At 69.5% G+C, this 47910-nt stretch carries 50 protein-coding genes (1 of these 50 only partly in view); 9 read left to right on the top strand and 41 right to left on the bottom strand.

Features of this window, described 5'->3' with window-relative positions; genetic code table 11:
* Positions 1–297: 297 nt before the first annotated feature.
* Complete coding sequence (locus ACBJ32_RS55440; RefSeq protein ID WP_375133685.1) at positions 298–951, bottom strand: hypothetical protein; 654 nt, start codon at positions 949–951, stop codon at positions 298–300.
* 546 nt (positions 952–1497) lie between these two features.
* On the opposite strand from ACBJ32_RS55440, the gene ACBJ32_RS55435 reads away from it, so the two are divergent.
* Positions 1498–2133, top strand: a complete 636-nt coding sequence (locus tag ACBJ32_RS55435) for a hypothetical protein (RefSeq protein WP_375133684.1) — start codon at positions 1498–1500, stop codon at positions 2131–2133.
* Between the two features lie 228 nt (positions 2134–2361).
* Here the strand turns inward: ACBJ32_RS55435 and msrA are convergent, their stop codons facing one another.
* The gene (gene msrA / locus ACBJ32_RS55430) at positions 2362–3024 is read right to left on the bottom strand and encodes a peptide-methionine (S)-S-oxide reductase MsrA (protein ID WP_375133683.1); all 663 of its coding nucleotides are present in this window, start codon (positions 3022–3024) and stop codon (positions 2362–2364) included.
* A 121-nt stretch (positions 3025–3145) separates the two neighbouring features.
* Between msrA and rarD the strand changes: the two genes are divergently transcribed.
* Positions 3146–4072 (top strand): EamA family transporter RarD, encoded by a 927-nt coding sequence (gene rarD / locus ACBJ32_RS55425; RefSeq protein ID WP_375133682.1) that lies wholly within the window; start codon positions 3146–3148, stop codon positions 4070–4072.
* Here rarD and ACBJ32_RS55420 read toward each other — a convergent pair.
* The 17 genes from ACBJ32_RS55420 to ACBJ32_RS55340 form a co-directional block, all read right to left on the bottom strand.
* Entirely contained in the window at positions 4048–5037 is a 990-nt protein-coding gene (locus ACBJ32_RS55420; RefSeq protein ID WP_357888465.1) for a polyprenyl synthetase family protein, read from the bottom strand. The two genes, rarD and ACBJ32_RS55420, sit on opposite strands and share 25 nt — an antisense overlap.
* Before the next feature lie 15 nt (positions 5038–5052).
* A complete protein-coding gene (gene nuoN, locus ACBJ32_RS55415) occupies positions 5053–6645 on the bottom strand; it encodes an NADH-quinone oxidoreductase subunit NuoN (RefSeq protein ID WP_375133681.1) in 1593 nt (530 codons plus the stop codon).
* Complete coding sequence (locus ACBJ32_RS55410; protein WP_357888459.1) at positions 6642–8201, bottom strand: NADH-quinone oxidoreductase subunit M; 1560 nt, start codon at positions 8199–8201, stop codon at positions 6642–6644. Before ACBJ32_RS55410 ends, nuoN begins: the two co-directional genes overlap by 4 nt.
* Positions 8201–10048, bottom strand: coding sequence for an NADH-quinone oxidoreductase subunit L (gene nuoL, locus ACBJ32_RS55405; protein WP_375133686.1), 1848 nt, complete (start codon positions 10046–10048; stop codon positions 8201–8203). Before nuoL ends, ACBJ32_RS55410 begins: the two co-directional genes overlap by 1 nt.
* Before the next feature lie 71 nt (positions 10049–10119).
* On the bottom strand, positions 10120–10416 hold the full coding sequence (gene nuoK / locus ACBJ32_RS55400) for an NADH-quinone oxidoreductase subunit NuoK (protein ID WP_148433096.1): 297 nt from the start codon (positions 10414–10416) through the stop codon (positions 10120–10122).
* A complete protein-coding gene (locus ACBJ32_RS55395; protein WP_357888456.1) occupies positions 10413–11216 on the bottom strand; it encodes an NADH-quinone oxidoreductase subunit J in 804 nt (267 codons plus the stop codon). The genes nuoK and ACBJ32_RS55395 overlap by 4 nt, the downstream gene beginning before the upstream one ends.
* Positions 11209–11724 carry an NADH-quinone oxidoreductase subunit NuoI gene (gene nuoI, locus ACBJ32_RS55390; protein WP_148433094.1) on the bottom strand — a complete coding sequence of 172 codons (516 nt, stop codon included), beginning with the start codon at positions 11722–11724 and terminating at the stop codon, positions 11209–11211. Before nuoI ends, ACBJ32_RS55395 begins: the two co-directional genes overlap by 8 nt.
* The gene (nuoH, locus tag ACBJ32_RS55385; RefSeq protein ID WP_375133680.1) at positions 11711–12997 is read right to left on the bottom strand and encodes an NADH-quinone oxidoreductase subunit NuoH; all 1287 of its coding nucleotides are present in this window, start codon (positions 12995–12997) and stop codon (positions 11711–11713) included. Before nuoH ends, nuoI begins: the two co-directional genes overlap by 14 nt.
* Positions 12994–15348: an NADH-quinone oxidoreductase subunit G gene (locus ACBJ32_RS55380; RefSeq protein WP_375133679.1), complete on the bottom strand. Its 2355-nt coding sequence runs from the start codon at positions 15346–15348 to the stop codon at positions 12994–12996. Before ACBJ32_RS55380 ends, nuoH begins: the two co-directional genes overlap by 4 nt.
* A gap of 17 nt (positions 15349–15365) precedes the next feature.
* Entirely contained in the window at positions 15366–16655 is a 1290-nt protein-coding gene (nuoF, locus tag ACBJ32_RS55375) for an NADH-quinone oxidoreductase subunit NuoF (protein WP_357875313.1), read from the bottom strand.
* Positions 16652–17308 carry an NADH-quinone oxidoreductase subunit NuoE gene (gene nuoE, locus ACBJ32_RS55370; RefSeq protein ID WP_225270942.1) on the bottom strand — a complete coding sequence of 219 codons (657 nt, stop codon included), beginning with the start codon at positions 17306–17308 and terminating at the stop codon, positions 16652–16654. The genes nuoF and nuoE overlap by 4 nt, the downstream gene beginning before the upstream one ends.
* Positions 17305–18630 (bottom strand): NADH-quinone oxidoreductase subunit D, encoded by a 1326-nt coding sequence (locus tag ACBJ32_RS55365; RefSeq protein ID WP_357875311.1) that lies wholly within the window; start codon positions 18628–18630, stop codon positions 17305–17307. The genes nuoE and ACBJ32_RS55365 overlap by 4 nt, the downstream gene beginning before the upstream one ends.
* Positions 18627–19322: an NADH-quinone oxidoreductase subunit C gene (locus tag ACBJ32_RS55360; RefSeq protein ID WP_375133678.1), complete on the bottom strand. Its 696-nt coding sequence runs from the start codon at positions 19320–19322 to the stop codon at positions 18627–18629. The genes ACBJ32_RS55365 and ACBJ32_RS55360 overlap by 4 nt, the downstream gene beginning before the upstream one ends.
* Entirely contained in the window at positions 19319–19870 is a 552-nt protein-coding gene (locus tag ACBJ32_RS55355) for an NADH-quinone oxidoreductase subunit B family protein (RefSeq protein WP_357827072.1), read from the bottom strand. The genes ACBJ32_RS55360 and ACBJ32_RS55355 overlap by 4 nt, the downstream gene beginning before the upstream one ends.
* Positions 19871–19872: 2 nt before the next feature.
* Complete coding sequence (locus tag ACBJ32_RS55350) at positions 19873–20268, bottom strand: NADH-quinone oxidoreductase subunit A (protein WP_080043646.1); 396 nt, start codon at positions 20266–20268, stop codon at positions 19873–19875.
* A gap of 64 nt (positions 20269–20332) precedes the next feature.
* Positions 20333–21586, bottom strand: coding sequence for a geranylgeranyl reductase family protein (locus tag ACBJ32_RS55345; RefSeq protein WP_357875309.1), 1254 nt, complete (start codon positions 21584–21586; stop codon positions 20333–20335).
* 382 nt (positions 21587–21968) lie between these two features.
* Positions 21969–22685 (bottom strand): demethylmenaquinone methyltransferase, encoded by a 717-nt coding sequence (locus ACBJ32_RS55340; protein WP_357875307.1) that lies wholly within the window; start codon positions 22683–22685, stop codon positions 21969–21971.
* 107 nt (positions 22686–22792) lie between these two features.
* Between ACBJ32_RS55340 and ACBJ32_RS55335 the strand changes: the two genes are divergently transcribed.
* The gene (locus ACBJ32_RS55335; RefSeq protein WP_375133677.1) at positions 22793–23998 is read left to right on the top strand and encodes a hypothetical protein; all 1206 of its coding nucleotides are present in this window, start codon (positions 22793–22795) and stop codon (positions 23996–23998) included.
* On the opposite strand, the gene ACBJ32_RS55330 is transcribed toward ACBJ32_RS55335, so the two are convergent.
* A complete protein-coding gene (locus ACBJ32_RS55330) occupies positions 23995–24213 on the bottom strand; it encodes a DUF4229 domain-containing protein (RefSeq protein WP_375133676.1) in 219 nt (72 codons plus the stop codon). The genes ACBJ32_RS55335 and ACBJ32_RS55330 overlap by 4 nt on opposite strands.
* A 257-nt stretch (positions 24214–24470) precedes the next feature.
* On the opposite strand from ACBJ32_RS55330, the gene ACBJ32_RS55325 reads away from it, so the two are divergent.
* Positions 24471–24692, top strand: a complete 222-nt coding sequence (locus ACBJ32_RS55325; RefSeq protein ID WP_026214226.1) for a BldC family transcriptional regulator — start codon at positions 24471–24473, stop codon at positions 24690–24692.
* A gap of 211 nt (positions 24693–24903) precedes the next feature.
* Here ACBJ32_RS55325 and ACBJ32_RS55320 read toward each other — a convergent pair whose 3' ends face one another.
* A complete protein-coding gene (locus tag ACBJ32_RS55320; RefSeq protein WP_357875301.1) occupies positions 24904–25146 on the bottom strand; it encodes a hypothetical protein in 243 nt (80 codons plus the stop codon).
* Positions 25147–25156: 10 nt separating this feature from the next.
* Positions 25157–26335 carry a hypothetical protein gene (locus tag ACBJ32_RS55315; RefSeq protein WP_375133675.1) on the bottom strand — a complete coding sequence of 393 codons (1179 nt, stop codon included), beginning with the start codon at positions 26333–26335 and terminating at the stop codon, positions 25157–25159.
* Positions 26336–26474: 139 nt separating this feature from the next.
* Between ACBJ32_RS55315 and ACBJ32_RS55310 the strand changes: the two genes are divergently transcribed.
* On the top strand, positions 26475–26768 hold the full coding sequence (locus tag ACBJ32_RS55310) for a PLD nuclease N-terminal domain-containing protein (RefSeq protein ID WP_375133674.1): 294 nt from the start codon (positions 26475–26477) through the stop codon (positions 26766–26768).
* A gap of 6 nt (positions 26769–26774) precedes the next feature.
* Here ACBJ32_RS55310 and ccsB read toward each other — a convergent pair whose 3' ends face one another.
* The 13 genes from ccsB to ACBJ32_RS55245 form a co-directional block, all read right to left on the bottom strand.
* Positions 26775–27836, bottom strand: coding sequence for a c-type cytochrome biogenesis protein CcsB (gene ccsB / locus ACBJ32_RS55305; RefSeq protein WP_375133673.1), 1062 nt, complete (start codon positions 27834–27836; stop codon positions 26775–26777).
* Positions 27826–29385 carry a cytochrome c biogenesis protein ResB gene (locus tag ACBJ32_RS55300; RefSeq protein ID WP_375133672.1) on the bottom strand — a complete coding sequence of 520 codons (1560 nt, stop codon included), beginning with the start codon at positions 29383–29385 and terminating at the stop codon, positions 27826–27828. Before ACBJ32_RS55300 ends, ccsB begins: the two co-directional genes overlap by 11 nt.
* Positions 29385–30107 carry a cytochrome c biogenesis protein CcdA gene (locus ACBJ32_RS55295; RefSeq protein WP_357875292.1) on the bottom strand — a complete coding sequence of 241 codons (723 nt, stop codon included), beginning with the start codon at positions 30105–30107 and terminating at the stop codon, positions 29385–29387. The genes ACBJ32_RS55300 and ACBJ32_RS55295 overlap by 1 nt, the downstream gene beginning before the upstream one ends.
* Positions 30100–30669, bottom strand: a complete 570-nt coding sequence (locus ACBJ32_RS55290) for a TlpA disulfide reductase family protein (protein ID WP_357875290.1) — start codon at positions 30667–30669, stop codon at positions 30100–30102. The genes ACBJ32_RS55295 and ACBJ32_RS55290 overlap by 8 nt, the downstream gene beginning before the upstream one ends.
* 71 nt (positions 30670–30740) lie before the next feature.
* Positions 30741–31379, bottom strand: a complete 639-nt coding sequence (locus ACBJ32_RS55285; RefSeq protein ID WP_357875288.1) for a histidine phosphatase family protein — start codon at positions 31377–31379, stop codon at positions 30741–30743.
* 55 nt (positions 31380–31434) lie between these two features.
* Positions 31435–32355: a LysR family transcriptional regulator gene (locus ACBJ32_RS55280; protein ID WP_375133671.1), complete on the bottom strand. Its 921-nt coding sequence runs from the start codon at positions 32353–32355 to the stop codon at positions 31435–31437.
* Positions 32356–32615: 260 nt separating this feature from the next.
* The gene (hemL, locus tag ACBJ32_RS55275; protein ID WP_375133670.1) at positions 32616–33905 is read right to left on the bottom strand and encodes a glutamate-1-semialdehyde 2,1-aminomutase; all 1290 of its coding nucleotides are present in this window, start codon (positions 33903–33905) and stop codon (positions 32616–32618) included.
* A gap of 37 nt (positions 33906–33942) precedes the next feature.
* Positions 33943–34584 (bottom strand): bifunctional DNA primase/polymerase, encoded by a 642-nt coding sequence (locus tag ACBJ32_RS55270; protein ID WP_357875283.1) that lies wholly within the window; start codon positions 34582–34584, stop codon positions 33943–33945.
* A gap of 165 nt (positions 34585–34749) precedes the next feature.
* Entirely contained in the window at positions 34750–35733 is a 984-nt protein-coding gene (hemB, locus tag ACBJ32_RS55265) for a porphobilinogen synthase (protein ID WP_357875281.1), read from the bottom strand.
* Positions 35730–37244: a uroporphyrinogen-III synthase gene (locus tag ACBJ32_RS55260; protein ID WP_375133669.1), complete on the bottom strand. Its 1515-nt coding sequence runs from the start codon at positions 37242–37244 to the stop codon at positions 35730–35732. Before ACBJ32_RS55260 ends, hemB begins: the two co-directional genes overlap by 4 nt.
* 35 nt (positions 37245–37279) lie before the next feature.
* Positions 37280–38200, bottom strand: a complete 921-nt coding sequence (hemC, locus tag ACBJ32_RS55255) for a hydroxymethylbilane synthase (RefSeq protein ID WP_375133668.1) — start codon at positions 38198–38200, stop codon at positions 37280–37282.
* Positions 38197–39453: a glutamyl-tRNA reductase gene (locus ACBJ32_RS55250; RefSeq protein WP_375133667.1), complete on the bottom strand. Its 1257-nt coding sequence runs from the start codon at positions 39451–39453 to the stop codon at positions 38197–38199. Before ACBJ32_RS55250 ends, hemC begins: the two co-directional genes overlap by 4 nt.
* The gene (locus ACBJ32_RS55245) at positions 39450–40127 is read right to left on the bottom strand and encodes a redox-sensing transcriptional repressor Rex (protein ID WP_357875273.1); all 678 of its coding nucleotides are present in this window, start codon (positions 40125–40127) and stop codon (positions 39450–39452) included. Before ACBJ32_RS55245 ends, ACBJ32_RS55250 begins: the two co-directional genes overlap by 4 nt.
* A gap of 115 nt (positions 40128–40242) precedes the next feature.
* Here ACBJ32_RS55245 and ACBJ32_RS55240 point away from each other — a divergent pair, with 115 nt between their 5' ends.
* Complete coding sequence (locus ACBJ32_RS55240) at positions 40243–40479, top strand: glutaredoxin family protein (protein WP_357875271.1); 237 nt, start codon at positions 40243–40245, stop codon at positions 40477–40479.
* Here the strand turns inward: ACBJ32_RS55240 and ACBJ32_RS55235 are convergent.
* Complete coding sequence (locus tag ACBJ32_RS55235; protein WP_375133666.1) at positions 40469–41950, bottom strand: putative quinol monooxygenase; 1482 nt, start codon at positions 41948–41950, stop codon at positions 40469–40471. The two genes, ACBJ32_RS55240 and ACBJ32_RS55235, sit on opposite strands and share 11 nt — an antisense overlap.
* Positions 41951–42129: 179 nt before the next feature.
* On the opposite strand from ACBJ32_RS55235, the gene ACBJ32_RS55230 reads away from it, so the two are divergent.
* The 3 genes from ACBJ32_RS55230 to ACBJ32_RS55220 are packed head-to-tail and all read left to right on the top strand — an operon-like array spanning position 42130 to position 44363.
* Positions 42130–42780, top strand: coding sequence for a sigma-70 family RNA polymerase sigma factor (locus ACBJ32_RS55230; protein WP_357875267.1), 651 nt, complete (start codon positions 42130–42132; stop codon positions 42778–42780).
* Between the two features lie 59 nt (positions 42781–42839).
* A complete protein-coding gene (locus ACBJ32_RS55225; protein ID WP_357875265.1) occupies positions 42840–43475 on the top strand; it encodes a DUF5667 domain-containing protein in 636 nt (211 codons plus the stop codon).
* 30 nt (positions 43476–43505) lie between these two features.
* The gene (locus ACBJ32_RS55220; RefSeq protein WP_375133665.1) at positions 43506–44363 is read left to right on the top strand and encodes an HAD family hydrolase; all 858 of its coding nucleotides are present in this window, start codon (positions 43506–43508) and stop codon (positions 44361–44363) included.
* Positions 44364–44369: 6 nt separating this feature from the next.
* Here ACBJ32_RS55220 and ACBJ32_RS55215 read toward each other — a convergent pair whose 3' ends face one another.
* The 5 genes from ACBJ32_RS55215 to ACBJ32_RS55195 form a co-directional block, all read right to left on the bottom strand.
* Positions 44370–45380 carry an LCP family protein gene (locus tag ACBJ32_RS55215; RefSeq protein WP_375133664.1) on the bottom strand — a complete coding sequence of 337 codons (1011 nt, stop codon included), beginning with the start codon at positions 45378–45380 and terminating at the stop codon, positions 44370–44372.
* A 2-nt stretch (positions 45381–45382) separates the two neighbouring features.
* Positions 45383–45961, bottom strand: a complete 579-nt coding sequence (locus ACBJ32_RS55210; protein WP_357875259.1) for an RNA polymerase sigma factor — start codon at positions 45959–45961, stop codon at positions 45383–45385.
* A gap of 58 nt (positions 45962–46019) precedes the next feature.
* Positions 46020–46817 carry an SDR family NAD(P)-dependent oxidoreductase gene (locus ACBJ32_RS55205; RefSeq protein ID WP_375133663.1) on the bottom strand — a complete coding sequence of 266 codons (798 nt, stop codon included), beginning with the start codon at positions 46815–46817 and terminating at the stop codon, positions 46020–46022.
* Between the two features lie 76 nt (positions 46818–46893).
* Positions 46894–47814 (bottom strand): lysophospholipid acyltransferase family protein, encoded by a 921-nt coding sequence (locus ACBJ32_RS55200; protein ID WP_375133662.1) that lies wholly within the window; start codon positions 47812–47814, stop codon positions 46894–46896.
* Between the two features lie 31 nt (positions 47815–47845).
* Positions 47846–47910 carry the 3' end of an NAD-dependent epimerase/dehydratase family protein gene (locus tag ACBJ32_RS55195; RefSeq protein ID WP_357875255.1) on the bottom strand. The gene runs 931 nt beyond the window's last position, so only the last 65 of its 996 coding nucleotides appear in the window; the start codon falls outside the window, past its right edge; its stop codon occupies positions 47846–47848.

Genomic DNA, 47910 nt, shown 5'->3' with positions numbered 1-47910 from the left:
GCCGATTGGCCCAAGGCGCCGGTCTCGGGCGGAAAGATCTCAAAGACCCTGCACCGGAAGTAGGCATCCCCACGCGCCCTGGCCGACGGGGCGTGACTTGCCCCACCGTCATTAGCACCGGAAGCGGGGCGGCAGCAAATTCTCCGCTTTCGGCCATAGCTTCAAGTCGCATACGACCGATACAGCTCAAGGCCCCACGCAAATGGCACGGCTAAACGAACGCAAGAAGGCACCGAAGTTGGGCACGCCTCTCCCATGATCGCCAGGGAAGTTCGTCGACTAGGCGGAGGGAGCACCTTAGACATCATCAGTTCCCGAGCTTCGTCTGACGATCCTTTTGGTCAGCGGAAGCCCTTCAACGATGCCGAGTGTGACCTCGTATCGCACGCCGCTACGATAATCGAACACAATAGTCCACAGCCCTGTTTCAAGATCATGCGCTTCTGAGATCAGCCTGAGATCCTCGTGATCAAACTTGTATGCTGATGCCGCACTAATCTGCGCTCGGAAAATTGCCTCCTCTCGCTCCAAGGGCATGTCCTCTATTGGGAGCCCTGCAGCCGACTGCCGGGATCGCATCAGTCGTACAAGGCTTTTGAAACCCTCGTACGCAGCGGAGCCAGCTATGCCAGAGCCTACCCATTCGGCAAGCTGCAGAACGATGGTGTATCCGGAGCCTCCCGCTCCCCACTCGAACCAGTTCTGCAGAAGCCTGAGGTCGCGCGGCACACGCTCCCCGTTCTGCCATGTGAGCGCATCTACCTGCTGGATGAGCCATTCCCGTGTCCACGCAGGGCCATCAAGATCTGGATCGCTGAAATCTACTGTCCAGACCTCGCTGGCAGGCAGAGAGGGATGCGACACCAGATGCACTTCTACGCTCACAGAAGTGACACGGTCATGCATCAACTCGTGTACGTCTGTTTCGGGCAGCCGTTCCATATCGCTCATGCAACGAGCATAGCGCTCAGACGACTCCGCCCTATAGGGCCGAGTATGGCTTCCTTGCGGACCCGCAGTCATGCCCCCACTCCTGCTACCGCAGAACCCAAGCCGATGCGTCAACCCACAAATAGGGCCGAAGAGCTGCAAACGGCACCAAACGGAACAATATGGGCTTTGTCCTGAGGCGCCAGGACCAGCTAGTCTATCAAGACCATCCGTCACGCTTCATAGCGACCGAAGCAAGGCACAAGAATGCTGGAAGAAATTATAGGCGGCGCCATTGTGGCCGCCATTGGCGCTATCGGGCTAGTCTTCCGCGGGCAGATACAAAACTGGTGGAGCAAGCGACAGCCCATCCGAGTGGCAGAGGATCACAGCACCCCAGATTCATGGCAACTCGCGTTGCCCAGCACTCTGCCATCGATGGGTCGCCCCGGCCGCGAAGCTCGCACCTTAACAGCCAGTTCGCCCGATACGCTCTACCCGACGTCTTCCGAGATTGCCTATCACTGGGTCCGAGCTGCTGGCGGAATAGATTACAAGAGCACACGGTTGAGACTCTTCCTGCAGGGTGCGACCAAAGATACGATCTCTATATCCAACATACGAGTGGTGGTCGATAAACGGCAGCCACCGGCTAGGGGTGCTCACATAAATTGTCCAAGCGCAGGCTCGCTAGACACCCTCACGCTTTCCACAGACCTGGACGCAACCCATCCCACGCTCTGGGCCTTCTCAGAAGTGGATCACGAGAAGGTTGGGGAGACTCCCTATTTCGTCAGCCACTCAATCTCGCTCTCACAAGGGGAAATCTTCGACCTATGTGTGGTCGCAAAGACCGAAAAATTCCGCTGCGACTGGCACATCGAGATTGACTATCGTGTCGGGCTAGAGAAAAGGGGAAGCATACGGGTCCCCAGCAAGAGCGGTCTATCCTTCCGTACGTCTGGACACCCCGAGGACGGTTTCCTAGAGGAGTGGGACTGGGCCTGGTATGAGGAGAGTGGGCCGTCGTTCATAGAGGTAAGTGAGCGCAACAAGGAGCTGAACTCCCTCTCCCTCGATCTGGACCCCACAGTAGAGTTCGGCGAATCAGACGAGCTTTCGAACACGGACGAGGCCGGCGAGTTGGCGGATATGGAAGGCTATGTACCTGACCAGCCCCCGCCCAAGCCGTCGGATGACTGAACTTCAGCTACGTCATACTTTTTGCATCCCTGCACGCGTGGGCGGTGCTGGCCGCGACCGGCCCCCAGGCCGCAGCGCGGCCAGCGACCGCCCGACGCGCGGCGGGCCGCCGCAGGCGGCACGCCCTTGACCTAGTAAGGAAGGTTGTCGCCGAAGACGGCTCTGGCCCATGATCGACGCTGGACGTGCCGGGCGACCATGAGCCAGGATCTAGCTATTTCCGCAGGTCTACGCTTCGCCGGAGGTCAGGCCCACCGGACAGGCCACGCCGGTGCCGCCGATCCCGCAGTACCCGTTTTTGTTGCGGTGGAGATACTGCTGGTGATAGTCCTCGGCGTAGTGGAACGGCCCGGCCGGGGCGATCTCCGTGGTGATCTCGCCGTAGCCGGCGTCCTTCAGCACCCTCTGGTACGCCTCCCGCGCCCCCTCAGCCGCCTTCTGCTGCTCGGGCGAGTGGTAGTAGATCGCCGACCGGTACTGGGTGCCGACGTCGTTGCCCTGGCGCATGCCCTGGGTGGGGTCGTGGGCCTCCCAGAAGACCTTCAGGAGCTCCTCGTACGACACCTGGGCCGGGTCGAAGACGACCCGGACGACCTCCGCGTGTCCCGTGAGGCCGCTGCAGACCTCCTCGTACGTCGGGTTCGCGGTGTAACCGCCCTGGTAGCCGACCGCCGTCGTGTAGACGCCGGGCGTCTGCCAGAACTTGCGCTCGGCGCCCCAGAAACAGCCCAGGCCGAAGTCGGCGACCTCCAGGCCCTCCGGGTACGGAGGCGCGAGGGGGGCGTCGAGGACCGCGTGGCGGGCCGGGACGGGGATGGGGTCCGGGCGGCCCGGGAGCGCGTCCTCGGGTCGGACCATCGATGTCTTGTTGCCGCCGAACAGCCAGCCCATAGCGCTACCTCCATAGGTCAGTTCCAGCCTACACACGCCCCAACACTTAAGGACGTCTACACATTTCCGCTTAGTGGACGAAATTTGTGTTTAAAGGTGGTAAGGCCCGACAATCGGGTACATGCCTGACCTTCGGCGTGGCGTGTTCTTCGGGATCGCCGCCTACACCATGTGGGGGCTGTTCCCCCTCTACTGGCCCCTGCTCAAGCCCTCCGGAGCCGTCGAGATCCTCGCCCACCGGATGGTGTGGTCGCTGGTGGTGGTCGTCGCCGTGCTGGCTCTGCGCAGGCACTGGGCCTGGGTCAAGGAGATGGTCCGCCAACCGAAGAAGCTCGGCCTGCTGACCCTCGCCGCCATCTTCGTGACCGTCAACTGGGGCACCTACATCTACGCCGTCAACACCGGCCACGTCGTGGAGAGCGCCCTCGGCTACTTCATCAACCCGCTGGTCAACGTGCTGTTCGGCGTGGTGCTGCTGCGCGAGCGCCTGCGTACCCTGCAGTGGGTGGCGGTCGGGTTCGGCGCGCTGGCGGTGCTGGTGCTGACGCTCGACTACGGGCGCCTGCCCTGGATCGCGCTCACGCTGGCCTTCAGCTTCGGCGTCTACGGGCTGGTCAAGAAGAAGGCGGGCGTGGCCGCCACCGAGAGCCTGGCCGTCGAGACGCTGGTCCTGCTGCTGCCCGCCCTCGCCTACGTGGGGTTCCTGCAGGTGTCGGGGCAGGGCACGTTCGCGCAGGAGGGCGCCGGGCACGCGCTGTTGCTGGTGGGGGCCGGGGTCATCACGGCCGTGCCGCTGCTCTGCTTCGGCGCGGCGGCCATCAGCGTGCCGCTGAGCACGATCGGGCTGCTGCAGTACATCGCGCCGATCCTGCAGTTCGGGTGCGGGGTGCTGATCGCCAAGGAGGTCATGCCGTCGAGCCGGTGGATCGGGTTCTCGATCGTGTGGCTGGCCCTGGCCGTCTTCACCTACGACAGCCTTCGGGCGGCACGGGTGAACCGTACCGCCCGTAGAGCCGCAATGCTTCAGCCGGAGCGCTCGACCACGTAGTCGCAGAGCGCCAGGAACGCGTCCTTGGCCGGGATGTCGGGCAGGCCCGAGATGTCGGCCCGGGCGCGGTCCACCCAGGCCTCCAGCTCCGCCCGGGCCCGCGCCATGCCGGAGTGGGCGCGCAGCAGGGTGAGCGCCTCCTCGACGTCCTCCTCGGCCACGGGGCCCGACAGCAGGGCCGTCAGGCGCGGGGAGTCGCCGGCGGCCAGGGCGTACAGGACCGGCAGGGTCTTGATTCCCTCCCGCAGGTCCGTGCCGGGCGTCTTGCCGGACTGGGCGCCGGACGAGGCCACGTCCAGCAGGTCGTCGCCGAGCTGCCAGGCCACGCCGATCGCCTCGCAGGCGCGGCTGAGGCGCTCCTCCACGTCGGCGGGGGATCCCGACAGCAGCGCGCCGAAGCGGCCGGAGGCGGCGATGAGCGAGCCCGTCTTGTCGGCCAGGACGCCGAGGTAGTGGGCGATCGGGTCCTCGCCGGCGCGCGGGCCGATGGTCTCGCGGATCTGGCCCTGGACGAGCCGGGAGAACGTCTGGGCCTGGATCCGGATCAGCTCGGGGCCGAGGTCGGCCAGGAGGTCGGAGGCCTGGGCGAACAGGTAGTCGCCGGTGAGGATCGCCACGGTGTTGTCCCACCGGGCGTTGGCGGACGGGGAGCCCCGGCGGACCGGGGCCTCGTCCATGACGTCGTCGTGGTAGAGCGAGCCGAGGTGGGTCAGCTCGATGACCACGGCGCCGGGCACCACGCCCGGCGCCGACGGGTCGCCGAACTGGGCGGCGAGCAGCACCATCAGCGTACGGAACCGCTTGCCGCCCGCCTCGATGAGGTGCTTGGACACCTCGGTGACGAAGGCGTCCTCCGTCTCCACCGACGAGCGCAGGAGCTTCTCGACTGCGGCCAGCCCGTTGGCCACGTCCTGCGCCAACCGCTCGTCCGCAATGGGAAGGTCAACCACGGGTGGCGCAGACATACGAGATCCCCTTGTCTATCTGATGAACAGGCTGCTGGCAGCGTCGTTGGCAACACCGAGCACGGACTCCGGGTAGAGCCCCACCCCTACGGTAACCAGCAGCGAAACCGCGATGACTGCCACGGTCCCCATACTGGGGGCCGCGACCGCCGGGCCGTCGGCGGCCGGCTCGCTGAAGAACATCAGCACGATCACGCGGACGTAGAAGAACGCGGCGATCGCGGAGGCGACCACGCCCAGCACCACCAGGCCGGCCATCCAGCCGCCCATCGAGTCGCCGGGCTGGGTGCCGCTGTTCAGCGCGGCGGCGAAGATGGCGTACTTGCCCATGAAGCCGCTCGTCAGCGGGATGCCGGCGAAGGCGAGCAGGAAGAAGGCGAACACGCCGGCCAGGACGGGCGCGCGCTTGCCGAGCCCGGCCCAGCGGGACAGGTGCCCCGCCTCGCCGCCCGGGTCGCGCACCAGCGTCAGCACGGCGAACGCGCCGACGGTGGTGATGCCGTAGACCGCCAGGTAGAACAGGATCGCCTTGAGCGAGCCGGCGTTCTGCTGGGCGCTGCCGTACGTGGCCATCACGCCGACCAGCAGGAAGCCGGCGTGCGCGATGGACGAGTACGCCAGCATGCGCTTGATCTCGGTCTGCGTGATCGCCAGGATCGAGCCGACGACCATCGTGAGCGCTGCGACGGCCCAGATGACCGGCCGCCACTCCCAGTCGAGGTTGCCCAGACCGACCCAGAACACCCGCAGCACGGCCCCGACGGCCGCCACGAGCGTGCCGGAGGCCATGAGGGCGGTGATGGGCGTCGGCGCGCCCTGGTAGACGTCCGGCTTCCAGGCCTGGAACGGCGCCGCGCCGATCTTGAACAGCAGGCCCACGCCGAGCATCGCGAACCCGATCAGCAGCAGCGGGTCGAGCGCGTTGCCCGCGGCCATGGCCTGGTTGATGCCCGGCAGCGAGACGGTGCCCGCGAAGCCGTAGACCATCGCGGTGCCGTACAGGAAGAACGCCGAGGAGAAGGCGCCCAGCAGGAAGTACTTCATCGACGCCTCCTGCGACAGGAGGCGGCGCCTGCGGGCCAGGCCGCACAGCAGGTACAGCGGCAGCGACATGACCTCGAGGGCCACGAACATCATCAGCAGGTCGTGCGCGGCCGGGAAGAGCAGCATGCCGCCCACGGCGAACAGGACCAGCGGGTAGACCTCGGTGTGGCCGGTGCCGTTGTCGTGCGCCTCGGCCTCCTCCTCGTCGGCGCTGCCCGGCACGGCCGCGGCGGAGGCCACGAAGTGCCCCTCGTCGTTGATCAGCAGCACGCAGACGAACGACAGGACGAGGATGATGCCCCAGATGAACAGCGAGGGGCCGTCCACGGCGATCGCGCCCATGGCGGAGGGCGTGGTGGACACCTGGCCGCGCACCGTCTGCACCAGGACCAGCGCGAACGCGCCGGCCAGGCTCAGCAGGGTGAGCGGCACGTGGATGGACTTGCGCAGGTAGCGCGGCGCGAACGCCTCGACGAGCACGCCGATGCAGGCCGCGCCGAAGATGATCAGCAGCGGCGCCAGCGTGCCGTACTCGATCGTCGGCGCTTCGATGGCGGGGTTCACTGACCTGTCCCCTTCTCAGCGATGGTGGAGGTGGGCACCTTCACGTTGGTCAGCGTCTGTTGCACAGACGGGTTGATCACATCGAGCAGCGGCTTGGGGAAGAAGCCGAAGCCGATGATGAGGGCGACCAGCGGAGCCAGCACCCAGACCTCGCGGGCGTTCAGGTCCTTGAACGCCTTGACCGGCTCGGCCGTCGGCCCGTTCATGGTGCGCTGGATCATCCACAGGATGTAGACGGCCGCGAGGATGACGGCCACCGCCGAGATGATCGCGGCCACCGTCAGCGCGCCGGAGCCGTGCGCCTGGCTGGAGTACGTGCCGATCATCACCATGAACTCGCTGACGAACGACGACAGGCCCGGCAGCGAGAGCCCGGCCAGACCGGCGACCAGGAAGAAGCCCGCGAGCACCGGAGCGACCTTCTGCACGCCTCCGTAGTCGCTGATGAACGGCGACCCGCGCCTGGCGATGAGGAAGCCCGCCGCCAGGAACAGCGCGCCGGTGGCGAAGCCGTGGTTGACCATGTAGAGCGCCGCGCCCGACTGGGCGACGTCCGACATGGCGAACACGCCCAGGACGATGAAGCCGAAGTGCGAGATCGACGTGTAGGCGATGAGCCGCTTCATGTCGGTCTGGCCGATGGCCACGATGGCGCCGTAGATGATGCTGATGACCGCCAGCACGACGATCGGCATCGTGAACGCCTTGGCGGCCTCGGGGAACAGCTCCAGGCAGAAGCGCAGCATCCCGAACGTGCCGACCTTGTCCAGCACGCCCACCAGCAGCACCGCGGCGCCGGCCGGAGCCTGGGCGGCCGCGTCGGGCAGCCAGGTGTGCACCGGCCACAGCGGCGCCTTGATGGCGAAGGCGATGAAGAAGCCGCCGAACAGCCACTTCTGCATCGCCGGGTCCTGGATGGCCCCGACGAGCTCGGGGAACATGAACGTCTGCTTGCCCGCGACGAAGTACAGCCCGATGACCGCGACCAGCATGAGCAGGCCGCCGAAGAGCGAGTACAGCAGGAACTTGACGGCCGCGTAGGACCGCTGGGCGCCGCCGTACGACCCGATCATGAAGTACATCGGGATCAGCATGGCTTCGAAGAAGACGTAGAACAGGAAGATGTCGGTCGCCGCGAAGACGCCGATCATCATCGCTTCCAGCACCAGCAGCAGCGAGAAGTACGTCTTGACCGACCGCTTGGGCGTGATCAGCGTGCCGTCGGCGGTCTTGACGCCGTCGGCGTCGTGCCAGGAGGCCAGGATCACGATCGGCACCAGCACCGCCGACAGCGCGATGAGCACCAGGGCCACGCCGTCCACGCCGACCCCGAACTTCACGCCGAAGCTCGGGATCCAGTTGTACTCGGCGACATATTGGAAGCGATCGCCGGACGGCTTGAACCCGGCGGCCACGACGCCCGTGAGGACCAGCACCAGCAGCGAGACGAGCAGCGCTACCTGCTTGGCCAGCTTGTCACTGCCCTTGGGAAGCAGGGCCACCACGACGGCGCCCACCACGGGCACCGCCATGAGTATCGGAAGCCAGGGTGACATCAGATGTTCCCAACGAGGAGCAGGGCGCCGGTCAGCAGGGCGGCACCGATGAAGATGGACAGCGCGTACGTTCTGGCGAAGCCCGTCTGGACCCGCCGCAGGCGCCCGGAGCTGCCGCCGATGCCCGCCGCCAGGCCGTTGACGATCCCGTCGATGCCGCGGTTGTCGAAGAACACCGCCAGACGGGTCAGCCACTGGCCGGGGCGCATGAAGAGCGACTCGTTGAGCGCGTCACCGTAGAGGTCGCGCCGGGCGAACGTGGTGAGGAAGGAGCCGCGCGGCTGCACCGACGGCACCTCGACCCGGCCGTACTTCATCCAGGCGAATCCCGCGCCGACCGCGACCAGCGCGAGGGTCGCCAGACCCGGCGTGCTGGTGAAGTGGAACTCCGGACGCTCCGCCGGCGCGCCGACCGCGGGGGCGAGGAAGTCCAGGAGCCGGTTGCTCAGGACGAGGTAGCCGCCCAGGAAGATCGAGCCGAGCGACAGGATCATCAGCGGCACCGTCATGACCAGCGGCGACTCGTGCGGGTGCGCGTCGTCGGCCCACCGCTTCTGGCCGAAGAAGGTCATGAAGACCATCCGCGACATGTAGAAGCCGGTGATGCCGGCGCCCAGCACGGCCAGCCAGCCGAGGATCGGCTGGTGGTGCACCGCGGTCTCGATGATGCCGTCCTTGGTGAAGTAACCGGACAGCAGCGGGAAGCCGATGATCGCCAGGTAGCCGATGAAGAACGTGGCGAACGTGATCGGCATGACCTTGCGCAGTGCCCCGTACTTGCGCATGTCGACCTCGTCGTTCATGCCGTGCATGACGGAGCCGGCGCCGAGGAACATGTTGGCCTTGAAGAAGCCGTGCGTGATCAGGTGGCCGATCGCGAAGGCGTAGCCCGCCGGGCCGAGGCCCGCGCCGAGCATCATGTAGCCGATCTGCGACATCGTCGAGCCGGCGAGGCCCTTCTTGATGTCGTCCTTGGCGCAACCGATGATCGCACCGGCGAGCAGCGTGACGGCGCCGACGATGGCGACGGCGAGCGCGGCGCCCGAGCCCTCGGGGAAGAAGAACGCCCCGGAGCGGACCACCAGGTAGACGCCGGCGGTGACCATGGTCGCGGCGTGGATGAGGGCCGAGACCGGGGTCGGGCCCTCCATGGCGTCGAGGAGCCAGGACTGCAGCGGGAGCTGCGCCGACTTGCCGCAGGCGCCGAGGAGCAGCAGCAGGCCGATGGCGAGCATGGTGCCGTTCGTCTGGCCGGGCTGGATCTGCTCGCCCAGCTCCTTGAAGGTCAGGGTGCCGAACGTGGTCCAGATGATGAACATGCCGACCAGCAGGCCGAAGTCACCGACGCGGTTGACGACGAACGCCTTCTTGGCCGCGACCGCCGCGGTCGGCTTGAACTGCCAGAAGCCGATCAGCAGGTACGAGGCCAGGCCGACGCCCTCCCAGCCGATGAACAGCCCGACGTAGTTGTCGGCCAGCACCAGCAGGAGCATCGCGGCCACGAACAGGTTCAGGTAGGCGAAGAACCTGCGGCGGTGCTCGTCGTGAGCCATGTAGCCGATCGAGTAGATGTGGATCAGCGAGCCCACACCGGTGATCAGCAGCGCGAAGCTGATGGACAGGGGGTCGATGAGCAGCCCCATGTCCACCATGCCGGGGATGAACTCGTACAGGTGCACCGCCCGGCGGCGCTCCTCCGCCCCGAGCCCGAGCAGCTCGAAGAACGCCAGCACCGCCACGACGAACGAGGCGAGGGACATGGCCACGCCCAGCAGATGGCCCCAGCGGTTGGTGAACCGGTTGAACACCAGCAGGATGAACGCCCCGACCAGCGGGAGGGCGATCATCAGCCAGGCGTTGCCGATCACTCCACCGGTGTGCGGCGTGATCTCAGCGATATGAGATTCCACCAGTCACCTCAGTACTTCAGCAGGTTCGCGTCGTCGACGGACGCGGACCTGCGGGTTCGGAAGATCGTCACGATGATGGCCAGGCCGACCACGACCTCGGCCGCGGCCACCACCATCACGAAGAACGCGATGATCTGGCCCTCCAGGTTGCCGACCTGCCTGGAGAAGGTGACGAAGGCGAGGTTGCAGGCGTTGAGCATGAGCTCCACGCACATGAACACCACGATCGCGTTACGCCTGATCAGCACGCCCATGGCGCCGATGGCGAAGAGAATGCCGGACAGGACGAGGTAGTGCGTCGTCACTTGGTCACCTCATTGGTCTCGGCGTCCTTCTCCGCCTCGGTCGGCGCCTCGTCGATCTCGGCCGTGTGCTTGATCGCCTCGGCGAGCCTGGGGTCCTCGGGCAGGTGGTCGTGCTCGACGTCGTAGCGCGCGATGTACCGGTTGACCGAGGACTCGGCGACCGACCCGTCGGGCAGCAGCGCCGGCATGTCGATGGCGTTGCTCCTGGCGTAGGTGCCGGGGCCCGGCAGCGGCGACGGGTGGTCGCCGAGGAACCGGGCGCGGGACAGGTCCTTCTGCGTGACCTTCTCGGTGAGCTTCTCGCGGTGCGCGAGCACCATCGCGGCCAGCGCGGCGGTGATCAGCAGCGCCGAGGTGATCTCGAACGCGAACACGTACTTGGTGAACAGCAGCAGCGCGATCGAGCGGATGTAGCCGCCCTGCCCGGTGGCCTGCGCCAGGCCGGCCTGCGGCGCGAAGACCGCGTTGCCGACGGCCAGCACGATCAGCGCCAGGAAGCCGAGGCCCGCCAGGATCGCCCAGAAGCGCTGCCCCTTGAGCGTCTCGACGAAGGAGTCGGAGGAGTCCACGCCCACGAGCATGAGCACGAACAGGAACAGCATCATGATCGCGCCGGTGTAGACGATGATCTGCACCGCCGCCAGGAAGGGCGCGTCCTGCACCGCGTACAGGACGGCCAGGCAGAGCATCACGGTGCCGAGCATCAGCGCGGAGTAGACGGCCTTGCGGTTGAAGACCATGCCGAGCGCGGCACCGACGGACACGACGGCGAGCACCCAGAAAGTGATGGTCTCACCCATTGGTCCGCCCCAGCCGGTAGTAGTCCTCTTCGGTCTCACCGAGCCGCATGGGGTGCGGCGGCTGCTCCATGCCCTGGGTCAGCGGCGCGAGCAGCATCTCCTTGGTGTAGATGAGGCTCTCGCGGTTGGTGTCGGCGAGCTCGTACTCGTTGGTCATGGTGAGCGCGCGGGTCGGGCAGGCCTCGATGCACAGGCCGCACAGGATGCACCGCAGATAGTTGATCTGGTACGTGCGCCCGTAACGCTCGCCCGGCGAGAAGCGCTCCTCCTCGGTGTTGTCCGCGCCCTCGACGTAGATCGCGTCGGCGGGACACGCCCAGGCGCACAGCTCGCACCCGACGCACTTCTCCAGCCCGTCGGGCCAGCGGTTGAGCTGGTGACGCCCGTGGAAGCGAGGAGCCGTGGGCTTCTTCTCCTCCGGGTAGTTCGTCGTGACGGGCTTCTTGAACATCGTGTGGAAGGTGACCCCGAAGCCCTTGACGGGGTTCAGCCAATCAGTTAGTCCCACTGGGAATCTCCTTGTGCTGCACCCCGTGGTAGTGCGGCAGGTCGAGCGGCGGCACAGGGAAGCCACCGGCCGTCGGCTCCTCGGACAGTTGCGCGAACTCGGCGTCCACCTGTGCCTTCCTGGCCTCCTTGCGCCGCTGATTCACGGTGTCGAACCGCATCCAGATGGCCAGCGCGGCGATCACGATGACCACGCCCAGCCCGATGCCGAGCGTCCGGTTGCCGTCGTTGACCACCACGTTGCGCACCGCGGCCACCAGCAGGATCCAGGCCAGGTTGACCGGGATCAGCACCTTCCAGCCCAGCGACATCAGCTGGTCGTAGCGCACCCGCGGCAGCGACGCGCGCACCCACACGATGAAGCAGAACGTCAGCACGAACTTGATGAAGAACCACAGCACCGGCCACCAGCCCTGGTTGGCGCCCTCCCAGAACGTGGAGATCGGCGCCGGAGCCCGCCAGCCGCCCAGGAACAGCGTCACCGCGATGCCCGAGGCGGTGAAGGTGTGCAGGTACTCGCCCATCATGATGAGCGCGAACTTCAGCGACGAGGAGTACTCGGTCTGGAACCCGCCGACCAGCTCGCCCTCGCCCTCCGGCAGGTCGAACGGGATGCGCGCGGCCTCGCCGAACATGCACACCACGTACACCAGGAAGGACGGGATGAGCAGCACCGCGAACCAGGTCTGCTCCTGCGCCTTGACGATCTCGGAGGTGGACAGCGTCCCGGCGAACAGGAAGATCGCCACGAACGACAGCCCCATCGCGATCTCGTAGGAGACCACCTGGGCCGCCGAGCGCAGCCCGCCCAGCAGCGCGTACGGCGAGCGCGACGACCACCCGGCCAGCACCACGCCGTACACCGACACCGCGCCCATGGCCAGCATGAACAGCACCGCCACCGGCAGGTCCACCAGCTGCAGCGGCGTCTCCACCCCGAACAGGTTCACCACCGGCCCGAACGGCACGATGGAGAAGGCCAGGAACGCCGGCACCACCATGATCACCGGCGCCAGCAGGTAGAGCACCTTGTCCACCGTCCGCGGGAAGATGTCCTCCTTCAGGCCCATCTTCAGGCCGTCGGCCACGGACTGCAGCAGGCCGAACTTGCCGGCCCGGTTGGGGCCGTAGCGGTGCTGCATGCGCGAGATCAGCTTGCGCTCGAACCAGACGCCGAACAGGATGCCCAGCATCAGGAAGGCGAAGAGCATCACGGCCTTGATGATGGTGATCCAGAGCGGATCGTGGCCGAAGTTCTCCAGGGTGGGACTCATGAGGCGCTCCCGATGGTGACGATGTCGCCGGCCACCGCGCGCAGGTCACGCGTGACCGAGCAGCCGCCGGAGTTCGCCGGCACCCAGACCACGCGGTCGGGCAGGTCGGCTACGCGCACCGGCAGGGTGACGTTCTCACCGACGACGAGCTTGTCGCCGTCCGTGACGCCCAGCTCGGCGGCGGTGCTCTCCGAGACCAGCGCTTCGGCGGTGCGGGCGGTGCCCGCGAGGTACGGCTCGCCGTCCTGCAGCCTGCCCTCGTCGAGCAGCAGGTGCCAGGTGGCCAGCAGCGCCTGACCCTGCTCCGGCATGTCCAGGGCGCGGGCCAGCGCGACCGGCGCGCTGACGCGGCTGCCGCGCCACGAGCCGAGGCTGGACAGCTCGCGCCGGGCGGCCTTGGCGTCCGGCAGGCCCAGGTGCACGTCCATGCGGTCGGCCAGGTTGCCGATCACGGCGAGGTCGGACTGCAGGCCCGGCACCTTGAGCGGCGCCTCGAACGAGCGGCCCCTGCCCTCCCAGTTGACGAACGTGCCGCCCTTCTCCTGCACCGCGGCGACGGGCAGGACCACGTCGGCGCGGTCGGTGACGGCGCTGGCGCGGATCTCCAGGCTGACGATGAACGGCGTGTGCTCCAGAGCCTCGAGCGCCGCCGCGGGGTCGGGCAGGTCGTAGGGGTCCACACCGGCGACGACCAGCGCGTCCAGCTCGCCGTCGCGGGCGGCGGCGAGGATGCCGGAGGTGTCGCGGCCGGGCGTGGCGGGCAGCGAGGCCACGTTCCACGCCCTGGCGACCTCGGCCCTGGCGCTCTCGTCGTCCACGGGGCGGCCGATCGGCAGCAGGTTGGGCAGCGCACCGGCCTCGACGGCGCCGCGCTCACCGGCCCGGCGCGGGATCCAGGCGATCCTGGCGTCGGAGGAGGCGGCGAGGCGGACGACGGCGGACAGCGCGCCCGGCACGGTGGCCAGACGCTCTCCGGCCAGCACGATCGTGCCCTCGGCCAGCGTGCCGACCAGGTCGCCGATCGCGTCGGCCTCGGCGCCGGGGGCGGTACGGATGAGCGTGCCGCCCATCTTCACCAGGCCGGGCGAGGCGAACGGCGCGATCGAGGTGACCTTGAGGCCCTTCTTCCGCCACGCCTTGCGCAGGCGCAGGAAGAGGATCGGCGACTCCTCCTCGGCCTCGAGGCCGACGAGCAGCACGTGCGGGGCGTTCTCGAGGTCGGTGTAGCTGATCTCGATGCCCTTGCCGGCCACCGCGTGGGCCAGGAACTGCGCCTCCTCGGCGGAGTGCGGCCTGGCGCGGAAGTCGATGTCGTTGGTGCCGAGCGCGAGCCTGGCGAACTTGGCGTAGGCGTAGGAGTCCTCGACCGTGACGCGGCCGCCGACCAGGACGCCGGCCTTGCCGCGGGCCTTGGCGAGGCCCTCGGCGGCCACCATCAGCGCCTCCGGCCACGAGGCGGGCACGAGCACGCCCTCCTCGTTGCGGACCAGCGGCTGCTTGAGCCGGTCGGGCTGCTGCGCGTAGGTGAACGCCCAGCGGCCCTTGTCGCAGTTCCACTCCTCGTTCACCTGCGGGTCGTTGCCCGCCAGGCGGCGGGTGACCCGGCCGCGCCGGTGGTCGGTGCGCAGGGCGCAGCCGCCGGCGCAGTGCTCGCACGAGCTCGGCGTGGACACCAGGTCGAACGGGCGGGCGCGGAAGCGGTAGGCCGCGCCGGTGAGCGCGCCGACCGGGCAGATCTGCACCGTGTTGCCGGAGAAGTAGGAGTTGAACGGCTTGCCTTCGGCCGTGCGCACCTGCTCCTTGGCCCCGCGCTCGAAGAACTCGATGAGCGGGTCACCGGCGATCTGGTCGGAGAAGCGGATGCAGCGCGCGCACTGCACGCAGCGCTCGCGGTCGAGCAGGACCTGCGTCGACAGCGGCAGCGGCTTGGGGAAGGTGCGCTTCTGCTCCTGGAAGCGGGACTCGCCCTGGCCGTTGGACATGGCCTGGTTCTGCAGGGGGCACTCGCCGCCCTTGTCGCAGACCGGGCAGTCCAGCGGGTGGTTCATGAGCAGCAGCTCCATGGCCCCGCGCTGCGCCTTCTCGGCGACGGCCGAGGTGAGCTGGGTCTGCACCACCATGCCCTCGGCGACCTCGATCGCGCACGACGGCTGCGGCTTGGGGAAGCCGCGGCCGTTGCCCGCGTCGGGGATGTCGACCAGGCACTGCCGGCAGTTGGCGGCCGGGTCGAGCAGGGGGTGGTCGCAGAACCGGGGGATCTGGATGCCCAGCAGCTCGGCGGCCCTGATGATCAATGTGCCCTTGGGAACACTGACCTGGAACCCGTCGATGGTCAGGGTCACCAGGTTCACTTCTGTCTCTACGACGGTCACTGCTCACCCCAGAGAGTGGACTTCTTCGGGTCGAACGGACAACCGCCGATCTCGAAGTGCTTGAGGTACTCCTCGCGGAAGTACTTCACCGAGGAGTGGATCGGGCTCGTCGCGCCGTCTCCCAGCGCGCAGAACGAGCGGCCCAGGATGTTGTCCGCGATGTCGGTGATCGTGGCCAGGTCCTCCTCGGTGCCCTGGCCCTTCTCCAGGCGCTTGAGCACCTGCTTGAGCCAGTACGTGCCCTCGCGGCAGGGCGTGCACTTGCCGCAGGACTCGTGGGCGTAGAACTCGGTCCAGCGCAGCACCGTGCGGACCACGCAGGTGGTCTCGTCGAAGATCTGCAGCGCGCGGGTGCCGAGCATGGAGCCCTTGGCGCCGACCGCCTCGAAGTCGAGCGGCACGTCGAGGTGCTCGTCGGTGAAGATCGGCGTGGAGGAGCCGCCCGGGGTCCAGAACTTGATCTGGTGCCCCTCGCGGATGCCGCCTGCCATGTCGAGCAGCTCGCGCAGCGTGATGCCGAGCGGGGCCTCGTACTGGCCGGGCCTGGTGACGTGGCCGCTGAGGGAGAAGATGCCGAAGCCCTTGGACTTCTCGGTGCCCATCCCGGCGAACCACTCGGCGCCGTTGGCGATGATCGAGGGAACAGACGCGATCGACTCGACGTTGTTCACGACAGTAGGCGAGGCGTACAGGCCCGCCACGGCCGGGAACGGGGGCTTGAGCCGCGGTTGACCTCTGAAGCCTTCCAGCGAGTCGAGCAGCGCCGTCTCCTCGCCGCAGATGTACGCGCCCGCGCCACTGTGCACGACGAGCTCCAGATCGAAGCCGGAGCCGAAGATGTCGGTGCCCAGGTAACCCTTCTCGTACGCCTCGCGCACGGCCGCGTGCAGCCGCCGGATGACGTGCAGCACCTCGCCGCGCACGTAGATGAAGGCGTGGTTGGCCCGGATCGCGTACGAGGTGATGATGATGCCCTCGACCAGCGAGTGCGGGTTGGCCATCATCAGCGGGATGTCCTTGCAGGTGCCCGGCTCCGACTCGTCGGCGTTGACGACGAGGTAGTGCGGCTTGCCGTCGCCCTGCGGGATGAAGCCCCACTTCATGCCGGTGGGGAAGCCCGCGCCGCCGCGGCCGCGCAGGCCCGAGTCCTTGACGGCCTGGATGACCGCGTCGGGGTCCATGCCCAGGGCCTTCTTCGCCGCCTCGTACTCGCCGTAGGAGTCGAGGGTGAAGGAGTTGGGCTGGTCCCAGTTCGCGGTCAGGACCGGTGTCAAAGTGGTGCTCATGCCTCCGGTGCCTTCCATCCCTTGGCCTTGGCGACCTTCAGGCCCTCCAGCGAGGCGCCGGCGGCCGACGGACCCTCGCCCGCGAGGTCGTCGGGCAGGCCCGAGAGCACGCGCGAGGCCTGCTTGAAGGTGCACAGCTTCTTGGGGCCGCGCGTGGGCGCCACGTCCTTGCCGTCACGCAGGTCGTCGACGAGCTGCTTGGCCGACTCGGGCGTCTGGTTGTCGAAGAACTCCCAGTTGACCATCATGACCGGCGCGAAGTCGCAGGCCGCGTTGCACTCCAGGCGCTCCAGCGAGATCTTGCCGTCGGCGGTCGCCTCTTCGTGACCGACGCCGACGTGCTCCGAGAGCTCCTCCCAGATCTGGTCGCCGCCCATGACCGCGCACAGCGCGTTGATGCACACGCCGACGTGGTACTCGCCGGCGGGCTTGCGCTTGTACATGGTGTAGAACGTCGCCACACCCGTGACCTCGGCCTTGCTGAGGCCGAGCATCTCCGCGCAGAACTCCTGCCCGTCGTCGGAGACGTAACCGTCCTCGGACTGCACGAGGTGGAGCAGCGGCAGCAGGGCGGAGCGCGTCTTCGGGTAACGCCCGATGATCTCCTTGGCGTCCCGCTCCAGACGCTCACGGATCTCCGGTGAGTAAGTCACCGGTCCACACCTCCCATGACGGGGTCGATAGATGCCACCGCGGCGATCACGTCGGCGACCTGGCCGCCCTCCGCCATCGCGGGGAAGCTCTGCAGGTTGCAGAAGGACGGCTCGCGGAAGTGCACGCGGTACGGCCGGGTGCCGCCGTCGCTGACCACGTGGGCGCCGAGCTCGCCCTTGGGCGACTCGATGCTGGCGTACGCCTGCCCGGCCGGCACCCTGAAGCCCTCGGTCACCAGCTTGAAGTGGTGGATGAGGGCCTCCATGGAGGTGCCCATGATGTGCGCGATGTGGTCGGGCGAGTTGCCGAACCCGTCAGGCCCGAGCGCGAGCTGCGCGGGCCAGCCGATCTTCTTGTCCTCGATCATGACCGGGTCGCCCTTGAGCGGACCGGCGATGCGGTCCAGCGCCTGCTCGATGATCTTGAGGGACTCCTCCATCTCCCGCATGCGGACGAGGTAGCGCGAGTACACGTCGCAGCCGCGCTCGGTGGCGACGTCGAACTCGTAGGTCTCGTAACCGCAGTAGGGCTGCGACTTGCGCAGGTCCCACGGCAGGCCGGCGGCGCGCAGGATCGGCCCGGTGACGCCGAGCGCCATGCAGCCGGTCAGGTCGAGGTAGGCCACGTCCCTGGTGCGGCGCACGTAGACGGGGTTCTCGTCGAGGAGCTTGCGGATGTCCTTGATCCGCTTGGGCATCTCCTTGAGGAACTCGCCGACCTTGTCCACCGCGCCGGCGGGCAGGTCCACGCTCACGCCGCCGGGGCGGATGTAGGCGTGGTTCATGCGCAGGCCGGTGATGTACTCGAACAGGTCCATGATCATTTCACGATCGCGGTACCCGAACAGGAACGGCGTGGTCGCGCCCAGCTCCATGCCGAACGTGCCCATCGCCACCAGGTGCGAGGCGATGCGGTTGAGCTCCATCATCATCACGCGGATGGCCTGCGCCCGCTCGGGCACGCGGTCGGTGATGCCGAGCAGCTTCTCCACACCGAGGCAGTACGCGGTCTCGTTGAAGATCGGCGAGAGGTAGTCCATGCGGGTCACGAACGTGGTCCCCTGGGTCCACGTCCGGTACTCCATGTTCTTCTCGATGCCGGTGTGCAGGTAACCGATGACGCCGCGCGCCTCGGTGACCGTCTCTCCGTCGAGCGTCAGCACCAGCCGGAGCACGCCGTGCGTGGACGGGTGCTGCGGGCCCATGTTGACGACCAGGCGCTCCTCCTCGGAGTCGCGCACGCCGGTGACGACCTGGTCCCAGTCAGCGCCGTTGACCGAATAGACCTTGCCCTCGGTCGCCTCGTCATAAGCGGTGCTCATGAGTAGCTCCTTCTCTGGTCAGGCGAGGGGATGGTGGCGCCGCGGTACTCGACCGGGATGCCGCCGAGCGGGTAGTCCTTCCGCTGCGGGTGGCCGTCCCAGTCGTCCGGCATCATGATCCGGGTGAGCCCGGGGTGACCGTCGAAGATGATCCCGAAGAAGTCGTACGTCTCCCGCTCGTGCCAGTCGTGACCAGGGTAAACGCTGACAGTCGATGGAATGTGCGGGTCGGAGTCGGGCGCGCTCGTCTCGACGCGCACGCGCCGGTTGTAGGAGATCGACACCAGGTGGATCACCGCGTGCAGCTCCTCGCCCGCCAGGTGCGGGTAGTGCACGCCGGACACGCCGGTCGACAGCTCGAAGCGCAGGGCGGGGTCGTCGCGCAGCTTCTGGCAGACCTCGACCAGGCGCTCGCGCTTGACGTGCAGGGTCAGCTCGCCGCGGTCGACGACCACGCGCTCGATGGCGTCGTCCATCGCCAGGCTGTCGACGATCTCGTCGAAGTAGCCCCCGTACGGGCGCGGCGTCGAGATCTGCGGCGCCCGGCGCACGACGAGGCCGCCGTAGCCGGAGGTGTCGCCGCTGTCCTGGGCGCCGAACATGCCCCTCCGGGCGACCGGCGGCTCCTGGGCCGCCGGCGCCTCCGGGACCTGCGCGTCCGGGACCTCGGGGAGGTTGTCGGGCGAGGTCACTTCGCGGCCCCCTGGTCGATCAGCGGCAGCGTGCGCAGCGCCTGCAGCTCGAGCTCCTCGATCTGCTTGGCGCGGTGCGCGCCGAACTTCGTGTTCTGGATCTTGTCGTGCAGCTTCACGATCGCGTCGATCAGCATCTCGGGCCGCGGCGGGCAGCCCGGCAGGTAGATGTCGACGGGGACGACGTGGTCGACGCCCTGCACGATGGCGTAGTTGTTGAACATGCCGCCGCTGGAGGCGCACACGCCCATGGAGATGACCCACTTGGGCTCGGCCATCTGGTCGTAGATCTGGCGCAGCACGGGCGCCATCTTCTGCGACACCCGGCCGGCCACGATCATCAGGTCGGCCTGCCGGGGAGACGCCGAAGCGCGCTCCATACCGAAGCGCGCCAGGTCGTAGTGGGGGCCACCGGTGGCCATCAGCTCGATGGCGCAACACGCGAGGCCGAACGTCGCCGGCCATACGGAGTTCTTCCGCGCCCACCCCGCGGCCGCTTCGACCGTGCTGAGGATGAACCCGCTGGGGAGTTTTTCTTCAAGTCCCATTTTCAGTCCCAGTCCAGACCCTTGCGGCGCCACACGTACGCGTAGGCGACGAGCACGGTGACGATGAACAGCAGCATCTCGACGAGCGCGAACAGGCCAAGGCCCGAGGAGAGCACGCGGCCGAGGTCGTCCGTCTGCGGAGCGAACGAGACGGCCCACGGGTATAGGAAGATGATCTCGATGTCGAAGACGATGAAGAGCATCGCCGTGATCATGTATTTGAGCGGGAACCGTCCACCACCGACAGGCTGGGGCGTGGGCTCGATGCCGCATTCGTAGGCGTCGAGCTTGGCGCGGTTCCAGCGCTTGGGACCGGTGAAGGGAGCGATGGCGACCGAGAAGATCGCGAAGCCCCCCGCGAGAACGGCGAGCACCAGGATGGGCACGTAAAGGTCCATCGCTACGCCTCCTCCGGAGTCGCCGCGCGCGCGGGCGCGCAGCCGGATCTGTTGATTGCGAGATTCATGCTGATGGCGCGACCTTCGAGAGTGCGTTGATGATCATGTCGGACGCATCGCCTCGCCGGTCGGTGAGATTACCAAGGAGTTTGAGCGCAAAGCGCATCAGCCTCGGGTGGGGAAGCCCGTGCCTGGTGCCGAAGCTCATCACACCCGGCTTCCCAATCGCCTCGACGAACAACCTCCCGAGCGTGAAATATCCGCCGTAAGCGTCCTTCAGCGTCTGAGGATAGGTCCGCAGGATCCGCTCGCGTTGCGCGGGGGTGGTGTCCTTGAGGGCCTTGGCGATGATCTCGGCGGCGATCTCCCCGGTCTCCATGGCGTAGGCGATGCCCTCGCCGTTGAACGGGTTGATCGAGCCGCCGGAGTCTCCCACGAGCAGCAGGCCGCGGGTGTAGTGGGGCTGCCTGTTGAAGGCCATCGGGAGCGCGGCGCCGCGGATCGGGCCCGTCATGTTCTCCTCGGTGAAGCCCCATTCCCGCGGCATCGACCGGCACCAGCGGCGCAGCAGGTCGCGGTAGTCGATGTTGCCGAACTGTGAGCTGGTGTTGAGCAGGCCGAGCCCCACGTTGGCGGTGCCGTCGCCGACGCCGAACACCCAGCCGTAGCCGGGCAGCAGCGTGTCGCCGTCCCACAGCTCCAGCCAGGTCTCGAGGTAGTCGTCGTCGTGGCGCGGGCTCTCGAAGTACGTCCGCACGGCCACGCCCATCGGGCGGTCCTCCCGCTTGTGCAGGCCCATGCCCAGGGCCAGGCGGGTGCTGTTGCCGTCGGCCGCCACGACCACGCGGCTGCGGAACTCGCGGCCGTCCTTGGTGGTCACGCCCACGATGTGGCCGCTGCGGTCGTCGAGCACGGGGCCGGTGACGGTGACGCCCTCCATGAGGCGCACGCCGTTCTTGACCGCGTTGGCGGCGACGATCTGGTCGAAGTCCTGGCGGGTGCGGACGAGCCCGAAGTCGGGGAACCGCTCCAACTGCGGCCAGTCGAGCTCGAAGCGCAGGCCGCCGCCGACGACGCGCAGGCCCTTGTTCCTGATCCAGCCGGGTGCGTCGATGTCGACGCCCATGTTCTGCAACTGCTTGACCGCACGGGGGGTCAGGCCGTCGCCGCAGACCTTCTCGCGGGGGAACCTGGTCTTCTCCAGGAGCAACACGTCGAGACCGGCCTGAGCGAGGTAAAAAGCGGTTGCGGAACCGGCGGGACCGGCGCCGACGACGATGACGTCGGCGTCAGCCTGTTGGGCTGCTGGCACGGTCACTGGACATCCTGTCCCTACACGCTCGAAGGCCGTGGGGTGTCGCGCCTTCGTTCCTTTGTGAACCCCTTCACAAACTTACCGGCCCGCAGTCTACTGCTTTTCCTGTACATAGTGGCAGTCGGGGTGCGGTTCTGTGATCCATGAGGACGGCGTGTCGCCTGAGGCCGCGCAGTCATGATCGTCACGCTAGCAGCAGCCCCCGGGACGGTCGGAGCCCGGCCAGTGAGGCGATGCGGTCTCGAGACCCGTCATGGCGAGCACGGCCCGATCGAGCGGATCGAAATCGATGATTTCCGCCGCCCGGAAAAGCGCACCTTCGCTTGATCCGCGGGCAGGAAAGCGGGCCGGCTGGAAATGCGGTTTTCGGCGCCGGGCGCAGCGATTAAGCGGGCTTGAACCCCCTGTGCATGGCGACGATCCCCATCGTGAGATTGCGCCAGGCCACCCGCTCCCAGCCGGCGCCCTGGATGATGCGGGCCAGCGTCGGCTGGTCGGGCCAGTCCCTGATCGACTCGGCCAGGTACTCGTAGGAGTCGTCGTTGGACCCGAACACCTTGGCCACCTTCGGCAGCAGCCGCATCAGGTACTCCCGGTAGACCAGGTCGAACGCGCCGAAGGTGACGTGCGAGAACTCCAGGATCACCAGGCGCCCGCCCGGCTTCGTCACCCGCAGCATCTCGCGCAGCGCCTGCGAGGTGTCGTGCACGTTGCGCAGCGCCACCGAGATCGTCACCGCGTCGAACACCTCGTCGGCGAACGGCAGCCGCATCGCGTCACCCGCGAGGAACGGCACGCCGGGCCCCGACAGCGCGTTGCCGCCGCGCCGCCGCACCCCCGTGCTCAGCATGCCGAACGAGAAGTCGGAGGCGATCGCCCGCGCGCCCAGCCTGGTGAAGGTGTCGGTGGACGTGCCCGTGCCCGCCCCCAGGTCGAGCACCAGCTCCCCGGGCCCCGCGTCCACGGCGGCGGCGACCGCCTTGCGCCAGAGCCGCACCTGGCCGAGGGAGATCACGTCATTGACCAGGTCGTAGCGCCGGGCGGTGCGATCGAACATCGCGGCGACCTCGTCCGGCTGTTTGTCCAACTGAGCGCGCGTCATGCCTCACACCTTATTGGGGCCCGCCTGCGGGTACGCGGGCATCCCCATCCGGGACAATCAACGGAAAGTAGCAGCATGACTACCGAACGTCTGCTAGATATTGGCGAATGTTTGCCCGTGTCGCCCTTGCGGCGATCATCGCCTCGGCCCCCGTCCCGCACGCGCGCGTCGTGTCGGCCGACCCGATCGACAGCACCCCCCACGTGCTCGACGGCATCGTCAACGCCATCGTCGTCGTCGGCCGCACCGTCGTCGTCGGCGGTTCGTTCAGCGAAGTGAGCGACGCGTCCCGCACCACGGTCCACTCGCGCGACAACCTGTTCGCCTACGACCTGGTGACCGGACGCGTGCTGCCGGGCTTCGCGCCGAGCGTGGCCGGCCCCGTCTTCGGCCTGGCGGCCGGCGACGGCGGCACCGTCTACGTCGGCGGGGAGTTCCACGGTGTCGACAACCGCAGGGCCCGCGGCCTGGCCAGGCTCAGCCTGGCCGACGGCGCGCTGGTGCCCGGCTTCCAGCCGCGCATCGGCGGCGGCATGGTGACCGCGCTGGCCAGGCAGGGCCCCGACCTCTATGTCGGCGGTGACTTCACCAGCCCGCGCACGGCGCTGGCCAGGCTGGACGCCACCACCGGCCTGCCCGACACGAGCTTCGACATCGAGCCCGGCGCGCCGCTGACGTCGCGGGTGAAGGTCTACGCGCTGGCGGTCTCCGGCCGCAGGCTGGCGGTGGACGGCACGTTCACCACGCTCGACGGCCATTCCCGGCCGCAGCTCGGCCTGATCGACATCGGCACGGCGGCCGCCAGGGTGGCGCCGTGGCGCACCGAGGCGTACGCGCGCAGGTGCAGCAGCGCGTTCCCCTCCTACGTACGCGGGCTCGACTTCTCCCCCGACGGCCGCTACTTCGCGGTCGTCACCACGGGCGGCCCCAAGGGCGGCATGTGCGACACGACAGCCCGCTTCGAGACCTACGCCACGGGCTCCGCCATCCGCCCGACCTGGGTGAACAGCACCGGCGGCGACTCGCTCTACGCGGTCGCGGTGACGGGGGCGGCGGTCTACGTGGGCGGGCACCAGCGCTGGCTGGACAACCCGCGAGGCCGCGACTCCGCGGGGCCGGGCGCGGTGTCACGGCCGGGCATCGGCGCCATTCATCCGAGCACCGGAAAGGCTCTCAGTTGGAATCCCACGCGGGAGCGCGGCATCGGGGTGAAGGCGTTTTACGCGCACGCCAGTGGACTACTTGTCGGTAGCGACACAACGAGACTCGGACGGGAGTACCATGCCCGGATTGGCATGTTCCCCCTGCCCTAGTCGTTGCGTGGCTTCGGCCGGTCGATCCTGTCGCTGAGACGCGCACTCATGGTGTCGCGCTGCTTGGACAGCAAGACGTAGCTCGCTATGCCGCTGATCACAAAAGAACAGACGATCAGCCAGAACGGGTTTTGCAGTCCTAGCAGCCAGAGGACACCCAGGGTCACGACGAACAGGCCGATCCGCGACGCGGTGTAAACGAGAACGGGACGCACAGGTTCGAGGTTACTCGGACCTGCGTAGCGGTCGCTCTTCGCATCGGACGCGAGCACTGCTACTGTTCCCAGTTAGGGAGTTTCGTAAAGAAACACCCACGAGAGCCCCAAAGAGGCTCTATCATATAACAATCGGGCAGTCAGCTGATAACAACCCGTGATCTTTGTAGAAAACCACGGATAAATCAGGCTTCGCTCGACACACTGGTTACCTGTCCGCCCGCTGGCAGGAAGCGGGATGCGAGGGGGAGAGATTGGTGGAGAGTAGCAGCGAGCGTCTGCTGACCCCAGGAGAGGTTGCCGCCCTCTTCCGGGTAGACCCAAAGACGGTTACGCGCTGGGCTGCGGCAGGCCGCATCAGCAGTATCCGCACCCCCGGAGGGCACCGGCGCTTCCGCGAGTCGGAAGTCCACGCCCTTCTCCGAGGCGAGGACGTTCTCACGGCCGACAGGCCAGCAGGTGAGTCCCCGCGCGTCTGACGTTCCGTCTAGTCGGTGATCCTGCACGGCCGGGCCGCCTGAACAGCGGTCCTTCCCGCCAGGATCACCGCTGGCGGAACCCACTGTTTCGCGTGCCCTCCCGGCCACACTTCCGTACGGGAACGGCACGGGGCGGCGCCAACCGCCGACCGTGGCTGGCGCCTGTCCGTTCGCCCGGACCGGGCCCGCGTTCCCCCTTGCTGCCGCCCGGTCAGGCGTCCTCCTGCTGCGCCTTGAAGGCCAGGAACTCCCGCTCCAGCTCGTCGTTCTCCTCTTCCCAGCGCCGGCGGCGCAGCTCCGCCTCCTCCTCGGTCAGCGACTCCGGCAGCCACTGCTCGTAGTCGGGGTCACCGGGCTGGACCTCGACGTAGGCGTTGCCGATCAGACGGCCGTCCTGGCTGGTCAGGCTCTGCGGTACGCGCAAGGTCCCGTCCGCGAGCCGGATGACGTACATGGCCGATCACCTAGATTCCGTAGCGCCGGTTGAAGAACAGCATGATGTCGAGCGCCATCCGCGTGTCGCCGCCGAGCATGTCCACCAGGGCCGGGCGCTGGCGCGAGGCGATGGCGGCGAAGGCGTCGGCGAAGAACTCCTTGCGGCCCAGCCCGCCCCCCTGGCGGTGGAACGTCGAGGCCAGCAGCGGGACGGCCGTGTCGTACAGGCGCACGAACTCCGGCGAGTCCGACACCCAGTCGCCGTGCGCCGCGTCGATGTCGTCGATGGCGTGGCCCACCTCGTGCATCATCACGTCCGGTGTGGGCGAGGGGCGGTCGCCCACGACGATCTTGCGGTCGCCGTACGCGCCGGCGCAGATGTCCCAGGTCGCCCGGCTGGACGGGAGCGGCGCGCCGCGCAGGTAACCCATGTCGTCGAGGTCGGGCACGCCGCCCGGGCCGACGTAGATGCCCTCCAGGCCCGAGGCGAGCAGCTCCTTCAGCCGCTCGGGCAGCCTGGCCAGGCTCTCCACCGCCCTGATGACGTCCGCCGGCGGCGGGCCCTGCCTGGCGTCCCACTGCCGGTGCAGGATCGTCTCCAGCCGGCCGCAGTGGCGCAGGCCGTCGCCCAGCGAGGGCGCGTCCGGCCGATGGGGGCGGGCCCTGAGCGGCTCGTCGGTGAGCTCGAAGTCGTCCCAGGTGTAGCGGGGGCGGTCGACCACGACGGCGGCGGGGAGGCGCTCGCCACGCTCCCGCACCGCGAACGCGTCCCACCCCGGTCCCGAACCGCGCTCGTGCCCCGCGAACGCGCCCCGTCCCGCCGCCGAGCCGCGCTCGTGCCCCGCGAAAGCGTCCGGGCCCGCCGCCGAGCCGCGCTCGCGGCCCGCGAAGCCGTCCCGGCTCGTTCCGGGGGAACGGGTGTCCGGCCGGCCGTCGAGCGGCCACATCGTGCGTTCCGGCCCGTCACCTCCGGGCCACATCACCCTGTCCTGGGAGCTGGCGGGCCTGCCCCTCTCGCCGGGCCGTGCCGCTTCGTGCGGCTCGTCGCCACCATCGCGCCGGCTGTCGCGGGCGCCGGACCAGAACGAGCGGTCGGCGTCGGGGTGCGCCTCGCTGCGGCGCGAGAAGAGGTACGAGCCGCGCCGCCACCAACGGCCACGCCGATGCCGTCCTCTGTCGCTGGGTCCCCTGTCGGAAGAAAAGGCCATCGCACCCCTCAACGCCATGTGGAGCCCCGTGGACACCGACGCATCGGCTTCCACCGTACGACGCCGATCTTCCGCTAGTCACCCGAAATGGGACATCAGGCAGCACGATCACGCCGAATCATGGCTTACAGTTCGGGACATGGCAGGTGTTCTGATCGGCCTGGCGCTGCTGGCCTTCTGGCTCTTCTCACTGTTCGACGTGGTCACCACACCGGAAGACGAGGTGCGGAACGTACCAAAGCCGCTGTGGATCCTCGTCGTCGTGCTCATCCCGCTGCTCGGCGGCGCGGTGTGGATGGCGCGCGGCCGCCCGCGCGCGCCGCGCGCGGCCTGGCCCGTCCCCCCGGGCCCGGGCGCGCCGAAGGGACCGGACGACGACCCCGACTTCCTTCGTGACCTCGACCGGCGGATGCGCGGCGACGACGTCGCCTAGCCCCTCCTAGTCCACGTCGGCGTAGCTGTGCAGGCCGTCGATGAAGATGTTGACCCCGATCAGGTTGAACAGGAGGCAGCCGAACGCCACGAGCTGCACGATGGTCGCGGCCTTCCCCCGCCAGCCCGCCGTCACCTTCGCGTGCAGGTAGGCCGCGTAGGCCACCCACGTGATGAACGACCACACCTCCTTGGGGTCCCAGCCCCAGTAGCGGCCCCACGCCCGGTCCGCCCAGAGCGCTCCCGCGATCACGGCGAACGTCCACAGGGGGAAGGCGAACACGATCGCCCGGTGGGCCACCTTCTCCAGGTCGGCGCGGGACGGCAGCCGCGACTCCCCGTCGCGGCGCACCAGGTACAGCACGCCGGAGACTCCGGCCAGCGTCAGCAGCCCGCTGGAGATGATCGCCGCGCTGACGTGGATGGCGATCCAGTACGAGTTCAGCGCGGGCACCACGGGACCGGCGGCCGTGTAGAACACCTTGACGGCCAGCCCGAGCCCGAGCGCGGCCGTGACCATGACGAAGCCGCCCAGGTAGCGCACGTTGTGGCGGAGCTGGGTGCCGAGGAACGCGGTCACGGCGGCGAAGCAGATCGCGACCACGAACTCGTACATGTTGCCCCACGGCCACCGGTCCACGGCCAGGCCGCGGGTGACGATCGCGCCGGCGTTGGCGGCCCAGCCCAGCCAGGCGAGCACCAGCGCGACCAGGCCGGCCTTGGCGCCGCCGCCCGACGCCGCGGCGACAGCGGGCGCTCCCGGCGCCCTGCCGTCCACCCTGCCGTCCACCGTGCCGTCCGCCACTCCGGCGCCTTCACCGGACGGCTTCTCGGCGGCCTCCTCGGACCCCGTCACCGCGCCGGACACGCCGGCGGAGACCTCGTCCGACACCGCCGCCCCGACCGCGACCGGTTGCTTGACCTCGACCGGACGCGCCGCCTGCGCCTTGCCGGGCCGGGCCCGGCCGAAGGCGAGGTCGATCGCGAAGAACACCATGGCGACGACGTAGAGCAGGACGGCTGCGACGACGAAAAGGTCGCTCAGCTCGGCGAGTTGCTCAGCGGACATCCTTTTCTCCTGCTGATAGAACCTTCACGATGTCGGAGAACTCCTCGGCGAAGCCCGCCGCGGAGCCCTCGGTACGGGTCAGGCCGCCCACCTCGACCCTGCCCTCGAAGACGCGTACGAAGACCCGCCGGCGGCGGATCATGAGCGAGAGCGCGATGGCGACGACGGCAGTGGCACCGGCCGCCAGGGCGGGGAAGCGCCCCGGGTCGTAGGAGGTCTGGAGCGTGATCCACTCCTTGACCCCGGTGAACTCGAGCCTGCCCAGCCCGCCGGGCAGCTCCATCGACTGTCCCACGGCCAGCGGCTTGGGCGCGCTGGACCCCATGACCAGGGGCTTGAGCTTCTTCAGCACCTCGGGCTCGGCCAGCTCGTAGACCGACTGCGGCTTGCCCGAGCGCACGCCCAGGTCGCCGGAGAACGCGCCGAGGATCTTCACCTCGGGGTTGAGCTCGCCGGGGAAGGCCGAGGCGTGGTCGCCGTTGGTCAGCGGCACGCTGGTCGGCAGGAACTGCAGCAGGAACCCGAGCTGCGACGGCTGCGCGTCGGGCACCTTGACGACGCAGCCCGAGGTCATCGTGGCCTTCTGCTCGATCAGGCAGGGCACGGGCCCCTCGAAGGCCACCTGCCCCTTCCCGTCGGTGACCTTGAACACGGGCGCGTAGCCGTTGCCGATCAGGTAGAGCTGCGTGCCGTCGACCTCGAGCGGCTCGTTGACCTTGAGCTCGTAGTCGCGGGCGGGCGAGGCCGGCGTGTCGTTGACCTTGAGGTGCGCCGAGTAGTCGAGCGCCTGCCCGCGCTTGTCGCCGGCGACCTGGTAGGCCACCTTGAACTCCGACAGCGTGAAGGAGAACGGCTGCAGCGACTCGGCCGAGACCTGGTTGCCGGGCATGAACCGGTCGTAGGCGGCCACGGTGTTGGCGAAGCCGTCGCCCTCGACGACCAGGACGTTGCCGCGGTAGCCGAACAGGGAGCCGGCGCCGATCGCCACCAGGATGCCGAGCAGCGCGATGTGGAAGAACAGGTTGCCGATCTCGCGCAGGTAGCCCTTCTCCGCCGACACCCAGCCGTCGCCGGTCACGACCCGGAAGCGCAGCTTGCGCAGCTTCCTGGCGGCCTGGTCGACCCCCAGGTCGCTCTCGAACGAGGCCGCGTGGGGCAGGCGGGACAGGTTCTTCGGGGCCGCGGGCGGCTTGCGGCGCAGCTCACGCGCGAAGGTCGCGATGCGCGGGATGATGCAGCCGATCAGCGAGGTGAACAGCAGCAGGTAGACGGCCGCGAACCAGGTCGAGCTGAACACCTCGAAGAGCTGGAAGCGGTCGTACCACTCGGCCAGCGCCGGGCTCTGCTCGTAGATCCGGGCGACCTTGTCGGGCTCGACGCTGCGCTGCGGCACCAGCGAGCCGGGCACCGAGCCCAGCGCCAGCAGGAACAGCAGGATGAGCGCCGTCTTCATCGAGGTGAGCGTGCGCCACGCCCAGCGCAGCCAGGCCACCAGGCCGAACCCGGCCTGCTTGGGCGCCTGCTCCTTCTCCAGCTCCTGGACGGTCATCAGATCACCGGCTCGAACGCGCCGATCAGCCCCTGCATGGCGGCGATCATCTCTCCCCAGAGCCCGGTCACCAGCAGCACGCCGACGGCCACCATCATGCCGCCGCCGACCCTGGTGATCAGGCGTGAGTGCTTGCGGATGGCCCGGAACGTGCGCAGGGCCCTGCTGTAGGCCAGCGCCGCGCCCACGAAGGGCAGGCCGAGGCCCAGGGCGTACGCGACGGCCAGGAGCGCTCCCCGGCCCGCGCTGCCCTCGTTGAGCCCGAGGGTCAGCACCACGGCCAGCGTGGGCCCGATGCACGGCGTCCAGCCCAGCCCGAACACCACCCCGAGCAGCGGCGCGCCCGCCAGCCCCGCGGCCGGCAGGCGGTGGATGCGCACGTCGCGCATCAGCCCGGGCAGCACGCCCAGGAAGGCGAGCCCGAGCACGATGGTGAGCACGCCGAGCACCCGCGTGATGAGGTCGGCGTTGCCCAGCAGGACGGAGCCGAGGCCGCCGAACAGCGCCCCGCTGAGCACGAACACCAGCGCGAACCCGGCCACGAACAACGACGCGCCGAGCACCAGCCGCCCCCTCTTGGGGTCGGCGCTCATGCCCGTGACGTACGACAGGTAACCCGGCACCAGCGGCAGCACGCACGGCGACAGGAACGACACCACCCCGGCCAGCACCGCGATCGGCACGGCCAGCAGCAGCGAGCCCGAGGCGACGACGTCACTCATCGCGCACCTTGGTCACCGCGTTCATCAGGTCGGTGTACTTGACGGCGCCCAGCGCCCTGGCCGCGATCCTGCCCTGCTTGTCGATGATCAGCGTGGACGGGATGGCGGCGGGCGGCACCGTGCCCTGGAAGGCCAGCGCGACCTTGCCCGGCTGGTCGAAGATGTGCGGGTAACCGGTCTGCTCGGTGCGCTCGAACGCCTTCGCGTCCGCCTGGCGGTCCTTGAAGTCGACGCCGAGGAACTCCACGCCGCTGCCCTTGGTCTTGGCCGCGACCTCCTTGAGCACCGGCGCCTCGGCACGGCACGGGCCGCACCAGGAGGCCCAGAAGTTGAGCACCACGACCTTGCCCCGGTGAGCGGCCAGCGAGGCGGTGGCGCCGTCGAGGGTCGGCCCTTCGACCGCGGGCGCGGGCCTGCGCTCGGCGGCCTCGAAGACCTGCATCTTCCCGTCGCCCGCGACGAACCGGGTGTCGCCCGCCTGCGGCTGACCGCCCTGGTTGCCGGCGCAGCCCGCGGCCAGCGCAGCCAGGAGGAGAACGAGGGAGAGGGACTTGGCGCGCACGGAGGAAGATCTCCTTGTACTACAAGCGGTAGAGCTTGCAACTCTACCGGGGCGACCGCGCGCTCCCGACATCAGGCCCCGGGGAGCGAAGGCCCCGTCTCCAGTGATCCAGCGGGCTCGCTGTAGCCGATGCTGATCAGGCGGTCGCCGTCGAAGGTGAACGTGGTCACGCTGGCCAGCGCGCACTGCCGGCGGCGCGGATCGTGCCAGAGCCGGCGCCCCTCGGCGGCGCACCTGATGGCCCAGATGGGGAGCTGGTGGCTGACCAGCACCGTCTCGTGCCCGCGCGCCGCCGCCCTGGCCTCGTCGATCATCGACTTCATGCGACTGACGATGACGGGGTACGACTCGCCCCAGGACGGGCGCAGCGGGTTGTAGAAGTAGCGGTAGTTGCGCCAGTCGCGCAGCACGCCCAGGCCCTTGCCCACGGTGCGGCCCTGCAGGAGGTTGCCCGCCTCGATGAGGCGGACGTCCTGGACGATCTCCAGGCCGAGCTTGTCGGCGAGCGGGGCCGCCGTCTCCAGGGCGCGTTCGAGCGGCGAGCTGAACAGCTTGACGATGTCGCGACCGCCGACGGCCTTGGCGACCGTCTCGGCCATGAGCTGACCTGTCTCGGACAGGTGGTAGCCGGGCAGCCTGCCGTACAGGATGCCTCCGGGGTTGTGCACCTCACCGTGGCGCAGCAGGTGGACGACGGTGGTTTCAGCCATGGTGCGCACAGCCTATCCGCTCGCCCCGGCCGCATGGCCTAGGCCCCGGCCGGTGTCAGTTCACCGCCCAGGCGTTCTCCTGCTTCCTGCTCGACTCCGCCAGCGCCTCCACCATGGCCCTGATGGCGGGGCGGCGGGCCGCGTCGGTGCGCCACACCGCGTAGATGCGCCGCGACTGCCGCGGGAGCAGCGGGACGAGCCGCACGCTGCCGGGCACGCAGTCGCGGCCGAGCCGCGGCACGATCGCGCAGCCCAGGCCGGCCGCGACGAGCGCGAGCTGGGTCGGGTACTCGTCGGCCATGCACGCGATCACGGGCTCCAGCGAGGCGCTGCGCAGCGTGAACACCAGCCAGTCGTGGCAGACGGTGCCCGGCGAGCCGCTGATCCACTGCTCGCCGCGCAGCGTGGCCAGCTCGATCTCCCGCTCGCCCGCCAGCGGGTGGTCCGCGGGCACGGCCACGTCGGCCACGTCGTCGAGCAGAGTGGCCTTGGACAGGCCCTCGGGGATGGCCATGGGGCGGTTCAGCCAGTCCTGGATCACGCCCAGGTCAAGCTCGCCCCTGGCGACCTCGCGCACGACCCGTTCGGGCTCGCGCTCGTTGAGCTGCACCCACAGGTCGGGGTGGCGCTGCTTGAGCGTGACCAGCGCGCCGGGCATGAGTCCGCGCACGGCGGTGGGGAAGGCGGCCACGTTGAGCCGGCCGACGACCTCCCCGCGCAGCGCCTCGAAGTCGGCCTCGGCGGTCTCGACCAGGGCGAGGATGCGCTCGGCGTGCTCGGCCAGCAGCCCGGCCGCGTCGGTCAGGCGCACGCCGCGCCCGCTGCGCTCCATCAGGCGGGCGCCGGTCTCGCGCTCCAGCTTGGCGATCTGCTGCGAAACGGCGGAGGGGGTGACCATGAGCGCGTCGGCCGCCGCGCCGACCGACCCGTAGACGTGGACTGCGTGAAGAGCCTTGAGCCGGTTCAGGTCCAACATGTAAGCCAGCCTAAACGGTTTAGCGTAGAAAGTCTCGCTTGTCGTTGAATGTGTAGCAGACGAAAATAGTTGCATGAGAATCCTGAAGACGAAGAAGCAGCAGACGAGCTCCGTGTCGTACCTCAAGGCCCTCGCCGAGCAGGCCCGCGAGCAGCGCATCCGCTACCAGAAGCCCGCTCGCTGAACAGCAGGACGGGCGGGCACGCCGGGTGCCAGGACCCGCCGCCCCGCCCGCACTCGTCAGGCGCCGCGTGCCGCCGTCACCGCACGGCCGCGGCCGCCTCGGCCGCGGCGGGAAGAGCCTCCGCGACCCGGCCGATGGCCTCGTCGTCGTGCGAGGCCGACAGGAACCACGCCTCGTAGGCCGACGGCGGCAGGTAGACCCCCTGGTCGAGCATGGCGTGGAAGAACGCGGTGAAGGCCGCGGTGTTCTGCGTCTTGGCCTCGGCGAAGTTCGTCACCTCGGCGTCGGTGAAGAAGATCGAGAACAGGCTGCCCGCCCGCTGCAGCCGGTGCGGCACCCCCGCCTTCGCCAGCGCCTCCGAAGCCAGGTCGCCCACCTGGAGCGCCGCCGCGTCCACCCGCGCGTACGCCTCGGCGTCCAGGGCCCGGAGCGTGGCCAGCCCGGCCGCGCAGGCCAGCGGGTTGCCGGACAGCGTGCCCGCCTGGTAGACGGGCCCCTCGGGCGCGAGGCTGGCCATCACGTCCGCCCGGCCGCCGAACGCCGCCGCCGGCAGGCCGCCGCCCATGACCTTGCCGAACGTCATCAGGTCGGCGTCCACGGGGTCGAGGCCGTACCAGCCCGCCGCGGAGACGCGGAAGCCCGTCAGCACCTCGTCCACGATGAGCAGCGCGCCGTTGGCGGTGCACAGCTCGCGCAGGCGCGCGTTGAAGCCCTCGCGCGGCGGCACGATCCCCATGTTCGCGGGGCACGCCTCGGTGATCACGCACGCGATGTCCGCCGCGGCGAAGGCCTCCTCGACGGCCGCGAGGTCGTTGTACGGCAGCACGATCGTGTCGGCCGCCGACGCCCCCGTCACCCCGGGCGTGTCGGGCAGCCCGAAGGTCGCCACCCCTGACCCGGCGGAGGCCAGCAGCGCGTCCACGTGCCCGTGGTAGCAGCCCGCGAACTTGATCACCTTGGACCGGCCGGTGAACCCCCTGGCCAGCCGCACGGCGCTCATCGTCGCCTCGGTGCCCGAGCTGACCAGCCGCACCTTCTCGACCGGCGCCACCCGCGCGACGATCTCCTCGGCCAGCTCCACCTCGCCCTGCGTGGCGGTGCCGTAGGAGAACCCGCCCGCGATGGCGCCCTGCACCGCCTCCACGACCGCGGGGTGCCGGTGCCCGAGGATCATCGGGCCCCAGGAGCAGACGAGGTCGACGTAACGGTTGCCGTCGACGTCGGTGATGTAGGGCCCCTGCCCCGAGGCCATGAAACGCGGCGTGCCGCCCACCGCGCCGAACGCGCGCACCGGCGAGTTCACGCCTCCGGGCACGATGTCCTTGGCTCGGGCGAACAGGTCCTCAGAATTCTGCGTACGGCTCACCGGATCAGGTTATCCGGCCCCGGTGCCCGTCCCGCGGTCAGTCGGCCAGCCACTCCAGGACGCGCAGCGGGTCGGGCAGCGGGCGCCCGTCCGGGGGCCGCAGCCAGGACACCGGCTGCCCGCTGGGCAGCGTGGAGGGCGGGGCGAGGACGTAGCTGTCGCGGCAGTGCCAGCGCAGCCCCGGCGTGTCGTCGATGGTGGCCGGGTCGCAGTCGAGGTGGCACGACCACCACTCGTCCTCGTCCTCCGGGTTGCCCCTGGTGGCCACGTAGAACAAGACCCGGTCGCCGTTGGCGGCGACCGGGCCTGGGTGGGCGTCGGCGGCGTCGATCCGGGTGAGGGCCGACAGGCCGGCGGCGAGGGGTACGTCGAAGACGTCGAACACCCGCCCCGTGGGCAGGATCACATTGGCCTCGGGCTCGGCCTGCCACCAGCGCGTGAGCAGGGCGGGGTCGGTGGTGGCCTGCACGTGCCAGGCGGGCGAGAGCGGATGGGCGCCGGGGTCGGGACAGCCGACCCGGTCGCAGGAACAGGCGCGCGGCCCGTGACGCAGCGGATAGGCGCCCGGCACGACGGGCCACCCCAGGGCGGCGTACTCGAGCACGGTCGAGATGCGTGTCGGCCGTGCCTGTTTCTGGGCCCGCTTTTTGGTACGCCGAGCCAGTGGTACCCCCACCATGGTGTCTCCCGTTCGACTCACAGCGCCTGAGGAGGCCCCGACCCCGGGCGGAAGGGCAGCCGCGTTCAGCGGCCTGCCGCAGTCACTTACGCACCCGCGGGACACACCAGCACTTGTCATGCAACTCTAACCCACGGGCCCCACGAGTTGACGGGAAACCCCTTGTTAGAGCCGTCGAGCCACTTCTGTAGCCCAATATGTCAAGATCAGGTCCGCCCCCGCCCGCTTGATCGCGACCAGCGACTCCATGATCATTCGTTCGCGGTCCACCCAGCCGTTGGCCGCGGCGGCCTCGACCATCGCGTACTCGCCGCTGACCTGGTAGGCGGCCACCGGCACGTCCACCTCGGCGCGGAAGCTCGCGATGACGTCGAGATAGGCCAGCGCGGGCTTGACCATGACCGCGTCGGCGCCCTCCGCCAGGTCGAGGCGGACCTCGCGCAGCGCCTCCTCCAGCGGGCCCGCCGGGTCCTGCTGATGGGTGCTGCGGTCGCCGAACTGCGGCGCGCACTCGGCGGCCTCGCGGAACGGGCCGAAGAAGGCGGAGGCGTACTTGGCGGAGTAGGCCAGGATCGGCACGTTGCCGTGACCGGCGGCGTCGAGGGCCGCGCGGATCGCGCCCACCTGGCCATCCATCATGCCGCTCGGCGCCACCATCTGGGACCCGGCCTCGGCCTGGGCCACCGCGATGGAGGCGTAGCGCTCCAGCGTCAGGTCGTTGTCCACGTCTCCGGACGGGGTGAGGATGCCGCAGTGCCCGTTGTCGGTGAACTCGTCGAGGCACGTGTCGGCCATGACCACGATCGAGTCGCCCACCTCGGCCACCACGTCGCGCAACGCCACCTGCAGCACCCCGTCGGGGTCGTCGGCGGCCGAGCCGCGGGCGTCCTTCACCGCCGGGATGCCGAACAGGATGATGCCCCCCACGCCCGCCTCGGCGGCCTCGTGGGCGGCCTTGCGCAGCGAGTCGCGGGTGTGCTGGACGACGCCCGGCATCGAGGCCACGGGCTGCGGCTCGGTGATGCCCTCCTTGGCGAACATCGGCAGGATCAGGTCGGCGGCGTGCAGCCTGGTGCCCGCCACCATCCGGCGCAGCGCCGGGTTGCGCCGCAGCCGCCTGGGACGGGAGACGGGGTATTGCGCGCTCATTTGGCTCTCCTCCTGGCGCCCCGGCGGTTCTGCGACGGCCGGCGCGGCGTGTCGCCCGCGACCAGGGCGGCCTGGCGCTGCTTGGCTCCGAACTCGGCCACCGCGGCGGCCAGGGCGGAGGCTGACGGCTTGTCGGCCATGACGTCGACCCGGAGCCCGAACTCCTCGGCCGTCTTGGCCGTCTGCGGCCCGATGACCGCGATCACGGTGACGTTGTGCGGCTTGCCCGCGATGCCCACGAGGTTGCGCACCGTGGACGAGGACGTGAAGAGCACGGCGTCGAAGCCGCCGCCCTTGATGGCCTCGCGGATGGGCGCGGGCGGCGGGGCGGCCCGCACGGTGCGGTACGCGGTGACGTCGTCGCACTCCCAGCCCAGCTCGGTGAGCCCGGCCACGAGCGTGTCGGTGGAGATGTCGGCCCGCGGCAGCAGCACCCGGTTGATCGGGTCGAGCATCGAGTCGTACGGCGGCCACTCGGCCACCAGCCCCTCGGACGACTGCTCGCCGGAGGGCAGCAGGTCCGGCTTGACGCCGAACTCGACCAGGGCCCGCGAGGTGGCGTCGCCCACGGCGGCCACCTTGAGCCCGGCGAAGGCACGGGCGTCGAGGCCGTACTCCTCGAACTTCTCGCGGACCGCCTTGACCGCGTTCGCGCTGGTGAAGGCCACCCACTCGTAGCGGCCGGTGACCAGGCCCTTGATCGCGCGGTCCATCTGCTGCGGCGTGCGGGGCGGCTCGACCGAGATGGTCGGCACCTCCTCGGGCACCGCGCCGTAGGCGATGAGCTGCTCGGACAGGGAGCGCGACTGCTCCTTCGTCCTGGGAACCAGCACCCGCCACCCGAACAGCGGCTTGGTCTCGAACCACGACAGCTTGTCGCGCTGCCCCACCGCCTCGCCGACCACGATCAGCGCGGGCTCGGTGAACCCGGCGTGCTTGAGGTCGGCCTGGAGCCGGCCGAGCGAGGACACGACGGTGTACTGCTCGGTGGTGGTGCCGCCGCTGCTGACCGCGACCGGCGTGGTGTCGGGCTTGCCGCCGGCGATCAGCGCCCTGCCGATGGCCACGGCGTCGCCGATGCCGTTGTAGACGACCAGCGTGCCGCGGCAGGCGGCGTGGGCGGCCCAGTCCTGCTCCTGGGCGGCGTCGACGATGCGGAACTCGGGCACCGCCGTCGCCGGCGGGATGCCCGCGTAGGTGAGCACGGCGGTGGCGGGCGGCACGCCGGGCACGATCTCGAAGTCCACCTCCGCCGCGGTGCAGGCCGCGGCCTCCTCGGTGATCGAGGAGAACAGCATCGGGTCGCCCTCTATCAGGCGGACCACGAGCTGCCCCCGTGCGGCGCGCTGCACGAAGTCGCCGCCGGACAGCTCGGCGACCTCGACGCCTTCACGGCAGTGGCGCAGCAGCGGGGTTTGCGTTTCGACGTCGAGCACCACCGCGTCGGCCTTGGCGAGCAGCTCGGCGGCGCGGAGCGTCAGCAGGTTGGGGTCGCCAGGACCCGCGCCCACGAACGCGACGAAACCGGAGGTTGGACTATCGGAGCTCAATGGGAATGCTCCCCCATCAATCTGTCGGCACCTTCGGCGATCATCTCGGCCGCTAGGAGGCGGCCCAGGTTCGCAGCCTCCGAAGGAGAGCCGGCGGCGGACTTGCGGACCGTTTCGCGGCCGTCGATGGAGACGACCACAGCGGTCAGGTTCAGAGTGTGCCCGTCATCGACCGCGAACGCACCCACCGGAGCGGCGCACCCGGCCTCCAGGGAGGCCAGCAGGGCACGCTCGGCGGTCACCGCGGAGCGGGTACGCGGGTCGTCGAGCACCCGCAGGAACTCGATCACGTCGGCGCGGTCGGCGCGGCACTCCACGGCCAGCGCGCCCTGGCCTGGAGCGGGCAGCAGCTCCTCGACCTCGAAGATCTGCGCGATCTCCGCACCGCGGCCGAGCCTGTCGAGCCCGGCGGCGGCGAGCACGACCGCGTCGAGCTCGCCGGAATCGACTTTGCCGATGCGCGTGTCGGCGTTGCCGCGGATCGCGACGTACTCGAGGTCGGGGCGGAGCGCGCTGAGCATGGCGACACGGCGCGGCGAGCCGGTGCCGACCCTGGCCCCGGGGGCCAGGTCGGCGAACTTGTGCGTGCCCACCAGCGCGTCGCGGTGGTCGTGGCGGGCCGGGAGCGCGGCCAGCGTGAAGCGCGGGTCCTGCTGGGTCGGCAGGTCCTTCAGCGAGTGGACGGCGAAGTCGATCTCGTTCTCGACGAGCTTGTCACGCAGCGCGCTGACGAACACGCCCGTGCCGCCGAGCTGCGCCAGGTGCGCCTTGGTGACGTCGCCGAACGTGGTCACGCCGACCAGCTCGATCGCCCGCCCGGTGCGCTCGACGTAGGCGTCGGCCACCATCTGGGACTGCGTGGTCGCCAGGAGGCTGCGGCGGGTTCCGAGCCGCAACGCGCCGGACCGCGACGTCACAGCTCCACCTCCCTCACGGCCTCGGGCACCTTCGGATCCAGATTGAACAGCTCACGCAGGGCTTCCGCATAATGATCGCCCCCTGGGCAGGTGGCGAGCTGCTTGACACGCACAGTCGGCTCGTGAAGCAGCTTGTCGACGACCCGCTGGACGGTCATGGCGACCTCGTCCCTGGCCCGCTCGTCGAGGTCGGGCACGCGCATGAGCAGGCGGCCCAGCTCGGACTCCACCACGCCGGCCGCCTTGCTGCGCAGCGCCACCACGGTCGGGGTGACCCTGGCGGCCCGCTCGGCGTCGAGGTAGGCGCGCAGCTCCTCGGTGACGAGGGCGCGTACGGACTGCACGGCGTCGCCCTCGCGCGAGCCGATGCCGGACTCCTGGATCGTCTCCAGGTCCACCAGCGTGACGCCGGGCACGGCGCGTACGGCGGGGTCGATGTCGTGCGGCAGCGCCAGGTCGAGCAGGAACGCGGGCCCGCGCAGCATGTCGGGCGTGACGATGTGGCGGCCCGCGCCCGTGCAGGTGATGACGATGTCGGCGGCGGCCAGCTCCTCGCCCACGGCGGCGAACTCGACCGCGCGCCCGCCGACGGACTCGGCCAGCCTGGCGCCCCGCTCGTACGTGCGGTTGGCCACGACGATGTCGCTCACCCCGGCGCGCGCCAGCGTGGCGGCGGCCAGCGAGCTCATCGAGCCCGCGCCGATCACCAGGGCGCGCCGCCCGGCCAGCTCGCCCGCCAGCGCGAGGCCCGCGGTGACGAGGGAGGCGCCGTGCTTGTCGATGCCGGTGTCGGTCTGGGCCCGCTTGCCGACCCGCAGCGCCTGCTGGACCAGCTCGTTGAGGGTGGCGCCGACGGTGCCCTGGCGCTGCGCCAGCTTGAGCGCCTGGCGGACCTGGCCGAGGATCTGGCCCTCGCCGACCACCATCGAGTCGAGACCGCACACCACGGAGAACAGGTGCTCGACCGCCCGCTCCTCGTAGTGCACGTAGAAGTGCGGCGTCAGCTCCTCGACGGGGACGCCCGTGTGCACGCCCAGGAGGTCGCTGATGGCGGTGACGGCGGCGTGGAAGCGGTCGACCGTGACGTAGACCTCGACCCGGTTGCAGGTCGAGACCACCATGGCCTCCGCGACGCAGGGATCCCGCTGCACGTCGTGCAGCAGCTTGACCAGCGCGTCGCCCGTCACCGAGACACGCTCCAGCAACGCCACCGGCGCGGTGCGGTGGCTCAGTCCGATAGCCAGAACGCTCATTGACTGTCCACCGCCATGAGTGGCCCCCCAGCCTTGCGTTGCTCGTGGAACGCGAGAATCTGCAATTCTATGGATAGATCGACCTTACGGACATCGACGCTGTCGGGCACGGTGAGCACGACGGGGGCGAAGTTCAGGATGCTGGTGACGCCCACGGCGACCACGCGATCGCACACTTCCTGCGCCGCTGCCGCCGGTGTCGCCAGAACCACGATCGAAACTCCCCGCCGCCTGATCACGGCTTCCAGCTCGTCGATGTGCTCCACATTCAATCCCGCGATGGTGTCGCCCACGACTTCGGGGTCGGCGTCCACGAGCGCCGCGACCCGGAAGCCCCTGGAGACGAAGCCGCCGTAGTTGGCCAGCGCGCGGCCGAGGTTACCGACTCCGACGATCGCGACCGCCCAGTCTTGCGTCAGGCCGAGCTCACGGGAGATCTGGTAGACGAGGTACTCGACGTCATAGCCTACGCCGCGCGTGCCGTACGAGCCGAGGTGTGACAGATCCTTGCGCAACTTGGCGGAATTGACCCCGGCGGCGACGGCGAGGTCTTCCGAGCTGACGGTCGCGATGCCCCGCTCGGCCATCCCGTGCAGCGCCCGGAGGTACAGCGGAAGCCTGGCGACCGTCGCCTCGGGGATACCGCGGTCACGGGGCTGGGACGGGCTCTTCACGTGCCGGTGCTCCAGGGTAGGGGCGGCTTGGGGACCGCGTGAACGGAATCGAACCGTCTTTCAGGTTAATCCCTTTGTGAACCGATGCACAAAGTCGACGGGGTACCGTTGCGCTATGCATCGCATCACCTTGCTCGGCAAGCCCGGCTGTCACTTGTGTGACGACGCGCGCGAGGTCATCGCCAGGGTCGCCGGCGAACTCGGCGTGCCGTGGGAGGAGATCAGCATCGAGTCGTCCGCCGAGTTGCAGGAGAAGTACTGGGAGATGATCCCGGTCACGCTGATCGACGGGGTGCAGCACGACTTCTGGCGGGTGGACGAGGCCAGGCTGAGGGCCGCCCTCAGTACGTGACCATCGGGAGCGGCACCACCTTGGCGGCGTTCACGTCGAGCTCGATGACGTTGGTGGCCAGCACCATCGCCTGCCGCTCGCTGACGAACCGCTCCACGTGCGGCTGCCGCTGGTGGTCGCGGTAGGCGACCTCGTCGCGGTAGAGCTCGTAGACGATGCGCTGCAGCGGGGCCGACTTCACGGCGTGGCAGGCGTACACGAGCGTGTCGGGCTCGCCGCGGCGCACGGCCTCGACGGTGGCCTCGGCCAGCCGGTCGAACGCCTCCCCCGCGCCGTCCACGATCGTGAAGACGGTGAGCAGGCCGTAGATGCTCGGCGAGGGCCTGCCCGCGCCGGGCTGCTGCTGGGCGGGCGAGAACAGGTCGGCGCCGGGGAAGAGCGCTCCCGTCGCCGGGGCGGGGGGAGTCATCGGCGGGTTGGCGGGCGCGTTCATGGGTGGGGCGCCGTTCATGATGTAGCCGGTCGAGGGGCCGTCGTCGAGCGGCGCGGCCATGCGGGCCGCGTAGTCGACCTCGCGCCCCCGGAGGCCCTCGTCGCCCGCCCGGTACTCGGCCACCAGGTCCCCCAGCCCCGACGAGCGGCGCGGCGGCGCGGGCGGCAGGTCCGCGGCCGGCACCGGCTCCGGCATGCCCCGGTGGCCGCCCTGCTGCGGGACCTCGTCGCGGAACATCGGGCGGTCGCCGGGCGTCATGCGGTGCTCGTCCAGCGGCATGGGACGCTCCTCGCGGCGCTGAGAGCGCTCCTCACGGCGCGGCGAGCGCTCCTCGTGGTCGTCGTCGAAGTCGTCCTCGTCGTCATCCTCGTACGGCGCCAGCGGCCGCAGCACGGTGTACCAGACCGCGGCCGCGGCCACGGCCAGCAGTGCCGTGGTGAACAGCCCCGGCACCGGGAACCTCATCGCGCCCACGAGGGCCAGCCCCGACGGGACGATGACCACGGTCGCGTGCAGGTTGTCGGTGTCGTACTCGTCGCCGTTGCGCCACTTGAGCCCGGCCACCACCAGCATCGCCAGCATGACGAGCACCGCGACCGTGTGCGCGCCGATCAGCAGATAGGCGGGCGGGACGTTCCAGTGAGTCGAGCCGGTGGGCAGGGACGTGCCCATCTCCTCGGTCTTCAGCGGGTCCCAGACCATGATCACGACGGACACGAAGGTCAGCGCGATGCCGAACAGCCACGCCAGGAACCTGGGCGGCACCTTCTCCGACAGCAGCTGCACCAGGCCGATGGCCAGCCAGAGCGGCGCCACCAGCGATCCCGTCACCTGGTAGATCCGGAACGTGACGCCGCCGAAGCCGGCGAGGTAGCCGAAGCCGATCACGCCCAGTGCCAGGCACAGACCCACGACTGCAACGGTCCAGGCGACCAACCACCCCTCCGGCTCGTCGCGCAGTCGTTGGATCAGGGCACCGGCCGCGACGGCGGCCAGGAGCGCACCGGCGAATGCTATGACAGCAACGAGGATCTCCATGGTGACTCCAATGCTGCCGGACGATGCCTCCCAGCCGGTAGCCGAAGAGGGAACGGGTCGGTCCACCACGGTATCCGCCGATTACGCCTAGTCATGCATGACTTCCGTGGATTGTGGATTTTCCGGTTGATTTCTAGAGTGTTCGAGCACGCCGCACCCCTTACCCCTAGGGATACCGGATGCCTGACTCGTCGCCGTTCGCCGGGCTGCTGGCGCCAGCGGTCGCTGGACCTGCCCGGACGGGCGAGTTCGCCGTGCGCGAAGACGTCTCCGAAGACATTTCGGGCGACCTGCGTACGCTGGTGATGCATGCCAAGAACGGATGCACGCAGTCCTTTGGCACGCTCTACGACCGCTACGTGGACCTGGTCTACCGCTACATCTACTTCCGGGTCGGCTCGCACCCGCTGGCGGAGGACCTCACCAGCGAGACCTTCCTGCGGGCGCTGCGCAGGATCGGCGACTTCACCTGGCAGGGCCGCGACTTCGGGGCCTGGCTCGTGACCATCGCGAGAAACCTGGTGACCGACCATTTCAAGTCGGGGCGCTACCGGTTGGAGATCCCGACGGGAGAGGTCATCGACGTTCCGCTCGACGGCTCGCACATCCCCGAGAACGCCGTGGTCACGGCCATCATCAACGACCGGGTGCTGCGCGCCGTACGAGACCTCAATCCCGAACAACAGGAATGCGTCGTCCTGCGCTTCCTGCACGGCCTCTCGCTCGCGGAAACCGCGCTGATCATGGGGAAGAAGAGTGGAGCGATCAAAGCGCTGCAGTTCCGTGCCGTACGGGCGCTGGCCAGGGCGCTCAAGCACGATCTGGCGTAACCTCCACCATCCGCTCCTCGTTAGGCAGGTGTCATGGCCGCGTCGGTCAGGGAGCCGTCATGAGTAGCGGGCGCAGGCGGCGCGAACGCGTGCTGGAGCAGCTCACCGAGCTGCGGGAGCTGCCTCTCGGCGGCGCGCCCGGGGTCGCGTTCAAGGAGCGGCTGCGCGCCGAGCTGATGTCCGGGGCCCTGGAGCCCGAGCCGGAGCCGGCCGGATCGCCGGGTCGCCGGCCCGGCCCGCGGCGCAGGCCGCTGCTGTCCCAGCTCGCCGCCGTGGGGCTGGCGGCGGCGCTGATGGTCTCCTCGTTCGCGACCTACCAGGCCGTGCCGGGCGACTCGCTGTACCCGCTCAAGCGCGCCGCCGAGACCACGCTGGTGCATCTCAGCTCCGACGACGCCGAACGCGGCGAGCGCGAGCTGGACTCGGCCCAGACCCGCGCCAGGGAGGTCGCCAGCCTGCTCGGCTCCTCCGCCGACGGCCCGCTGGTCAAGAAGACGCTCAAGGACATGGAGGAGTCCACGCGGGCGGGCATCAGCAGGCTCGAACGGGCCGAGCCCCGCTCGCCGAAGATCAAGAAATTCGCGCGGGAGCAGGAGGAGGCCGTCAAGCCCATGCTCCAGGAGCTCGACGAGGACCAGCTCGCCCAGGCAGAGGGCTATCTCGACTACATCGAGGGGCTGGTCGCCCCTGAGTAGGTAAGTAAGCTGAAGCCCATGTGGCGGCTTATGCGACGACAACAGCAACCGCAGCCCGAGGTCGCCGGCGAGGTCGCGGCACAGGCGGCGGTCACCGTCGCGCCCGCCGAGCCGGACCTGCAGGGTGCGGCGTTCTTCGACGTCGACAACACGATGATGCGGGGCGCGTCGATCTACCACTTCGCCCGGGGGCTGGCCACGCGCGGGCTGTTCACCACGTCCGACCTGTTCAAGTTCGCCGTGGGGCAGGCGGTGTTCCGGCTGCGCGGCAACGAGAACCCCGAGCACATCGCGGTGGCCAGGGAGACGGCGCTGGCGTTCGTCGCCGGGGCCAAGGTCGACGACGTCGTCCGCCTCGGCGAGGAGATCTACGACGAGGTCATGGCCGACCGCATCTGGGGCGGCACCCGCGCGCTCGCCCAGCACCACCTCGACGCGGGCCAGCGGGTCTGGCTGGTCACCGCCACGCCGATCGAGCTGGCCAGGGTGATCGCGCAGCGGCTCGGCCTGACCGGCGCGCTCGGCACGGTCGCCGAGACCAGCAACGGCGTCTACACCGGGCGGCTGGTCGGCGACCTGCTCCACGGGCCCGCCAAGGCCGAGGCGGTGCGCGCGCTGGCGCGCAGGGAGGGCCTCGACCTGACCCGCTGCACCGCCTACAGCGACTCGGCCAACGACCTGCCGATGTTGTCGCTGGTCGGCACCGCCGTGGCGATCAATCCCGACAGCGAGCTGCGCGAGCACGCCAGGAAGCACGACTGGGAGATCAAGGACTTCCGCACCGGGCGCAAGGCCACGCTGACGGCCCTGCCGATCGCGGCCGGCGTGGGCGCCGTGGCGGGCGGTGTGGCGGCGGGCATCGCCCTGCGCCGCCACTACCGCCGCTGACCGCCCCTACTTCAGCGACTCGAACAGCGCCCGCGCCGCGGGCTGCTTCAGCTGGAGCCGGTTCGGGTCCTTCGCGTAGGGCTCCCAGGGGACGGCCACGAAGTTCATCCTGGTGCCGGTGAGCTGGGTGCCGAGCTCGTACATCGCCTCCAGCGAGAGGTCCGTCCCGACCGACCCGCGCATCGCGCCCATGAACTCCTTGAGCTTGCCGGGGTCGCCGGCCAGGCTCCGCTGGGCCTTCTGCAGCATCGTCTTCACCAGCACCTGCTGCCGCTTCATGCGGGCGATGTCGGAGCCGTCACCGTAGTGGCGCAGCCGCGCGTAGCCCAGGGCCTGCTCGCCGTTGAGCAGCTGCTCGCCCGCGGGCAGCCTCAGCTTCGCGGCGCGGTCGTCCACAGGCTCGGGAAGCTCGACCGTGACGCCGCCGATCGCGTCCACCATGTCCTTGAATCCGGCGAAGTCCACCTCGACCGTGTGATGCAGGCGCAGCCCCGACAGCTTCTCCAGCGTCGTCCTGAGGCACGCGACGCCGCCCGAGCCGTACGCCGCGTTGATCAGGTCCACCCGGGCGGGTTGCGAGCCGCAGCGCGGGATGTCGACGATCAGGTCACGCGAGACGCTGACCGCGGTGGCCCTGCTCCGGTCCGCGGGCACGTGCACGATGATGATGGTGTCGGACCGGCGGCCCGCCTTCTGCCTGGCCGACTCGGGGCCGTACTTCTCGTTGCCCTCGCCCTCGCGCGTGTCCGAGCCGATCACCAGCACGTTCCTGGTGCCGCTCATGTCCACCGTGTCCGTGCCGGCCGGTGGCGCGGCCGTGTGCCGGGTGGCGACGAACGCCACCGGCGCCGCGACGGCGGCGGCCGTGGCGACGGCCACGAGACCGGCCGTCCACCATCCCGGCCACCTGCGCCGGGGCCGGGCACGCAGCAACCGCTCGCGCTGGCGGACGAGCGTGGCAGGTGGCTGGTGCTCCAGCTCCGCCCCGAAGTCCTGGAGCAGCTTCAGGTCGTCCATCGTCACTCCTCCTCCATCGGGTTGGCGTCGCCGAGCGCGGCACGTACCTTCCGCCTGCCCCTGTTGAGGCGGGAGCGCACGGTTCCCACGGGGATGCCGAGCGCCCGCGCGGCCTCCTCGTACGTCAGATCGCCCCAGGCGATCAGCAGCAGCACGTCGCGGTCCCTGGCGGGCAGCGCGGCCAGGGCGCCGGCCAGCTCGGCACGCACGGCCTGGGCGGTCACCCCGGCCGCCACCCGGTCGGCGGGCGACTCCACCTCGGAGTCCACAGGGGCACGCAGCAGGGCCCGGTAGCGGGCCGCCTCGGTGCGGTGGTGGCGGGAGACCAGCTTGGTGAGAATGCCGAAGAGCCACGGCCTGGCGTCCGCGTACGCCAGGTCGTAGCTCTTCCTGCGGGAGAACGCCACCAGGAACGTCTCACCGACGAGGTCCTCGGCGGGCTCGGGACCGAGGCGTCTGGAGACGTACCGGTAGAGCATGGCGGAGTAGCGGTCGAAGAGCTCGGCGAAGGCCTCGGGTTCCGTCCACGAGGCCCGTACGAGGTCGGCGTCCGCACCCCTGACGGCGGGTTGCGTGATCATCTCCGCCCTTCTGTGGGGGATCGGTCACGGATGTCTTGCCACAACCCGCCGATCGGGTTCAGATCTCCTTCAGCTGGCCTCCGTCGATCACGAACTCGGCGCCGGTCGTGCTGCCGGAGCGGGGGGAGACGAGGAGGGCGACCGCGTCGGCGATCTCCTGCGGGTGCACCAGCCTGCCGGTGGCCAGCCCCATCATCGTAGGAGCCACCTCGTTGATCACGCTGTCCCTGTCGGCGCCGACCATGCCCGCGAAGACCTCGGCCGCGCCGCCCTCCTTCGTCCACCAGTCCGTCAGCACCGCCCCGGGCGTGACCGTGTTGACCCGCACGCCCTGCGGCGCGTACTCGGCGGACAGGGACTTGCTCAACGCCAGCACGGCCGCCTTGGCGGCGCTGTAGTCGACGTTCACGGCGCCGGCCTGCCTGCCCATGGTCGAGGAGACGTTGACGATCGAGCCGCCGCCCCGCTCCAGCATGTACGGCACCGCAGCCCGGATCATGCGTACCGCCGCGAACAGGTTGAACTCGAACATCGCCGCCCAGTCCGCGTCGTCCGGCGCCATGAACCCGGCCCGCGGCAGCGTCGCTCCGGGCGGCGGCCCGCCGGCGTTGTTGACCAGGATGTCCACCCCGCCGAACTGCTCCACGGCCCGCTCGACGACCCGTGCGGGCGCGGCCGGGTCCATGAGGTCCACCGCGACGTGCGTCACCTTGGCGTCGGCGAGGGCGTCGGACGGCGTGCGGGAGGCGGCGACCACGTGGGCGCCCTCCCCGGCCAGGGTGCGGGCGACGGCCAGGCCGATGCCCCTGGACGCGCCCGTGACGACGGCGACGCGGCCGGAAAGCTGCAGATCCATGAGGGTTGTCCCTTCGGTGTTCCGTGAAAATCCGTGCGAAGAACACCGGGGGGATCGGAGCGGTTGCAGCCGATCTTCAGAGAAGGGGCGGGAAGGCGTGCCCCCTGCGCAGCCGCAGCTCGTTGAGGAGTTGCTGGATGACCTCGCGTACGTGGTCGGTGATGTTGAAGACGAGCATGGGATCGTCGGCGGCGGACGGCTCGTACTCGTCGGTGCGGATCGGCTCGCCGAACTCGATCATCCACTTGGACGGCAGCGGCACCAGGCCGAGCGGCCCCAGCAGCGGGAAGAACGGGGTGATCGGCAGGTAGGGCAGCCCCAGCATCCTGGCCAGGAACTTCAGATCGCCGATCTTGGGATAGATCTCCTCGGCGCCCACGATCGCGGTGGGCACGATGGGCACCCCGGCGCGGATGGCCGAGGCCACGAAGCCGCCGCGGCCGAAGCGCTGCAGCTTGTAGCGCTCGGAGAACGGCTTGCCGACGCCCTTGAAGCCCTCGGGGAACACCCCGACCAGCTCGCCCTTGCGCAGCAGCCGGTCGGCGTCCTCGCGGCAGGCCAGCGTGTGGCCGGTCTTGCGGGCCAGGTGGCTCAGCAGCGGGAGCTGGTAGACCAGGTCGGCGCCGAGCAGCCGCAGCGGCCTGCCGGCCTCGTCGTGCAGCGCCACCTGCAACATCAGCGCGTCCAGCGGCAGCGTGCCGGAGTGGTTGGCGACCACCAGCGCGCCGCTGTCGTCGGGGATGTTCTTCAGCTCCAGCGTCTCCACCCTGAACCAGTGGGTGTAGAGCGGCCTGATGAGCTCGAGCACCACCTTGTCGGTCAGCTCGGCGTCGTAGCCGAACTCGTCGACCTCGTAGTCGCCCGTCATCCGCCTGCGCAGGAAGGCCAGCAGCTTGGCCAGCCGTTCGGCGAGCTCGTCGGCGGAGGGTTGCTGCTCGAAGGACGGGGCCGCGCTGATGGGGATCACGCGGGCCTCCTCCCCGTGGGGGACGCTCACGCGCACACCTCCGGGTCGTGCTGCGGGACGCTCACGCGCGCACACCTCCGAGCGGCCGCAGGCCGCGCGAGCGCAGGAAGTCGTCGAAGGCCGCGC

Origin of the sequence: Nonomuraea sp. GTA35 (genome assembly GCF_041950525.1) — a bacterium.
GTDB lineage: Bacteria > Actinomycetota > Actinomycetes > Streptosporangiales > Streptosporangiaceae > Nonomuraea.
Note: the sequence above shows the minus strand (reverse complement) of the source record. Positions and strands in the feature narration are given on the sequence as shown.

Bases quoted from the DNA above. Each gene is read 5' to 3' on its own strand.
- ACBJ32_RS55440 (WP_375133685.1), bottom strand. From the start codon at position 951: ATGAGCGATATGGAACGGCTGCCCGAAACAGACGTACACGAGTTGATG.
- msrA (WP_375133683.1), bottom strand. From the start codon at position 3,024: ATGGGCTGGCTGTTCGGCGGCAACAAGACATCGATGGTCCGACCCGAG.
- rarD (WP_375133682.1), top strand. From the start codon at position 3,146: ATGCCTGACCTTCGGCGTGGCGTGTTCTTCGGGATCGCCGCCTACACC.
- ACBJ32_RS55420 (WP_357888465.1), bottom strand. From the start codon at position 5,037: ATGTCTGCGCCACCCGTGGTTGACCTTCCCATTGCGGACGAGCGGTTG.
- ACBJ32_RS55410 (WP_357888459.1), bottom strand. From the start codon at position 8,201: ATGTCACCCTGGCTTCCGATACTCATGGCGGTGCCCGTGGTGGGCGCC.
- nuoL (WP_375133686.1), bottom strand. From the start codon at position 10,048: ATGATCGCCCTCCCGCTGGTCGGGGCGTTCATCCTGCTGGTGTTCAAC.
- ACBJ32_RS55395 (WP_357888456.1), bottom strand. From the start codon at position 11,216: ATGGGTGAGACCATCACTTTCTGGGTGCTCGCCGTCGTGTCCGTCGGT.
- nuoH (WP_375133680.1), bottom strand. From the start codon at position 12,997: ATGAGTCCCACCCTGGAGAACTTCGGCCACGATCCGCTCTGGATCACC.
- nuoF (WP_357875313.1), bottom strand. From the start codon at position 16,655: ATGAGCACCACTTTGACACCGGTCCTGACCGCGAACTGGGACCAGCCC.
- ACBJ32_RS55365 (WP_357875311.1), bottom strand. From the start codon at position 18,630: ATGAGCACCGCTTATGACGAGGCGACCGAGGGCAAGGTCTATTCGGTC.
- ACBJ32_RS55355 (WP_357827072.1), bottom strand. From the start codon at position 19,870: ATGGGACTTGAAGAAAAACTCCCCAGCGGGTTCATCCTCAGCACGGTC.
- ACBJ32_RS55350 (WP_080043646.1), bottom strand. From the start codon at position 20,268: ATGGACCTTTACGTGCCCATCCTGGTGCTCGCCGTTCTCGCGGGGGGC.
- ACBJ32_RS55340 (WP_357875307.1), bottom strand. From the start codon at position 22,685: ATGACGCGCGCTCAGTTGGACAAACAGCCGGACGAGGTCGCCGCGATG.
- ACBJ32_RS55335 (WP_375133677.1), top strand. From the start codon at position 22,793: ATGTTTGCCCGTGTCGCCCTTGCGGCGATCATCGCCTCGGCCCCCGTC.
- ACBJ32_RS55320 (WP_357875301.1), bottom strand. From the start codon at position 25,146: ATGTACGTCATCCGGCTCGCGGACGGGACCTTGCGCGTACCGCAGAGC.
- ACBJ32_RS55315 (WP_375133675.1), bottom strand. From the start codon at position 26,335: ATGGCCTTTTCTTCCGACAGGGGACCCAGCGACAGAGGACGGCATCGG.
- ACBJ32_RS55310 (WP_375133674.1), top strand. From the start codon at position 26,475: ATGGCAGGTGTTCTGATCGGCCTGGCGCTGCTGGCCTTCTGGCTCTTC.
- ccsB (WP_375133673.1), bottom strand. From the start codon at position 27,836: ATGTCCGCTGAGCAACTCGCCGAGCTGAGCGACCTTTTCGTCGTCGCA.
- ACBJ32_RS55300 (WP_375133672.1), bottom strand. From the start codon at position 29,385: ATGACCGTCCAGGAGCTGGAGAAGGAGCAGGCGCCCAAGCAGGCCGGG.
- ACBJ32_RS55295 (WP_357875292.1), bottom strand. From the start codon at position 30,107: ATGAGTGACGTCGTCGCCTCGGGCTCGCTGCTGCTGGCCGTGCCGATC.
- ACBJ32_RS55285 (WP_357875288.1), bottom strand. From the start codon at position 31,379: ATGGCTGAAACCACCGTCGTCCACCTGCTGCGCCACGGTGAGGTGCAC.
- ACBJ32_RS55280 (WP_375133671.1), bottom strand. From the start codon at position 32,355: ATGTTGGACCTGAACCGGCTCAAGGCTCTTCACGCAGTCCACGTCTAC.
- ACBJ32_RS55270 (WP_357875283.1), bottom strand. From the start codon at position 34,584: ATGGTGGGGGTACCACTGGCTCGGCGTACCAAAAAGCGGGCCCAGAAA.
- hemB (WP_357875281.1), bottom strand. From the start codon at position 35,733: ATGAGCGCGCAATACCCCGTCTCCCGTCCCAGGCGGCTGCGGCGCAAC.
- ACBJ32_RS55250 (WP_375133667.1), bottom strand. From the start codon at position 39,453: ATGAGCGTTCTGGCTATCGGACTGAGCCACCGCACCGCGCCGGTGGCG.
- ACBJ32_RS55240 (WP_357875271.1), top strand. From the start codon at position 40,243: ATGCATCGCATCACCTTGCTCGGCAAGCCCGGCTGTCACTTGTGTGAC.
- ACBJ32_RS55235 (WP_375133666.1), bottom strand. From the start codon at position 41,950: ATGGAGATCCTCGTTGCTGTCATAGCATTCGCCGGTGCGCTCCTGGCC.
- ACBJ32_RS55230 (WP_357875267.1), top strand. From the start codon at position 42,130: ATGCCTGACTCGTCGCCGTTCGCCGGGCTGCTGGCGCCAGCGGTCGCT.
- ACBJ32_RS55225 (WP_357875265.1), top strand. From the start codon at position 42,840: ATGAGTAGCGGGCGCAGGCGGCGCGAACGCGTGCTGGAGCAGCTCACC.
- ACBJ32_RS55220 (WP_375133665.1), top strand. From the start codon at position 43,506: ATGCGACGACAACAGCAACCGCAGCCCGAGGTCGCCGGCGAGGTCGCG.
- ACBJ32_RS55215 (WP_375133664.1), bottom strand. From the start codon at position 45,380: ATGGACGACCTGAAGCTGCTCCAGGACTTCGGGGCGGAGCTGGAGCAC.
- ACBJ32_RS55210 (WP_357875259.1), bottom strand. From the start codon at position 45,961: ATGATCACGCAACCCGCCGTCAGGGGTGCGGACGCCGACCTCGTACGG.
- ACBJ32_RS55205 (WP_375133663.1), bottom strand. From the start codon at position 46,817: ATGGATCTGCAGCTTTCCGGCCGCGTCGCCGTCGTCACGGGCGCGTCC.